The 57671-nt window shown below is 65.9% G+C and carries 51 protein-coding genes and 1 pseudogene (2 of these 52 running past the window's edge); 26 read left to right on the top strand and 26 right to left on the bottom strand.

Annotation, left to right across the window (positions count from 1 at the left end; translation table 11 throughout):
- The 3 genes in view from F466_RS0102400 to F466_RS0102390 are tightly spaced (at most 2 nt apart) and all read right to left on the bottom strand, a layout consistent with a single transcriptional unit that may run on beyond the window.
- A protein-coding gene (locus tag F466_RS0102400; RefSeq protein WP_012981463.1) for a hypothetical protein crosses the window boundary here: on the bottom strand, window positions 1-587 show its 5' portion. It extends 250 nt beyond the left edge of the window; 587 of the gene's 837 nt are visible here — the first part of the coding sequence; it begins with the start codon at window positions 585-587; its stop codon lies off the left edge, out of view.
- Window positions 587-985 (bottom strand): DUF2782 domain-containing protein, encoded by a 399-nt coding sequence (locus F466_RS0102395; protein ID WP_012981462.1) that lies wholly within the window; start codon window positions 983-985, stop codon window positions 587-589. The genes F466_RS0102400 and F466_RS0102395 overlap by 1 nt, the downstream gene beginning before the upstream one ends.
- Before the next feature lie 2 nt (window positions 986-987).
- Complete coding sequence (locus F466_RS0102390; RefSeq protein ID WP_012981461.1) at window positions 988-1713, bottom strand: TIGR00730 family Rossman fold protein; 726 nt, start codon at window positions 1711-1713, stop codon at window positions 988-990.
- A gap of 118 nt (window positions 1714-1831) precedes the next feature.
- Between F466_RS0102390 and polA the strand changes: the two genes are divergently transcribed.
- The 3 genes from polA to F466_RS0102375 are packed head-to-tail and all read left to right on the top strand — an operon-like array spanning window position 1832 to window position 5692.
- Complete coding sequence (gene polA / locus F466_RS0102385) at window positions 1832-4534, top strand: DNA polymerase I (RefSeq protein WP_026296399.1); 2703 nt, start codon at window positions 1832-1834, stop codon at window positions 4532-4534.
- A gap of 5 nt (window positions 4535-4539) precedes the next feature.
- Window positions 4540-5034 (top strand): hypothetical protein, encoded by a 495-nt coding sequence (locus F466_RS0102380; RefSeq protein ID WP_018175092.1) that lies wholly within the window; start codon window positions 4540-4542, stop codon window positions 5032-5034.
- 10 nt (window positions 5035-5044) lie between these two features.
- Window positions 5045-5692: an SCO family protein gene (locus F466_RS0102375; protein ID WP_018993378.1), complete on the top strand. Its 648-nt coding sequence runs from the start codon at window positions 5045-5047 to the stop codon at window positions 5690-5692.
- A gap of 254 nt (window positions 5693-5946) precedes the next feature.
- Here F466_RS0102375 and yihA read toward each other — a convergent pair whose 3' ends face one another.
- Window positions 5947-6558: a ribosome biogenesis GTP-binding protein YihA/YsxC gene (yihA, locus tag F466_RS0102370; protein ID WP_012981457.1), complete on the bottom strand. Its 612-nt coding sequence runs from the start codon at window positions 6556-6558 to the stop codon at window positions 5947-5949.
- 448 nt (window positions 6559-7006) lie between these two features.
- Between yihA and F466_RS0102365 the strand changes: the two genes are divergently transcribed.
- The 8 genes and pseudogenes from F466_RS0102365 (at window position 7007) to F466_RS0102330 (ending at window position 16691) form a co-directional block, all read left to right on the top strand.
- Window positions 7007-7630 carry a cytochrome c gene (locus F466_RS0102365; protein ID WP_012981456.1) on the top strand — a complete coding sequence of 208 codons (624 nt, stop codon included), beginning with the start codon at window positions 7007-7009 and terminating at the stop codon, window positions 7628-7630.
- Window positions 7631-7894: 264 nt separating this feature from the next.
- Window positions 7895-9953 (top strand): annotated as a pseudogene (locus F466_RS0102360) (cytochrome c biogenesis protein ResB).
- A gap of 25 nt (window positions 9954-9978) precedes the next feature.
- Window positions 9979-11151: a c-type cytochrome biogenesis protein CcsB gene (gene ccsB / locus F466_RS0102355; protein WP_012981454.1), complete on the top strand. Its 1173-nt coding sequence runs from the start codon at window positions 9979-9981 to the stop codon at window positions 11149-11151.
- Complete coding sequence (locus F466_RS0102350; RefSeq protein WP_018993377.1) at window positions 11152-11784, top strand: thiol:disulfide interchange protein DsbA/DsbL; 633 nt, start codon at window positions 11152-11154, stop codon at window positions 11782-11784.
- 41 nt (window positions 11785-11825) lie between these two features.
- On the top strand, window positions 11826-13469 hold the full coding sequence (locus F466_RS0102345) for an acetolactate synthase large subunit (protein ID WP_012981452.1): 1644 nt from the start codon (window positions 11826-11828) through the stop codon (window positions 13467-13469).
- Between the two features lie 47 nt (window positions 13470-13516).
- Window positions 13517-14389: an endonuclease/exonuclease/phosphatase family protein gene (locus tag F466_RS0102340; protein WP_012981451.1), complete on the top strand. Its 873-nt coding sequence runs from the start codon at window positions 13517-13519 to the stop codon at window positions 14387-14389.
- Window positions 14390-14470: 81 nt separating this feature from the next.
- Complete coding sequence (locus F466_RS0102335) at window positions 14471-15772, top strand: GGDEF domain-containing protein (RefSeq protein ID WP_018139780.1); 1302 nt, start codon at window positions 14471-14473, stop codon at window positions 15770-15772.
- Between the two features lie 34 nt (window positions 15773-15806).
- Complete coding sequence (locus tag F466_RS0102330; protein ID WP_018993376.1) at window positions 15807-16691, top strand: carbohydrate kinase; 885 nt, start codon at window positions 15807-15809, stop codon at window positions 16689-16691.
- Between the two features lie 58 nt (window positions 16692-16749).
- Here the strand turns inward: F466_RS0102330 and asnB are convergent, their stop codons facing one another.
- From asnB to F466_RS0102290, 8 genes are all read right to left on the bottom strand, one after another.
- Complete coding sequence (gene asnB / locus F466_RS0102325; RefSeq protein ID WP_018139778.1) at window positions 16750-18768, bottom strand: asparagine synthase (glutamine-hydrolyzing); 2019 nt, start codon at window positions 18766-18768, stop codon at window positions 16750-16752.
- Between the two features lie 89 nt (window positions 18769-18857).
- Window positions 18858-19940, bottom strand: coding sequence for an aspartate carbamoyltransferase (locus F466_RS0102320; RefSeq protein WP_018993375.1), 1083 nt, complete (start codon window positions 19938-19940; stop codon window positions 18858-18860).
- Window positions 19928-20050 carry a hypothetical protein gene (locus tag F466_RS13815; RefSeq protein ID WP_012981446.1) on the bottom strand — a complete coding sequence of 41 codons (123 nt, stop codon included), beginning with the start codon at window positions 20048-20050 and terminating at the stop codon, window positions 19928-19930. Before F466_RS13815 ends, F466_RS0102320 begins: the two co-directional genes overlap by 13 nt.
- Entirely contained in the window at window positions 20047-21513 is a 1467-nt protein-coding gene (locus tag F466_RS0102310) for a sodium:solute symporter family protein (RefSeq protein WP_018139777.1), read from the bottom strand. Before F466_RS0102310 ends, F466_RS13815 begins: the two co-directional genes overlap by 4 nt.
- Window positions 21510-22253, bottom strand: coding sequence for a cysteine hydrolase family protein (locus F466_RS0102305; RefSeq protein WP_012981444.1), 744 nt, complete (start codon window positions 22251-22253; stop codon window positions 21510-21512). Before F466_RS0102305 ends, F466_RS0102310 begins: the two co-directional genes overlap by 4 nt.
- Before the next feature lie 36 nt (window positions 22254-22289).
- On the bottom strand, window positions 22290-23531 hold the full coding sequence (locus F466_RS0102300; protein WP_012981443.1) for a Zn-dependent hydrolase: 1242 nt from the start codon (window positions 23529-23531) through the stop codon (window positions 22290-22292).
- 69 nt (window positions 23532-23600) lie between these two features.
- Window positions 23601-24002, bottom strand: coding sequence for a hypothetical protein (locus tag F466_RS0102295; protein WP_018175089.1), 402 nt, complete (start codon window positions 24000-24002; stop codon window positions 23601-23603).
- A 26-nt stretch (window positions 24003-24028) separates the two neighbouring features.
- The gene (locus F466_RS0102290) at window positions 24029-24547 is read right to left on the bottom strand and encodes a MarR family winged helix-turn-helix transcriptional regulator (RefSeq protein ID WP_012981441.1); all 519 of its coding nucleotides are present in this window, start codon (window positions 24545-24547) and stop codon (window positions 24029-24031) included.
- Window positions 24548-24834: 287 nt separating this feature from the next.
- Between F466_RS0102290 and F466_RS0102285 the strand changes: the two genes are divergently transcribed.
- Window positions 24835-25887, top strand: coding sequence for a porin (locus F466_RS0102285; RefSeq protein WP_018139775.1), 1053 nt, complete (start codon window positions 24835-24837; stop codon window positions 25885-25887).
- Between the two features lie 240 nt (window positions 25888-26127).
- On the top strand, window positions 26128-27747 hold the full coding sequence (locus F466_RS0102280) for a BCCT family transporter (RefSeq protein WP_012981439.1): 1620 nt from the start codon (window positions 26128-26130) through the stop codon (window positions 27745-27747).
- Window positions 27748-27897: 150 nt separating this feature from the next.
- Here F466_RS0102280 and F466_RS0102275 read toward each other — a convergent pair whose 3' ends face one another.
- The gene (locus tag F466_RS0102275) at window positions 27898-28917 is read right to left on the bottom strand and encodes a porin (RefSeq protein ID WP_018993374.1); all 1020 of its coding nucleotides are present in this window, start codon (window positions 28915-28917) and stop codon (window positions 27898-27900) included.
- 246 nt (window positions 28918-29163) lie between these two features.
- On the opposite strand from F466_RS0102275, the gene F466_RS0102270 reads away from it, so the two are divergent.
- Both F466_RS0102270 and F466_RS0102265 read left to right on the top strand, forming a co-directional pair.
- Window positions 29164-30576, top strand: coding sequence for a hypothetical protein (locus F466_RS0102270; RefSeq protein ID WP_018993373.1), 1413 nt, complete (start codon window positions 29164-29166; stop codon window positions 30574-30576).
- 6 nt (window positions 30577-30582) lie between these two features.
- On the top strand, window positions 30583-32697 hold the full coding sequence (locus tag F466_RS0102265; protein ID WP_369772673.1) for a TonB-dependent receptor family protein: 2115 nt from the start codon (window positions 30583-30585) through the stop codon (window positions 32695-32697).
- Between the two features lie 210 nt (window positions 32698-32907).
- Here F466_RS0102265 and F466_RS0102260 read toward each other — a convergent pair whose 3' ends face one another.
- A complete protein-coding gene (locus F466_RS0102260) occupies window positions 32908-33636 on the bottom strand; it encodes a rhomboid family intramembrane serine protease (protein ID WP_018649136.1) in 729 nt (242 codons plus the stop codon).
- 188 nt (window positions 33637-33824) lie between these two features.
- Complete coding sequence (locus tag F466_RS0102255; RefSeq protein WP_018993372.1) at window positions 33825-35330, bottom strand: SulP family inorganic anion transporter; 1506 nt, start codon at window positions 35328-35330, stop codon at window positions 33825-33827.
- Between the two features lie 247 nt (window positions 35331-35577).
- On the opposite strand from F466_RS0102255, the gene F466_RS0102250 reads away from it, so the two are divergent.
- The gene (locus tag F466_RS0102250; RefSeq protein WP_018993371.1) at window positions 35578-36066 is read left to right on the top strand and encodes a universal stress protein; all 489 of its coding nucleotides are present in this window, start codon (window positions 35578-35580) and stop codon (window positions 36064-36066) included.
- A gap of 15 nt (window positions 36067-36081) precedes the next feature.
- Here the strand turns inward: F466_RS0102250 and F466_RS0102245 are convergent, their stop codons facing one another.
- Window positions 36082-37584, bottom strand: coding sequence for a YdiU family protein (locus F466_RS0102245; RefSeq protein WP_018993370.1), 1503 nt, complete (start codon window positions 37582-37584; stop codon window positions 36082-36084).
- A 139-nt stretch (window positions 37585-37723) separates the two neighbouring features.
- Here F466_RS0102245 and F466_RS0102240 point away from each other — a divergent pair, with 139 nt between their 5' ends.
- Window positions 37724-38227, top strand: coding sequence for a hypothetical protein (locus F466_RS0102240; RefSeq protein ID WP_018993369.1), 504 nt, complete (start codon window positions 37724-37726; stop codon window positions 38225-38227).
- Between the two features lie 49 nt (window positions 38228-38276).
- Here the strand turns inward: F466_RS0102240 and argH are convergent, their stop codons facing one another.
- Window positions 38277-39713, bottom strand: coding sequence for an argininosuccinate lyase (gene argH / locus F466_RS0102235; RefSeq protein WP_018139760.1), 1437 nt, complete (start codon window positions 39711-39713; stop codon window positions 38277-38279).
- A gap of 107 nt (window positions 39714-39820) precedes the next feature.
- On the opposite strand from argH, the gene F466_RS0102230 reads away from it, so the two are divergent.
- From F466_RS0102230 to F466_RS0102215, 4 genes are all read left to right on the top strand, one after another.
- On the top strand, window positions 39821-40861 hold the full coding sequence (locus F466_RS0102230; RefSeq protein WP_018175075.1) for a sensor histidine kinase: 1041 nt from the start codon (window positions 39821-39823) through the stop codon (window positions 40859-40861).
- A complete protein-coding gene (locus F466_RS0102225; RefSeq protein WP_018175074.1) occupies window positions 40851-41576 on the top strand; it encodes a LytTR family DNA-binding domain-containing protein in 726 nt (241 codons plus the stop codon). The genes F466_RS0102230 and F466_RS0102225 overlap by 11 nt, the downstream gene beginning before the upstream one ends.
- A 94-nt stretch (window positions 41577-41670) precedes the next feature.
- Complete coding sequence (hemC, locus tag F466_RS0102220) at window positions 41671-42618, top strand: hydroxymethylbilane synthase (protein ID WP_083918078.1); 948 nt, start codon at window positions 41671-41673, stop codon at window positions 42616-42618.
- Between the two features lie 2 nt (window positions 42619-42620).
- Window positions 42621-43436 carry a uroporphyrinogen-III synthase gene (locus tag F466_RS0102215; RefSeq protein WP_012981427.1) on the top strand — a complete coding sequence of 272 codons (816 nt, stop codon included), beginning with the start codon at window positions 42621-42623 and terminating at the stop codon, window positions 43434-43436.
- A gap of 19 nt (window positions 43437-43455) precedes the next feature.
- On the opposite strand, the gene F466_RS0102210 is transcribed toward F466_RS0102215, so the two are convergent.
- The gene (locus F466_RS0102210) at window positions 43456-44484 is read right to left on the bottom strand and encodes a CDP-6-deoxy-delta-3,4-glucoseen reductase (RefSeq protein ID WP_018139756.1); all 1029 of its coding nucleotides are present in this window, start codon (window positions 44482-44484) and stop codon (window positions 43456-43458) included.
- A 158-nt stretch (window positions 44485-44642) separates the two neighbouring features.
- On the opposite strand from F466_RS0102210, the gene F466_RS0102205 reads away from it, so the two are divergent.
- Entirely contained in the window at window positions 44643-45215 is a 573-nt protein-coding gene (locus F466_RS0102205; protein WP_018139755.1) for a hypothetical protein, read from the top strand.
- Between the two features lie 25 nt (window positions 45216-45240).
- Here F466_RS0102205 and ubiD read toward each other — a convergent pair whose 3' ends face one another.
- The 8 genes from ubiD to dnaA form a co-directional block, all read right to left on the bottom strand.
- A complete protein-coding gene (gene ubiD / locus F466_RS0102200; protein WP_018139754.1) occupies window positions 45241-46704 on the bottom strand; it encodes a 4-hydroxy-3-polyprenylbenzoate decarboxylase in 1464 nt (487 codons plus the stop codon).
- Window positions 46705-46737: 33 nt separating this feature from the next.
- The gene (xth, locus tag F466_RS0102195; protein ID WP_018139753.1) at window positions 46738-47505 is read right to left on the bottom strand and encodes an exodeoxyribonuclease III; all 768 of its coding nucleotides are present in this window, start codon (window positions 47503-47505) and stop codon (window positions 46738-46740) included.
- Window positions 47502-49550: a M3 family metallopeptidase gene (locus F466_RS0102190; RefSeq protein ID WP_018993364.1), complete on the bottom strand. Its 2049-nt coding sequence runs from the start codon at window positions 49548-49550 to the stop codon at window positions 47502-47504. The genes xth and F466_RS0102190 overlap by 4 nt, the downstream gene beginning before the upstream one ends.
- Before the next feature lie 114 nt (window positions 49551-49664).
- Complete coding sequence (locus F466_RS0102185; RefSeq protein ID WP_018993363.1) at window positions 49665-50195, bottom strand: hypothetical protein; 531 nt, start codon at window positions 50193-50195, stop codon at window positions 49665-49667.
- Between the two features lie 6 nt (window positions 50196-50201).
- On the bottom strand, window positions 50202-52634 hold the full coding sequence (gyrB, locus tag F466_RS0102180) for a DNA topoisomerase (ATP-hydrolyzing) subunit B (protein ID WP_018993362.1): 2433 nt from the start codon (window positions 52632-52634) through the stop codon (window positions 50202-50204).
- 66 nt (window positions 52635-52700) lie between these two features.
- Window positions 52701-53774 carry a DNA replication/repair protein RecF gene (locus F466_RS0102175; RefSeq protein WP_083918077.1) on the bottom strand — a complete coding sequence of 358 codons (1074 nt, stop codon included), beginning with the start codon at window positions 53772-53774 and terminating at the stop codon, window positions 52701-52703.
- 23 nt (window positions 53775-53797) lie between these two features.
- Window positions 53798-54901, bottom strand: a complete 1104-nt coding sequence (gene dnaN / locus F466_RS0102170; RefSeq protein ID WP_018993360.1) for a DNA polymerase III subunit beta — start codon at window positions 54899-54901, stop codon at window positions 53798-53800.
- A gap of 252 nt (window positions 54902-55153) precedes the next feature.
- A complete protein-coding gene (gene dnaA, locus F466_RS0102165) occupies window positions 55154-56521 on the bottom strand; it encodes a chromosomal replication initiator protein DnaA (RefSeq protein ID WP_018993359.1) in 1368 nt (455 codons plus the stop codon).
- A 151-nt stretch (window positions 56522-56672) separates the two neighbouring features.
- Between dnaA and rpmH the strand changes: the two genes are divergently transcribed.
- The 4 genes in view from rpmH to yidC are tightly spaced (at most 22 nt apart) and all read left to right on the top strand, a layout consistent with a single transcriptional unit that may run on beyond the window.
- Window positions 56673-56813 carry a 50S ribosomal protein L34 gene (gene rpmH / locus F466_RS0102160; protein ID WP_012983964.1) on the top strand — a complete coding sequence of 47 codons (141 nt, stop codon included), beginning with the start codon at window positions 56673-56675 and terminating at the stop codon, window positions 56811-56813.
- Between the two features lie 22 nt (window positions 56814-56835).
- Window positions 56836-57186 (top strand): ribonuclease P protein component, encoded by a 351-nt coding sequence (rnpA, locus tag F466_RS0102155; RefSeq protein ID WP_012983963.1) that lies wholly within the window; start codon window positions 56836-56838, stop codon window positions 57184-57186.
- On the top strand, window positions 57183-57440 hold the full coding sequence (gene yidD, locus F466_RS0102150; RefSeq protein ID WP_012983962.1) for a membrane protein insertion efficiency factor YidD: 258 nt from the start codon (window positions 57183-57185) through the stop codon (window positions 57438-57440). Before rnpA ends, yidD begins: the two co-directional genes overlap by 4 nt.
- Before the next feature lie 8 nt (window positions 57441-57448).
- Window positions 57449-57671, top strand: the start of a protein-coding gene (yidC, locus tag F466_RS0102145; RefSeq protein ID WP_038049808.1) for a membrane protein insertase YidC. It continues 1484 nt past the right edge of the window; only the first 223 of its 1707 coding nucleotides appear in the window; the start codon lies at window positions 57449-57451; its stop codon lies beyond the right edge, outside the window.

Below are 57671 nucleotides of genomic sequence, written 5' to 3'. Positions count from 1 at the left end.
GCCAATGCGATGCGCGCGAGCTGCCAGAAAGCGGGCACCGGCGCCGGCGGCATCACCAGATCCGCGAGCCCGGCCCCTTCCGAATAGACCCGCACCGAGTGCCAGTAGCTCCCGGCCAGCGGCAGATCCTCGAAACGATAGAGGCTCTGGTGGTGGAGTTCGGCATCCAGCGTCTCCCGCTCGCCGGCCAACAGCGTCTGGCCCAGGGCATCGGCGCGTTCGCGCAATAGCTGCTGCAGCACCCCGCGGCGATAGCCCGTGGCCTCCGGCATCGCACTCGCCGGGTGCAGGGCCTGCCAGCTCGCGGCCCGCTCCCCCAGGGCGTTGAGGCTTCCGGGGCCCTCGGCCGACAGGGGTTCGCGCAATGCCTGACCTTGATCCAGGAAAAGAATCCGCGTCCCGTCGGCATCAGCGGTGGCCAGCGGGCTGATGCCTGCACCCTTCAGGGCCGCCTCGATACCGGAGGCGGCATCCGCCGACAGACGCAGGCACTGCACGGGCTGCCCCGCCAGCAAGGCCTCGCCCTCGCGAAACTCGATGCTCACCCCGCAGGCCTCGGCACAGGCCTGGCAGTCGTGTTCGTTCATTACCATTGGAAAATCACCCAGGACGGCGGTACGAAATCGGGTTCCAGCTCACGCTGACGGCGATCGAGCAGGCCGTCGCCGGTGCTGTCGATCAGGTAGTAGGAGGGACCGGCCGCGGGGATCACCTCCACCATCACCAGTTGCCCGCCCATGCGGTACTCGCGCCGGGTCTCCCCGTCGCGTTCGATGATCACAATGTCAGCCTCTTCCAGGCCCCGCTGCTCGCGCGCGCGTTCGTCGAGCACGGGCGGCGCGGGGTCGGCCTCGGCCTCGTCCGGCATCTCGGGCGGCGGCGGGGCATCGTCCCACTCGCGCTCCTGCTGGGCAATGGCCAGAGCCGGCGCGAGAAGCAGACCGACCAGGAGGGCGGCGGGATAATGGGTGCACTTAGCGGCCATGCTCACAGCTCCATCATGCGTTTCTTTTCTTCCGCGGAAGGCTCGAAGCTGCGCGCCTCGTAATGCTCGAAGATCACGTCCACCACGTCTTCCGGGGCATCCACCAACGAGTATAGCTTCAGGTCCTCGGCATCGATTGTGCCTTCGGACACAAGAGTGTCGTCGAACCAGTGCAGCAGCCCCTTCCAGAATTCGGAGCCGACCAGCACGATCGGGATGCGCCGGGTCTTGCCGGTCTGCACCAGCGTCAGAATCTCCGCCAGTTCGTCCAGCGTGCCAAAACCGCCCGGCAGGACCACATAGGCGGAGGCGTATTTCACGAACATCACCTTGCGCGAGAAGAAGTGGCGAAACCCAAGGCTGATGTCCTGATACGGGTTGGCGCTTTGCTCGTGGGGGAGCTGGATATTCAGGCCGATGCTGGGGGAGCGCCCGGCGAAGGCGCCCTTGTTGGCAGCCTCCATGATGCCCGGGCCGCCGCCACTCACCACCGCGAAGCCGGCATCCGACAGCTGGCGGGCGACTTCTTCGCCCAGTTGGTAATGCGGATGTCCGGGTGGAAAGCGCGCGGAGCCAAAGATGCTCACAGATGGCTTGATGTGCGCCAGGCGCTCGAAGCCCTCCACGAACTCCGCCATGATCTGGAAGATCTTCCAGCTTTCGCGGGTCAGAGCGGAGTCGTCAATCGGGCGCAGGCCGGGGTGTTCGGCGCGTTCGCGGTCGTTCATGCGGAGGGTTCCTCGTGTCGAAAGCCAAGCGTAACGGGCGCCCCGGGTCGGTACAAATGGTCGCGGCACAAAACGGGGCTGTAGAATGGCGCGCACCTTCCGCACGGATACCGCATTGATGTCACAAGCCCCCCTCGTTCTGGTCGACGGTTCGTCGTATCTGTTTCGGGCCTTCCATGCCCTGCCGCCGCTGACCGCGCCGGATGGCGCCCCGACCGGGGCGATGATTGGTGTGGCGAACATGCTGCGCAAGCTGCGCGCGGACTACGGCCCGGAACACATGGCGGTGGTGTTCGACGCGAAGGGCAAGACCTTCCGCGACGACATCTACCCGGAATACAAGGCCACCCGCCCGCCGATGCCGGACGAGCTGGCCGCCCAGATCGAGCCGCTGCACGAACTCGTGCGGGCGATGGGCCTGCCACTTTTGTGCGTCGAGGGCGTGGAGGCCGACGACGTGATCGCGACCCTGGCCGATCAGGCCGCCGCGGCCGGGCATGACGTGGTGATCTCCACCGGCGACAAGGACCTCGCCCAGCTGGTGAATGACCGCATCACGCTGGTCAACACCATGAGCGGGGTCACGCTGGACCGCGAGGGCGTACAGGAAAAATTCGGCGTGGCCCCGGAGCAGATCGTCGACTACCTCGCGCTGATGGGCGACAGCGTCGACAACATCCCGGGCGTGGACAAGGTCGGCCCCAAGACCGCGGCCAAGTGGATCGCGAAGTACGGCGATCTCGACACCATCCTCGAGCAGGCCGACGACATCGGCGGCAAGATCGGCGAGAACCTGCGCGCCGCGGCCGAGCGCCTGCCCACCTCGCGCGAACTGATCACGGTCAAGCGCGATGTCGAGCTGGATGCCGGCCCCAACGACCTGAACATCCGCGAGCCGGATCACGAGCGCCTGCTGGAGATGGTGCGCCGCTACGGCTTCACCCGCTGGCGCGCGGAGCTGGAGGGTAGCGAGGACGAGGCCGCTGACGGCAATCCGGGCCCGTCGCAGGCAAAGGGCGACTACCGGACGCTGCGCGAGGAGGCCGAACTGGCCGAGCTGCTGGAGCGTCTGGACAAGGCCGACCGAGTCGCCTTCGACACCGAGACCACGAGCCTCGACGCGATGCGCGCCGAGATCATAGGCATGTCCTTCGCCTTCGAGCCGGGCACCGCGTGGTATCTGCCGCTGGCCCACACCGGGCCGGACGCCGACCCGCAGCTGCCGCGCGCGGAGACGCTGGAACGTCTGAAGCCCTGGCTGGAATCCGAGGACCACGGCAAGCTGGGCCATCACCTGAAGTACGACCGCAACGTGCTGGGCAATCACGACATCGCCCTGCGCGGGATCGTCGACGACACCCTGCTCGAGTCGTTCTGCCTGGACGCCGGGGCCAACCGCCACGACCTCGACTCCCTGGCCGAGCGCCACCTGGACTACAAGACCACGCACTACGAAGACGTGGCCGGCAAGGGGGCGAAGCAGATCCCGTTCGCCGAGGTGGATATCGGCATCGCCACCGATTACGCCGGCGAGGACGCTGATATCTGCCTGCAGCTGGATGCGGTGTTCCAGCCACGTCTGCAGGCGGCCGAAGGCCCCGCGTTTGTCTACCGCGAGATCGAGATGCCGCTGGTCCCGGTGCTGGCGGATATCGAACGCGTGGGCGTAAAGGTGGACCCGGATCGGCTCGGCGAGCAGAGCCAGGAGCTGCTGGCCGAGATGGAGCGCATCGAGCGCGAGGCCTTCGAGGAGGCCGGCGGCGAGTTCAACCTCGGCTCGCCCAAACAGATCCAGGAGATCCTGTTCGAACGCCTGGGCCTGCCGGTACTGCGGCGCACCCCCAAGGGCCAGCCCTCCACCGCCGAGGACGTGCTGGAGCAGATGGCGGACGACTACGCCCTGCCGCGCCTGATCCTCGAGCACCGCGGCCTGTCCAAGCTGCGCAGCACCTACACCGAGACCCTGCCCCGGCGCATCCACCCGGAGACCGGTCGGGTGCACACTTCCTATCACCAGGCGGGGGCGGCCACCGGGCGGCTGTCATCCTCGGAGCCGAACCTGCAGAACATCCCGGTGCGCACCGAGGCCGGCCGGCGCATCCGCCGCGCGTTCATCGCGGATGAGGGCCACCAGCTACTGGCGGCAGACTACTCGCAGATCGAGCTGCGCATCATGGCTCACCTGTCGCAGGATGCCGGCCTGCTGAAGGCCTTCGCGGAGGGTCAGGACATCCACCGCGCAACCGCCGCCGAGGTCTTCGGGCTGGACCCGGAGCAGGTCTCCGGCGATCAGCGCCGCGCGGCCAAGGCGATCAACTTCGGCCTGATCTACGGCATGTCCGCCTGGGGCCTGGCGCGCAACCTCGGCATCGAGCAGGGCGAGGCGCGCGAATACATCGACCGCTACTTCAGCCGCTATCCCGGCGTGCACGACTACATGGAACGGGCGCGCGCCTCCGGGCGCGAGAACGGCTACGTCGAGACCCTGTTCGGCCGCCGCCTGTACCTGCCGGAGATCAACAGCCGCAACGGGGCGCGGCGCCAGCAGTCCGAGCGTGTCGCGATCAACGCCCCGATGCAGGGCACGGCCGCCGACATCATCAAGCGCGCGATGGTACGGGTCGCGCACGACCTCGAGGACACCGGGATTGACGCGCGCATGATCATGCAGGTGCACGACGAACTGGTGTTCGAGGTGGCCGACGCGGCGGTGGAGGACCTGACCACGCTGGTGCGCAAGGCCATGAGCGGGGCCGCCGACCTGGACGTGGAACTGGTCGTAGACGTCGGCGTCGGCGCCAACTGGGACGACGCCCACTAGCCCCCATGCTGGCCCATCGCTTCAACCGAATCGCCGCCTGGCTGGTCGCGCTGCTGCTACTCGCGAGCGCCTGGATGCTGGCCGAACGCTACCTGGACAGTGGCGCCGCCGAGGTGCCGATCGTCCAGCCACAGGCCTGCGACCTGAATGCCGGCCCCTGCAGCACCGCCCTGGCACAGGGCGGCGAGGTGCGCCTGGAGATCACGCCGCGCCCGGTACCGATGCTGCGGGAGCTGACGCTGGACCTGCAGCTGGATGCCGCGGCGCAGACCGCGCTGAACAACCCTGAGGCCCTGGACCTGGACCTGGCCGGAGTCGAAATGTATATGGGCTACCAGCGCCCGCGCCTGGAACACACGGGTGATGGCCGCTACCGCGGCACGACCACGCTGCCGATCTGTACCACCGAATCCATGACCTGGGCAGCCACCGCGATGCCGGCAGGCAAATCCGAGGCCGCCTTCGTACAATTCCGCTTTGTCACTGCCCGCGATCACTGATGAACCCCTTATGAACCGTATCCCCGTCAGCAGTCTCTTCTGGGCCTTCGCGGTGGTCGCCGCAGGTGCTCTGCTGGTGTATGTCACTCTGGAGCCGGGCGAGCCGCCGCCGCGCGATCTTGCAGGTCATGCGCAACTGCCCATCGCCGACGAGGTACAGGGCGGACCGATCGAGCTGCCGGTCGCCACGCACGCGGAGCGCTTCGACCTGGGCGATTACACGGACCAGTACGTCTGGCTGTATTTCGGCTATACGAGCTGCCCGGATGCCTGCCCGACGAGCCTGGGGTGGATTGGCGGGGCGCTGAACCGCTTGCCGGAAGAGTTGCAGGGCCAGGTGAACGGTGTGTTTATAAGCGTCGATCCGGAACGAGATACCGAGGACCGCCTGGCCGATTACGTGGCCCATTTTCATGCCGACATTCACGCGGCCACCGGATCCGAAGAAGACTTGAAGCCCGCCGCTCAGCGCTTTGGTGTCTTCTACGAACGCCGCGCAACGGATTCGGCGATGGGCGACATCATCGACCACAGCTCATCGACCTATCTGATCGGGCCCGAAGGCGACTTGCTGGAGATTCACCCTCACGGGACCAGCGCGGCCGATCTGGTCGAGACCCTGAGGGCACACGCCCAGTCCCAGGGAACCGATGACTGACGGGGCAACAGCCACAGGAGCGCTGCATTCAGGAGTGTGAAGCCAATCACGTTCATTTTCGGGAACGGATGGAACTCAAGGCAACTGACGCTTTCTTACGTTACAAGCGCTCTAGCCCAGCGCGAGCCCGCTTCTCTCCCTGAGCGGGCAGGCCTCGCTCCCCCCTGTCGAGGCCGAATCTTGCCCCGGCCCTCCCCAAGGCCGGGGCATTTTTTTGTCTGGGGTTCATGGTTCGCGCCCGGGGCGGGCCACGGTCAGTCTTCGACCGGCTGGAGCCACTCGGTCAACAGGCCGCGCAGGTCATCGACCCCCTGATTTTTCAATGAAGAAAAGGTCTGCAGGGTCGCCTCGATCCCCAAGCCTTCCAGCTCACGCTGGGTCGCGTGCAATTGCTTGTCGGCCGCCTGCCGCGAGAGCTTGTCGGCCTTGGTCAGCAGGCAGTGCAACTGGCAACGCTCCAGCGGCACCCACTCCAGCAGCTGACGGTCGAGCTCGGTCAGGGGACGACGGATGTCCATGATCAGCACCAGCCCTGCCAGGCACTCGCGCGACTGCAGGTAATCCCCCAGCAGCCGATCCCAATGCTGGCGCTGGCCGGCGGACACCTTCGCGTAACCATAGCCGGGCAGATCCACCAGCCGCCATGCCTCGTCCGGCGGCAGGGCGAACAGGTTGATTTCCTGGGTGCGCCCGGGCGTGCGGCCCACCCGGGCCAGGGCCTTGCGCCCGCACAGGGCATTCAGGGCGCTGGATTTGCCGGCATTCGAGCGCCCGGCGAAGGCAATCTCGATGCCGTCATCCTCCGGGAGCTGCTCGACCTGGGCCACGCCCTTGATAAAGGCGGTCTCGCGAAAACGGGGTTCCATGGGGCGGGGGACGTCCTTGGCCGAGTGCGGAGCTCGGAATATTTTTGAGCGCAATTTAGCATTGTGCTATAAACTGCGCCGCTCAAGGAAACACTGGTCAATGTACACCCTCGCGTTGGTACCCCAGGTTTTCCGAGACAAGGCGCGCCGTGCAGCGGGTAGTGGTTCTACCCGCAAGCGGCGCAACGCAGGATCGGGAAACTGGGGTACCAACCCCATAACCCATTACAATGCAGGGGCTCGGCCGCTTTTGCGCGCGAACGGCGTTGCGGCTCCCTTGTGCAGAGTGACTGCACGGCAGTCGCCGCGCCTTGTTCGCATGCAAAAGCGACTCGAGCGCGAGGGTGTACATTGACCAGTGTTTCCTTCATGTTGATCGCCCTGCCAAGGGGCACAAGGAACGCGGGTCCGACCCGGCACGCATTTACATGCAGGAGAATCTTCGATCATGAACCACAAGCTTTCCGCTCTCTTTGCTGCCCTGTCCGTCTCCCTGCTGCTCCCGCTGTCGGCGGCTCAGGCGGGCGATCCTCAGCGCGGCCAGGAAATCTCCCAGTCCTGCGCGGCCTGCCACCAGGCGGACGGCAACTCGACCAACCCGGAGTGGCCGAAGCTCGCGGGCCAGCACCCGAAGTACACCGTCAAGCAGCTGCGTGACTTCAAGGAAGGCGAGACCCGCTATGATTCGCTGATGGCGGGCGAAGTCGCGGATCTGGACGAGCAGGATATGCGCGACCTGGCGGCCTACTTCGCCGAGCAGTCCATCACCACCGAAACCGCCGACGAAGACGTCGTCGAACGCGGCGAGCGCATCTACCGTGGCGGCATCCCCTCCCAGAACGTCGCCGCCTGCATCGCATGCCACGGCCCGAATGGCCAGGGCAACCCGGAGGCGATGTTCCCGAAGGTTGCGGGGCAGCACGCCACCTACAGCGCGGACCAGCTTTACAAATTCCGTGACGGAGAGCGTTCCAACGACGCGGGTCGGATGATGCGCAATGTGGTTCAGCGCATGTCCGACGAAGACATCGAGGCCGTGTCACAGTACATGGCCGGGCTGTCGTCCGACTGATCGTGCCGGAGCGCCGTGCAGTCCGGGCGGCGAACCTCCCAGGGAAGGGGCGGCCATAGGCCGCCCCTTTTTTGCTGTCCGGGGCAGACAAATTTTCCGCCACCGGGAATGGAGCGGGGGCTCGGCACGTCAGACAGGTCGGATCAGAGAAACTGGCCCGCTCCAGTAACAGGGTTTGCACGAAACTTCCGTGCAGTTTGTCTAGGAAATTGAACCCCGACAGGGGTGCTTCGCATAGTCGCGAAGGTCAACGCAGGTTTCAGCATGTCGAATAACGAACAGGTGGCCGGGTCTGCTCCCGCGACCGGTGCCCGCAGCAAGTCCGCCCGCGCCCCGCGGCGCAGCCGCATCCTGGTCGAGTTCATGGGTTCCATGAGCCTGGCGATCACCCTGCTGGTGGCACTGGCCATCGCCTCCGTAATCGGTACAGTGCTCGTCCAGAACCAGCCCTATACCGACTACCTGATCGACTACGGTCCCTTCTGGCATGAGATCTTTGCCGGCATGGGGCTTTATCAGGTCTATTCCGCCACGTGGTTCCTGCTGATCGTCACCTTCCTGGTGGTCTCCACCTCGTTCTGCGTCTACCGTCAGAGCCCGGGCATCCTGAAGGACCTGCGGCGCTACAACCTGCAGGTGAAGGAAAAGTCCCTGCGCTCGTTCCACTCGAGCGCGACCGGGGAGCTGGACCAGTCGCAGCAAGAATTCATTGATCATGCCCGGCGTGTGCTGAAGGCCCAGGGCTTCAAGGCACGCGAGAAGGAATCCGAGGGCCAGACGGTGATCGCGGCCATGAAGGGCCGCTGGAACCGCCTCGGCTATCTGCTGACCCACGTCGGGATCGTGGTGATCTGCGTGGGCGCGCTGGCAGACGGCTCGACGCTGCTCAAGGCCAAAGAGTGGCTGGGCATCATCGAGATCGAGACCCGGGGCGTCCCGGTGTCCGAAGTACCGCGCTCGGCCTGGGTGCCGGTCTCCAATCCCTCGTTCCGCGGCATGGTCGAAATCCCGGAGGGCTCCTCCGCGGACGTGGTGTTCCTGCCGATGCGCGAGGGCTATTTCGTCCAGCAACTGCCGTTTCGTATCGAGCTGGAAGAGTTCCGAATCGAGCGCTTCTCGACCGGCGCGGAAAGCTCCTACGAGTCGGATCTCGTGATCCATGACCCCAACCGCGACGAGCCGCTGCGGCATACCATCTCGGTCAACCACCCGCTGATCTACAACGGGTACGCGATCTACCAGGCCAGCTTCGCCGATGGCGGCACCCGCCTCGATATCGAGGCGATCCCGCTCGGCGGCGAAGCCCTGCGCTCGCTGGAAGTCCCCGGGCGCGTATTCCAGGAGCAGGAAATCCCGACCCCGCAGGGTGACACGCGCATCATCGAGTTCATCGACTTCAAGGACCAGAATGTCGTACCGCTGCTGAATGAAGAAGGCCAGCGCGAGAACCGTCAGCTGGGCCCGAGCTTCGATTTCCGCCTGATGGATCGCACCGGGCACGGGCTTTACTACCGCAACTACATGCGGCCTGCACTGCAGGAAGGGGCGATGTACTTCCTCAGTGGCGTACGCGAGAGCCCGAGTGACGAGTTCGTGTACCTGTTCCTGCCGGCGGATGCCGATGACTCGCTGGACCGTTTCCGCACCTACCTGGCAATGCTGCACAACGCCGAGGTGCGCAACACCATCGCGCGCGAAGTCGCGGCCGACGATCCCTCCGGCACCGCGATCGCCCAGACGACCTCGGAGCTGATGCGCCTGTTCGCCGAGGGCGGATACGGCGCGGTGCACGCGGAGATTGACCGCCGCGTGCCGGAAGAACAGCGCGAGCAGGTCGGCCAGCTCCTGATGCGGGTGCTGCACGCCGGACTACAGGGCCTGTACATGGAGGTCCTGGAAGACGAGGGTGTGGTCTCGATCCAGGAAGAGGAGCAGCGCTGGCTGGAAGACGCTGTCTCCGCAATCAACGCGATCAGCCTCTACGAGTCACCGTTCTATTTCCACCTGAGCGACTTCGAGCACCGCGAGGCCTCCGGTCTCCAGATTGCGCGCGCCCCGGGGCAAAGCACGGTGTACACCGGCAGCGTGATGCTGATCATCGGGATTTTCCTGATGTTTTACGTGTCGTATCAGCGTCTGTGGATCATCGCCCGACGCCGTGAAGACGGCAGCGGGACGCAGGTGACCATGGCCGGAACCAGTAACCGGCACAAGGTAGAATTCGAGAACCGTTTCGCGCATCTTAAGCGTTGGATCATCGATCAGAAGCCGGCCAACGGCTCGGGCGATGGCCAGAAGTGAATCAACTAATAAGAACGACTAACCGGTAGCAGTCGGAGGAGCGATCCATGTCAGTACCCCATGAGGCCCTGGATTTTGAACGGCCCAGTATCTTCCGGCGCATCCGGCCGCTCGACTGGGCATACTTTGCGCTGGTGCTCGCCGTTGCGGTGATCGCTCACTGGCAGTATGGCCACCTGATGGATCGCTACGACACCGGCGGCCTGATCCTCGCCGCCGGCATGAGTGCCTGGTTGGGCTGGTTCTGGCGCCCCTGGCAGCTCTTTTCGATCATCGTCGCCGCGCTCTCGCTGTTCGGGGTCTGGTTGTACGGTGACGATCTGGCCCGGGGCAGCACCAACTTCTGGCTGAACTACATTGGCTCCGGCCAGGCCGGTGTGATGTGGATGAGCGTGATGCTCTACATGGCCACCGCGACCTACATCCTCGGCCTGTTCAGCAAATCCGACTTCCCGTCGCGCCTCGGGGCCGCTTTCGCCTGGATCGGCTCGGGCGCCGGCATGATGGCGCTGATGGTGCGCTGGCGCGAGATCTACCTGACCGACCCCAGCTGGGGCTACATCCCGGTGTCCAACCTCTACGAGGTATTCATCCTGCTGGCGGTAATGACCACGCTCATGTACCTGTACTACGAGCAGCGCACCGGTCAGCGCACCATGGGCGCCTTCGTGATGCTGGTGATCGCCGCCTCGGTGACTTTCCTGCTGTGGTACATGTGGGACCGCCAGGCGCACGAGATCGAACCGCTGGTGCCGGCCCTCAACTCCTGGTGGATGAAGATCCACGTACCGACCAACTTCGTCGGCTACGGCGGCTTTGCCATCGCGGCCATGCTGGGTGTGGCCTACCTGATCAAGCACCGTTTCGAGCGCACCCGGCCGGATGCCGCGATCACCCATCGGCTGCCCAGCAAGGATGCGCTGGACAGTGTGATGTACAAGGCCATCGCGATCGGTTTCGCCTTCTTCACCATCGCCACCGTACTGGGCGCGATGTGGGCGGCCGAGGCCTGGGGCGGCTACTGGACCTGGGATCCGAAGGAGACCTGGAGCCTGATTCTGTGGCTGACCTACGCGTCCTGGCTGCATATGCGCTTCACCAAGGGTTGGCGCGGCCCGGTCATGGCCTGGTGGGCCATCATCGGTCTGTTCGTGACCACCTTCACCTTCCTGGGCGTGAATATGTTCCTGTCCGGGCTGCATTCCTACGGAGAGCTGTAAATGAGGCGTCGTGATTTCCTGGGTGCCATGGGCGGTGCCGGATTGCTGCTGGCAACCGGCACCAGCCTGGCCCGCGAATACCGGGATGGTCAGAACTTCCGCACCATCCAGCCGCCGGTCGACACCGGCCTGGAGGATGGCAAGATCCAGGTGGTCGAGGTCTTCTGGTATGGCTGCCCGCACTGCTACTCGTTCGAGCCCTATGTGCAGGAGTGGCAGAAGGGGCTGGATGACGATGTCGAGTTCGTCTATCTGCCCGCGCCGATGAACGATGTCTGGGCCCTGCATGCGCGCGTCTTCTACACCGCACAGAAGCTGGAAGTGCTGAACGAGGTCCATCAACCGTTCTACGACGCCATCCATGACCAGGGTCGCGAGCTGCGCTCGGAAAGCGCCATCCTGCGCTTAATCAACCAGCGCGGCCTCGACGCCGACGAGTTCCGCGAGGTGATGCGCTCCGAGGAGATCCGCCGCAAGGTCACCGAGGCCGGCCAGGACGTTCAGGAGTACGGCGTCGAGGGTGTGCCTACCCTGGTCATCGACGGCGAGGCCGTGGTCTCGGCCAGCATGACGCGCAGCCACGAGGAGATGCTCGAAGTCGCCGATTTCCTGATCGAACGGGCCCGGGGCTGACCCCGCCCGTGTCCAGGGTCCAGCGTCGGGTGGCGTAACGCGTGAGCACAACCGTCACTACGGCCCAGCGACTGGTCGAATGCCTGGAACAGGAACAGGTCGAGCGCGTGTTCGGCCTGCCGGGCGAAGAGAACATGGCCGTTCTCGACGCCCTGGCCGATTCCCCCATCGAGTTCATCACTACGCGCCACGAGCAGGGCGCGGCCTTCATGGCCGACGTCCATGGTCGCCTGTCCGGCCGTGCCGGGGTCTGCCTGGCGACCCTTGGCCCGGGGGCGACCAACCTGATCACCGGTGTCGCCGATGCCAACATGGATCACGCCCCGCTGGTCGCGATCGCGGGCCAGGCCAGCACTCACCGGCTGCACAAGGAGTCGCACCAGGTCCTTGACCTGAAGGGCCTGTTCCAGCCGATCACCAAGTACAGCTCCAGCGTGGTCGAGCCCGAGATACTGCCGGAGGTTGTCCGCAAAGCCTTCAAGTGGGCCGAGGGCGGCAAGCCCGGCGCCAGCTTCATTGAACTTCCGGAAAACGTGGCCGCCCTGCCATGCCCCAACCCGCCACTCCCGGTCCATGCCGGACCCGAGGCGGTGCCGGCCGAGGCCTCCCTGGAGGCCGCGGCGAAGTTGCTCAACGAGGCCCAGCATCCGCTGATCCTGGCGGGCAACGGCGTCATCCGCTCGGGAGCCAGCGGAGCCCTTTCGCAGCTGGCCTCCGCGCTGAATATCCCGGTCGCGAACACCTTCATGGCCAAGGGCGTGTTGCCGTTCCGCCACCCGCTGGCCCTGGGCTCGGTGGGCCTGCAAAGCCAGGATTTCGTCAATTTCGGCTTTCACAAGGCCGACGTCATCGTCTGTATCGGCTACGACCTGGTGGAATATCCACCCAGGCTCTGGCACCCGACCGGCGACCGCACGCTGATCCACATCGACTCCGCCCCGGCCGAGGTCGATGGCCACTACAATGTCTCATCCGAGGTGATCGGCGACCTAAATACCTGCCTCGCCCGCCTCACGGATCTCGTGGACCCGCGCGAGGAGACCATCCTGCGCCCGCTGCGCCAGAACCTGATCGACGACATGAACGAGCATCGCGAGGACACCCAGTTCCCGCTGAAGCCGCAGAAGTTGATCTGGGACCTTCGCACCGCGGCCGAGCTCGACGCCGTGGTGATTACCGATGTCGGGGCGCACAAGCTCTGGATGGCGCGCATGTTCCGCTGCGAGCTCCCCAACACCTGCCTGATCTCGAACGGGTTCGCCAGCATGGGCATCGCGCTGCCGGGAGCGATCGCGGCGGCGGCGCTCTACCCCGAACGCCAGGTGATCGCGGTCACCGGAGACGCCGGCTTCCTGATGAATGTGCAGGAACTGGAAACGGCGGTGCGCCTGAACCAGAGCTTTGTCGTGCTGATCTGGAACGATAATGCGTACGGCCTGATCGAGTGGAAGCAGGTGCGCGAGTACGGGCGCAAGGCCTTCGTCGATTTCGGCAACCCGGATTTTGTCCAGCTGGCGCACTCGTTCGGCGCCAGCGGTGTGCGCATCGGCCCGGGCGACAGCCTGGAGGCCGCCCTGCGCGAAGCCCTCGCCACCCCCGGTGTCACCATCATCGACTGCCCGGTCGACTACAGCGAAAACCTGAAGCTGACGGAACGTTTGGGCGAGTTGGTCTGTCCATTCTAGGTAGTATCCGGGCGGACCTTCCGCCGTTCTCTGGGGAACAAAGCAGTATGACGGCCACGGCCAGCGGCAAGCATGCCGAACCCGTTCGCGCACAACCGGCCTCGCCGGAGGTACGCGGACTGACCTATCAGCACGACCAGGGCGCGCAGCGCCTGCGCCTGTTGAGTTTCAATGCCCAGGTGGGCATCCCCTCGTCGCGCCTGCACCACTATCTGACCAACTCCTGGAAGCACGTCCTTCCCTATAAGGGGCGGATCGGCAACCTGGATCGCGTGGCGCGTTTCATCTCCGACTTCGACATCGTCGGCGTCCAGGAGCTGGACGGTGGCAGCCTGCGCTCGAACTTCGTGGACCTGGCCTCCTATCTGTCGGAAAAGGCCCGCTTCCCGCATACCTACAATCGCATCAACCGCAATCTCGGCCAGTTCGCCAAACACTCGCTGGCCTTGTTTTCGCGGCTTGAGCCGGAACGGGTCGAGATGCACCGCCTGCCCGGGCCGCTGCCGGGGCGCGGGGCCATCGAGGCCCGTTACGCAATGGAAAATGGCGAGGAGCTGGTGCTGTTTCTGCTGCACCTGGCACTCGGCCGGCGCGCACGCCAGGCCCAGCTGGACTACGTCGCCGAACGGATCCAGTCGGAACGCCACGCCGTGGTGATGGGGGATCTCAACTGCCAGCAGGACAGCCTGGAGATCCGGCGTTTGGTCGCCCGTACCGGGCTGCTGGAGCCGATCAGCTGCCCGGCCACCTACCCCTCCTGGGATCCGCGCCTCGTGTTCGACCACATCCTGCTGACCCCGGACCTGCATGTCAGCGACATGCGCGTGTACAACGTGGCCCTGTCCGACCACCTCCCGGTCGGTATCGAGATCGAGCTGCCAGCCGCCCAGTCGCTGCACGGAACCCGCCACACCGCCTGAGTCCCATCGCTGGCGTCCGCGTCGCGGACGCGGTTAAATGATCCCGGCACGTCCAGACCCCACAGCCCTTTCGGGAGCCCCATGTCCGCCAGCGAGATGCGCAGGACCATCATCGACCTCGAGCGCCGCCTGGAGCGCGAGCAGGTCCAGCAGGATGCACTGAGGCGGGTGGCCCTGAGGGCACTGGCGGTGGTCAGCGCCCGCGTGCCGGCACTGGATGGCGCGGTTCAGGACCTGTCCCGCGCGGTGGAGTCCAGCCCGCCCGACTCTGCCTGGATGGATCGGCTGGGTGCACAGCTGGCCGACGCGGTCCGCAGCTCCGATCACCACGAGGACCTGGCCAGCGCTGTGCTCGAGGTCGTGCGCCGCGGACTGAACGGGTTCGATTTCCTGGACCCCGGCCTGGATGACCTGCATCGCGCGACCGAACGGCGCGACCGCTCGGAGATCGAACGAACGCTTTCTCAGCTCTTCCGGGTGCTGCACGACAAGTGCGAGCGCGCCATGCACGAGCGCGACGAGCTGTCGGACGTCGTGGGCGAGATCTGGCATCGCCTGGAAGACGTCGACTCGGCCCTGTCGGAAGACGAGAAACGCAGCGAACGTACACGCGCCTCGGTTGCCACCCTGCACGATGGCATCTCGGACAATGTCCGGGCCATGAAGGGCCGCATGGACGACCTGGAGGACATCGCCACCCTGCGCCAGGAAATCAGCCGGGGTCTGGATCGCGTGGTCGAACATGTGGCGGCCTTTCGCAATCAGCAGGAGAACGATCTGCTCGAGGCCCTGGAGCGCAACCGCCTGCTGCGAGCGAAGGGCCGTACGCTGGAGTCGCAGGTCAGTGCCCTGCGCAAGCGGCTGGATCAGGCGCGGGCGGAGGCCTACCGCGACAGCCTGACCGGGCTGCCCAATCGCACGGCTTTCGAGCGCTACCTTGATGGCCTGCGGGAGGACCTGGGGGCGGAGCAACCGGCCTGCCTGCTGGTCTGGGACATCGACCGCTTCAAGGCGATCAACGACGAATACGGCCACAGTGCCGGCGACAAGGTGCTGAAGGCCGTCGCAGAGATCCTGGCCGAGGGCGTGCGCAGCGAGGACTTCGTTGCGCGCTACGGGGGCGAGGAATTCGTGATGATCCTCACCTCCGACCCGGACACCTGCCAGCGCCGTGCCGATTCGATCCGCGAGGCCGTGGATCGCCTGATCGTACGGGCCGGCAAGACGCGGCTGCGCGTGACCATTTCGGCGGGCATGTGCCCGATCGCGGCCGGACAGTCCACCGCGGCCATCTTCGACGCCGCGGATCACGCCCTGCTACAGGCGAAGAAGCTCGGGCGCGATCGCGTGGAGCGGGCCGACCGCGAGCCACACCCTTCCTGATCCCCCGGGAGAATTTCCCTGATAGGAGGCCGTTGTGATTGCCGAGCCATCCCCCCAGCTGATCTTTGGCGAGGTCCTGTTCGATGTCTTTCCCGATGGACAGCGCGTCCTGGGCGGAGCGCCGTTCAATGTCGCCTGGAACCTGCATCAGCTCGGGGAGCCGGTCTGTTTCGTCGGCGGCATAGGCAACGACCCAGCGGGCGCCGCGGTGCAGGCCCGCATGGATGCAATCGGCATGGACGCCCGCGGGCTGTATCGGCACCCCGAAGCCCCGACCGGCGAAGTCCGGGTCGAACTCGCCCGCGGCGAGCCCAGCTACACCATCGTGCCGGACCAGGCCTACGACGACGTACCCGCAGCCTGGGCCGATGCGCTGCCCGCCTCCACGCCACTGCTCTACCACGGCACCCTGGCCCTGCGCCGGGGGAATCACGACCTGCTGGCACGCCTGCGCGAACGCGCCGGGCACCGCTTCGTGGACGTGAACCTGCGCGACCCCTGGTATACCCGGGACACGACGCTGGACCTGATACGGGACGCCGACGTGGTGAAGCTGAACCAGGACGAGCTGGCCACCCTGGTCCCCGGGGCTGCGGACGACGAGGCGGAGACCGCCCTGCTCGAGCAGGCGGGCATCCGTCAGGCCCTGGTCGTCACCGCCGGGGCCGGCGGGGCGATCATTCGTACCGTCAACGGCGAGCGCTTTGCGGCCCCGGCCCCGCCGGTACCCGAGCTGCGCGATGCGGTCGGGGCCGGCGATGCCTTTGCCAGTGTCGTCCTGCTCGGCATGCGACAGGACTGGGGCTGGCCGACCACCCTCGAACGCGCGCTGGCGTTCGCGGCGGCGGTCTGCACCCTGCAGGGCGCCACCAGCGAAGACCCCGGCTTTTACCAGAACGCCCGCAACAGCTGGGATTGAGCACCGGACGACCCGGTCCCCTCTTGCGAGGCAGTTCCTGGCCGTCCGTAACCCGGGTTTACGGCCGCCAGCCGAACTCGTCGGCCTTCTGGCGAGCCAGCGCCGGGATGTCAGTGGCGACGAACTTCTCGTGCAGGACCTGCACCCCGATCATGTGGTTGATCACCGCGTCCAGCTGGACCTGGGTGGCCGCCGGGGTGGTCTCGTCCTCGTGGATCTCGAACACGCGGCGCACGCCTTCCGGGTCCAGCAGACCCGCCTCGGCCACCTTCTCCGGCGACAGATAGCGGTCGGCCAGGGCCTTCATCGCCGCCCACTTGACTGGGTCGGTATGCGCCGGCGGGGCCATGAACGCGAACTTCTCGCGCTCGTAGAGCACCTTCGGGAGCAGGCCCTTCATCGATTCGCGCAGCACGTACTTCTCGGTGCGGCCCTTGATGCGCAGGGTCGGCGGCAGGTGGGCGCAGAACTCGGCCAGGTGGTGGTCGAGAAACGGCGGGCGCGCCTCCATGGAGTTGGCCATGTCCATGCGGTCGCCACCCCAGGTCAGGATCTGGCCCTCCAGCATGGTCTTGATCCAGACGTACTGGGCCTTGTCCAGCGGATGCCGGCCATCCAGCATGTCGTCGTCCAGGGCGTTGGCGATCGCCTTGCCGGGCTGGTAGTCCTGCATGCGTTCGCGGCGCTCCGGCGCCAGCAGGCCGGGCACGTGCTCGGCTGCCGCCAGCCAGGGCTGCAGACAGGACGGCGTAAAGCCCATCATCTTCGTGAACTCGGGGTCGTCGACCTCGTCCTCGGCCAGCATCGCGCCGGAGAAGAGCTCGTTGGACTCGTTCAGCATCTGCTGCCAGGCGGCGCGGTCAGCCTCCGGCAGGGTGTCCAGGCCGTGCAGGAACATGTCGCGGCGGAAGGCCGGGTAGCCACCGAACAGCTCGTCCGAGCCCTCGCCGGTCACCACCACCTTGTAGCCCGCCTCGTTCACGTGCCGGCTCATCAACAGCTTGGCCACCCCCAGCGTGTTGTAGATGGTGCGCTCGGCGTGCCACAGGGCCTCTTCGAAGTTGTCGTAGAGGTGATCCGCATTCAGCTTCAGGATGTCCTGGTCGGCGCCGACGCTCTCGGCCATCTCGCGGGCAATCGCCGTTTCGTCGTAGTCGTCGTTGTCGAAGCCGATGGTGAAGGCCTTGACCGGCGACTGCTGGCTGGCCGAGGCCAGGCCCAGGGTGATGCAGGAGTCGATCCCGCCGGAGAGGTAGCAGGCGACCGGCACGTCGGCCTCCAGGCGCAGCTGGACGGCCTCCATCAACTGTTCCCGCACGCCCTCGATCCAGTAGTTCTCGTCGGCATCCTCCTCCGGCGGGCGCTCGGAGGCCAGCGGGAAGTCCATGTCCCAGTACTTCTCCTGGCGCACCTTCAGCTTGCCGTGGGCCCGTTCGACGATGACCATGTGGCCGGGCTTCACTTGGTGGATGCCCTCGAACGCAGTGGTGCCCGGGACCATGGTCTGCATCAGCTGGTGGTACAGGCCGTCATCGGCAAACTGGCGCGGGACGTCGGGATTGGCGAACAGCACCTTCAGCTCGGAGCCGAACACGAAGCTGCCATTGGCCTCGGTGAAATACAGCGGCTTGATGCCGAAGCGGTCGCGGATCAGCACCAGGCGATCATGCTCGCGGTCATACAGCGAGATCGCGAACTCGCCGCGGAAGTGCTTGATCGCATCCTCCAGCCCCTCGCGCCGGTACAGGTGCATGACCATCTCGGAGTCGCTCTTGGTGCGGAACTGCACGCCGCGCGAGGTCAGGTCGGTACGGATGCGCTTGTAGTCGTACAGCTCGCCGTTGACCGCGGTCATGATCGATCCGTCGGTCATACAGAACGGCTGGCGGCCGCGGTTTTCGTCCAGGTCGATGATCGACAGGCGGGCATGGGAGAAGCCCACGCCGCGGTCGTCCAGCGTCTTGTAGCCGAAGCCGTCGGGGCCGCGGTGATACTGGATCGCGGCCATGTTGACCAGGGTCTGCGGGTCCACCTTGCGGTTGGGGTCGGCGTGAAAGATTCCGGCGATGCCACACATGGCATGTCTCCTTGGTTCGATTCCGTGGGTGCGAGCGGGGCGCGGTTTACGGCGCGCCACGCCGCTCGCGGTTCAAGTTCGACTTTGGCTCAGTCTTCCGGGGTATCCATGACCGCGCTGATCCGGCGGACCACCGTGGTCAGCAGCGCCATGCGCACGAACACGGCCCCGCGGGCCTGGGCGAAGTACCAGTTGTGCGGGGTGTCGTCGAGGTCCGTGGACAGCTCGTCACCGCGTGCCAGCGGGTGCAGGATGACCGCGCCCTTCTTGAGCGGGGAGTTGCGATCCAGCTTCAGGCCCTCGCCCATGGACTCGAACGTATCCCCCACCCAGGCAATGGCGTTGATGTAGACGACGTCCAGCTCCGGCAGCAGCGGGTCCAGTTCGTGCACCACGCGCAGCTTCAGGCCGGCCTCTTCCAGCTCCTCGCGCTGACCCGGGTCAAAGTTCTCGTCCTCGCGCGAGATGATCACGACCTCTTCGATTGCCTCCGGGAACAGGCTTAGCAGGCGCAGCAGCGAACGCACCGTGCGCATGCGCGAGGGCACCCCGATGATACCGACCTTGATGCGGTCCTCCCGCGCCACCGGGCCGGTGAACAGCTCCGGTCGCCACTTGGCCAGGGTGTAGACGTCCGCCAGCGCCTGGGTCGGATGCTCGTCGATCCCGTTGCCCGCGTTGACCAGCGGGATGCGCAGGTTCTCCAGCATGTTGTGCGCCGCCTCGCCATCCGAGGAGCGCAGCACCAGCACGTCGCCGTAGTTGTTGAACATCTCGGCGATGTCCGCCAGCGACTCGCCCTTGGCGATGCCGGTGCTCTTGGGGTCGGTGATCGACATCACCGCCCCGCCAAGCCGGTGCCAGGCGCTCTCGAAGGACAGCCGCGTGCGCGTGGACGGCTCGTAGAACGCACTGATCAGAATCTTGCCGGCCAGCGGCAGGTGCATCAGCGCCGGAGTGGTCTCGTACTGCGCCGCCAGACGGAACAGCTGCAGCAGTTCATCGCGCGAGAACTGCTGACTGGAAACCACATGCGCGGCCGCCAGCTTCAGGAGCGGGTCCGGGTCTTCCTCCACGGCCTCAAGGAGCGCCTTCGGGCGGTCGGTGCCGGCGGCGCCGTCTTTCGGGTGGAGCACGTGCAGGGGATCTTCGGTGTAGTTCACCAGAGGCATCCTTTTTTCCAGTCGCGAATGAACAGGGCCAGCAGCAGGATCGGGGTCAGGGTGGCGACCAGCGTGGCAACCACAACGATCACGGACAAGGCAGTCGACGAGATCATCATGCGGTCCGGACCTCCTCGGCTGCGGCGTCGCGGGACAGGCGACCCCAGTCGAACGGCCGCGGCGCCAGCCAGGTACTCAGCACCATCACGGCCAGGGAGACGGCCGCGCCCACCAGTGCCGCGACATAGAAGCCGATCAGGAAATAGCTGGCCAGCCCAATGCCCGACCCCAGTATCATCGACCAGGCCGCGCCCTGAGGGTTCGCCCGCCGCCAGTACAGCCCGGCGACGATCGGCCAGATCGCCGAGGCCACGAAGGCCCCCGTAAAGTACAGCAGTTCGGCCAGCGAGCCGATGATCGGCAGCGAGCCGCGATAGCTCGCGGCCAGCCAGGTCAGCAGACCCAGCAGCACAACGATCACCTTGGTCGCGCGGAACTGGCTCTGCTCGCTGGCCTGCGGGCGGATATGGCCGCGGTAGATATCGCGGGTGACCAGGTCCGAGGTGGCCGCCAGCAGCGAGTCGAGGCTCGAGGCCAAGGCGGCGAAGACGACGATGAAGACCACGATCGCGCCGGTCAGGCCGAGGACCTCGGCCGCGACCAGCGGCCCGACCATGTCCGCGGCGGGCACGTTGATGCCCAGCGCCGGCGTGGCCAGGGCGATGAAGCCGGCGACGATCGGGATCGGCAGCCACAGCAGCCCGCCCAGCAGGTAGGCACGAAAGCCGACGTTGCGGCCAAAGGCAAAGGCGCGCGACCACCAGACGTTGGAGTGGAAGATCTCGCCCACCCCGAACAGCAGGTTGTTGAACAGGAACATGATCGCGGCCGGGAACAACAGGCTCAGCAGTTCCGGGCGCTCTTCCATCAGGTTGAAGTGGATCGCCTCGAAACCGACCTTGTCGATGGTCAGCCAGGCGATGAACGCCGCGCCGGCGATGATGATGATGGTCTGGATGAAGTCCGTACCGATAACCGCGCGCAGACCGCCCAGCAGGGTGTAGATCACGCAGACCGTGAGGATCACGGTCATGCCCACGCGATAGTCGATCCCGGCCAGGGCATTGATCAGCACCCCGCCGGCCATCGCCATCGAGACCAGCCAGCCGAAGGCGTAGATCAGCGAGACCACCAGGAATACGCGCCAGGTGAAGGTGCCGAAGCGCAGGCGGATGAAGTCGCCGGACGTAAACCCGCGCGGCATCAGCTCGCGGATACGACGAGCCAGCGGCGCGAACAGGATCAGCCCCAGCGCCCCCAGCGAATACCCGAGCATGCCCCAGACGCCCAGCTGCAGCGCCAGCTGCGGGGCGGTCATCGTGGTGTTGGCCGTCACCCAGGTGGCCATCGCGGTCGCGGTGGCCAGCGCCAGCCCGACGTTGCGCCCGGCCAGCATGTGGTCTTCGGCGGTCTTGTTGTGACGACCCAGCCACCAGCCGAGCGCCACCCAGAGGATGCTGAATGCGATCAGCAGCCCCCAGGCGATCGAACTCGGGAGGATCGGGTCGTCGAGGCCGGTCACGAGGCCTCCTTCACCTTCTTGATCTCGCGGATCGCCTCGTCGGTGGTCATCACGCGGGCGTAGCGATCCTTGATGGTGGTGATCGTCGCCTTCTGCATCTCCGGGGTCACCGTCGCGGTAGCGTCGTCCATCAGCGTGACATAGAAACCTAGGTCACAGGCATCGCGCACGGCCGTGGATACGCACTCGTTCGAATACACACCCACGATGAACAGTGCCGAGATGTTCAGGTTGCGCAGGATGTAGTGCAGGTTGGTCGAATTGAAGACGCCGCTGGCGGTCTTGTCCAGCACGATCTCGTCGCCCACCGGTGCGACCTGCTCGACGAACTCCGCATCCTTGGAGCCGGGCGCGGCATGCAGGTTCAGGCGCTTGTGGCCCGGGCTGCGGTCGCGCCCGTCGTGGGTCAGCGAACGGATACGCGTGTGGATGACCTCCAGCCCCTGCTCGCGGAATGCATCCTGCAGCCGGCGCACGTTCGGCAGCACCGTCTGCTCCAGGCGGTTGAAGTAGTACTCCTGCGCCTCGGGCGGCACGCCGGACTGCACCGAGTCGGCGAACACCCCATGACCGCGCGCGGCATCCAGGTACTGCAGGTCAATGCACAGCAGGGCGACGTGGTGCTCGCGCAGTTCCTGACGCAGCACCGGGGTCGTGATCAGGCTCTCCTGGTACTGCTCGCGCAGCGGGTCCAGGGAGTCGTAGTCAGTGAGCTGGGAGACGTTGTCGTTATTGGCCATGCCGGGCGGTCCTTGGGTCGCGGTGATCGGGGATGCTCACGAACGGGCGGCCAGGGCCAGGGCGCTTTGCAGCGTCAGGTTGGCGCCGGTCTCGATGTCCTCCCAGTTTGTCCATTCCGCCGCGGAATGGCTACGCCCCTGCAGGCTCGGTACGAAGATCATGCCGGTACGCGTGATTGCACTCATGCTCTGGGTGTCGTGCGCAGCGCCGCTGGGCATGGTCAGGTACTCCAGCCCCATGCGTTCGGCGGTCGCCTCGATGGTCTGCACGATGCCCGTGTCGCAGCGCACCGGATCGATCTCCGAGAGCACGTCGAACTCGAACATCAGGTCACGCCGGCGCGCGAGGCTGGACAGCGTGCGGCGGGCCGCGTGGGCCAGCGCGGTCAATACCTTCTCGTCGGTATCGCGCACCTCGAAGGAGAAAGTCGCCATGCCCGGCACGGTGTTCGCCGCGCCCGGCGAGAGCTCCACGCGGCCGATAGTCGCGCGCGAGTTCGGGCTGCCGTGCTCCTCCAGCAGGCGATTGATCTCGCCGCCGAATTCGGCCAGCCCCTGGAACGCGTCGATGCGCATGTCCATCGGCGTGGTGCCCGCATGGTTCGGCTGGCCCTTCAGGCGCACCTCCCACTTGAACAGGCCGGTGATGGCCTCGACCACGCCCACGCTCAGGCCGCGGCGATCCAGCACCGGGCCCTGCTCGATATGGGTCTCGATGAAGGCATGCAGGGTGTGCGGGTCGCGTCGCGCGCTCAGGGCGTCGTCGGCATTCAGGCCCCAGTTGGCCATCGCCTCGACCAGGGTGATGCCCTCGAGGTCACGGGCATGGCTGATGCTCTCCGGGGTCAGCTTTCCGGCCATCGCCTGGGAGCCGAACATGCCGCCGAAACGGCCCTCCTCGTCAGTGAAGTCGATGACCTCCAGCGGGTACTGCAAGTCGACCTCGTGTTCCTTGGCCGTGCGCAGCACCTCCAGCCCGATCAGCACCCCCAGGGCACCATCCAGCGGGCCACCACCGGGGACGGTATCGAGATGCGAGCCCATGGCGACCACCGGGCGCTTGCCGTCGTAGTCCAGGCGACCGTGCAGGTTGGCGGCGCCATCCTGCCAGACGTCGAGGCCCGCGGCCTCCAGGCGGCCGCGAAACCACTCGCGCCCCGCGCGGTCGCCCTCGCTGAACGCCCGGCGGTGCAAGCCACGGTCGGCATCGCGTCCAATCTGCCCCAGCTCGGTAATGTCCTGCTGCAGGCGCTGCATGTTGATCTTGAGTTCGTGCATCGTGTTCTCCGATAGGGCCGCCGGCCCCGGTCGCGGTACACGCGGATCGACGGGGCGGGGCAGGTGAATTCAGTCGCGCGGGCGACCGCGCAGGATGGCCACGATCAGGACCAGAAAGACGACGCCTCCCAGCGCGAAGAAGCCGAACGCGCGGGCCAGGCTGTGGTGCGCCACATCGATCCGGGCCTCGTCGGCCCAGTCGTCCGCGCCATCGGCCCGCAGGCGAAAGCGATATTCGCCGTCCGGGAGGCCGCTGATTACGCTGCTGGTGTCGCCACCGCGATAGATCACGCGGGCGTCGTCGAAGTCCGGACCGCTCGCCTGTTCGAGTTCGACGGGCCCCTCGGCGTTCCATTCGAGGGTTAGACCGCCATCACGCGAGTCCGTGGGCGGGTCGTCGAATCGGGGCTCGGCCAGTACAACCAGCGGCAGCAGCAGAAGCAGCAGGCTGGCGGGCAGGAGGGAGCGCATGGCGCGTTACCTGGCGGCCACGCCGCTCAGGTTTTCACCTCGAACGGCTGCAGACCGGCACGAGGCTCGGTGGTGTTCATCGCCTCGACCAGGAGGGTAAGCCCTTCGTCCAGATCCGCCAGCCGCTCGGGCGGGAGAGCGTGCAACGCGCGGTTCAACTCGCCCTGGGGGGCTGCCGGGGCGTCGGACAGGAGCGCCTCCCCCTTGGGCGTGACATACAGCCGCACGATGCGCTGGTCCTTCTCCGGGCGGCGGCGCTCGACGAGCCCGCTGTATTCCAGCTTGTCCAGCAGGTTCGAGGTGGTCGAGGCATGCACCGACAGCCGGCGCGAAAGGTCGCTGACATTCAGCCCGGGCGTGCGCTGCAGCTCCCACAGGGCCCACAACTGCGAGGCACTGATCCCGCAGGCACGCTCCACTGCCCGCGAATGCCCCTGCAGGGCGCGGATGATCACGCGCAGCTGACGGATCACGGAACGCGACAGATCCGGTTCCCCTTCCGTCGCGGGGCGATGAGGTTCGTTCTGGGCAGAAACAGCTGACATCACAGTCGGACTCAGTATGGCAAATGCCATATAGTTTTGTACAAAAATAATGGAGTTGCAACTTGTCCTTTGCTGGCGAAAGCGGCGAGCGCGTTCTATTAATGGGGTTTCCGGCTAGCCGAGGTCACCAGGATCCGGTCTCTGGGCAACAAAACGGGCCTCTCGTTAGCCATACGCGACAGAAACGGTTGTGGCGGTTCCTCGGGAGCTCGCCATCGGTCCCCCGGGGGTACAGGGGCCTGTTTCTCTTTCGGATTCCAGGATCGAACTGCCAAAAGGAACGAATAATGAAAAACAACATTTCGTGGAATCTCACTCCACTGGCCGGGGCCGTTGCCACGGCGCTTCTTCTGGCGCCAGCGGTCAGCCCCGCAGAACAGGAGGGTGCAGGGGGCGTCGAGTTCGATTTCTACGGGTCACTGAGACTGCAGTACGAAACGGCGGACCCGGATGGCGAGGACAGCTATGACGGCTTCCGGGATGCCTATTCACGCATCGGCTTCAACGCCAACTATGAGATCAATGAAAGCCTGAACGCGTTTGCGCAGCTGGAAATCCCGCTCGACCTAGCCAACGGCCGAGTACAGGACCCCTTCAGTGGCGAAGACGAGGACGTCCGCATCGGCAAGGTCGGGCTCGACGGCGCATTCGGTACCGTGGCGTATGGCCGCGATTGGCTGCCGTATTACAACGCGATCGCCTTCCCGGTGGACATGTTCTACTCCTACCAGAGCGGCTTCGCGACCTATACGACCTTCCGTGAGAGCAACAGCCTCATGTACTACTCTCCGGACTTCAACGGCTTCTCGTTCGCGGCCTCCTACAGCGCGAACGGCGGCTACGACGATGCATCGGGCTCTCCAGATGATCGCTACCAGGTGACCGGTTCGTACGCCTTCGGCGACACGACTCTTTCCGTCGGGGTCGATGATGCCAATGGCGAGCAGAACACTCGGATCTGGGGGGTGTCCGCGATGCACAGCATGGGCCCATGGTCGATGGGTGCCAAGGTCGAATACATTGAAAGCGACCAGGACGCCGGGGCCTTCGGGGACGACGGCGACGTCGCCGCGAACATCTACGCCGCCTACGCCGTGGGGCAACATATATTCCACGGAACCTACGCCAACGTCGACAACTACGGCGGAGACGTCTTCCACCTGGGCTACGCGTTCAACTGGATGGACGGGCTGTCCCTGTTTGCCGAGTACTACTACGAAGAAGAAGCAACCGGTGCGGTACCGGCATCAAGGGCCCGAGACACCGGCCGGGCCGGGGCTGACTTTCCCGAGGATGGAAGCAACAACGTGTTCATGGTCGGCATGCACTACAGCTTCTAGCAGCCAATCCGCCGCGCACGTTTGTTGCTCACCCGCTAGCGGGTGAGCAATGGAAGTCAGCCATGAAGGTCCCGAATTTTTCGTTTCGGATTCCGACGGCCGGATGCCAGAACGAAACGACTCGTACCTCGGGAGACGCGGTCTCAATCGAAGACTACCGCCCTGGCGGTCAGACAGTTCCAGGCAATGGACCGGAGAACGTCTGGACCAGCGTCCCCCAATCACACCAAGGAGGTGAGCGTGAGCGACAACGCACAAGACCCGAAACGGGAGATCGAGGAGCTCGAGGCCCGTTACGAGACCGATCACGAGATCGGGGAACAGAACATCAACCCGCTGGGGCTGGATCTGCACAACCCGGTATTCGCCGTCAGCGCCCTGCTGATCCTCGCGTTCGTGATCCTGTCCCTGATGTTCCCGGAACAGGCCGACGAGGGCCTGGGCGCCACGCGTGCCTGGATCGGCGAGACCTTTGACTGGCTGTTCTTGTCGGCCGGCAACCTGTTCGTGCTGTTCTGTCTGGCCCTGATCCTGCTGCCGGTCGGGAGCATCCGGATTGGCGGCCAGGATGCGAAGCCGGACTTCAGCGTGTTGTCCTGGTTCTCGATGCTGTTCGCCGCCGGCATGGGCATCGGCCTGATGTTCTGGGCCGTGGCCGAACCGGTAGGCTACTTCACCGAGTGGTTCGGGACGCCTTTGGGCATCGAGGGCGGCACCGAGGAAGCGAAGCACGCGGCCCTGGGTGCGACGATGTATCACTGGGGCCTGCACCCATGGGCGATCTATGCCGTGGTAGGCCTGGCGCTGGCGTTCTTTGCCTTTAACAAGGGCCTGCCGCTGACCATCCGCTCCGCGTTCTACCCGATCTTCGGCGAGCGGATCTGGGGCCCGCTCGGGCATGTGATCGACACCCTGGCGGTACTGGCCACCCTGTTCGGCCTGGCCACCTCCCTGGGTCTTGGGGCGCAGCAGGCGGCATCGGGGCTGGAGTCGGTGTTCGGCATCGAAGCCGGCCTGAACACCCAGGTCGCGATCATCATCGGCGTCACGGTAATTGCCCTGTTGTCGATCATGCGCGGCATCCATGGCGGGGTGCGCGTGCTCAGCAACATCAACCTGACGCTGGCGGTGGTACTGCTACTGTTCGTGGCCCTGTTCGGCGGCTTTATCGCCTTCCTCTCCAATACCGGCATCACGCTGAGCGCCTACGCCCAGTACATGTGGCCGCTCAGCAACCCTGTGGGTCGTGACGACCAGACCTTCTATCACGAGTGGACGATCTTCTTCTGGGCCTGGTGGATCTCCTGGTCGCCGTTTGTCGGCATGTTCATCGCACGGGTCTCGCGCGGGCGCACGGTACGCCAGTTCGTGACCGCGGTGCTGCTGGTGCCAACGGCCGTGACCGTGATCTGGATGAGTGCCTTTGGCGGGACCGGCCTGGATCAGGCCCGCGACGGGGTCGGTGCACTGGCCGACGGCATCAGTGACTCCTCGCTGGCGCTGTTCCAGATGCTCGAGCACCTGCCGCTGACCACGATCACCTCACTGCTGGCAATCACCCTGGTCCTGGTTTTCTTCATCACCTCGTCAGACTCCGGCTCGCTGGTGATCGACTCGATCACCTCCGGCGGCAAGACCGACGCCCCGCAGTCCCAGCGCCTGTTCTGGGCCACGGTCGAGGGCGTGATCGCCGGTGTGCTGCTGGCGGTGGGTGGCGCGGCCGCGCTGCAGGCCCTGCAGGCCGGTGCCGTCAGCGCCGGCCTGCCCTTCGTGATCGTGCTGCTGTTCATGTGCGTCAGCCTGATGATGGGGCTGTTCCACGAACTCAAGCTGATCCGACTGAAGGAGGCGACGGGGTAACTCAGCAAGGCTCCGCCCTTTAGGCCGGCACAGGGCCAGATGCTCCCGGCCTGGCTGCTAGAGAAACAAAAACCCCCGCCGGGGCGTAGTCCGGCGGGGGTTTTTTGTTCAGCCGTGTCCCGGACCCCGGGACACGGCTGGGGCCACGACCTAGAAGTCGTAGCGCATGCCGATCGAGAAGGCGGTGGCGTTTTCGCCCAGCGCTCCGCCCGGGCCGGAGGTCCGTGCTGCACCCCAGGGCGTCAGGGCGGAGTGGTCGTCGTTGTCGACCAGCGCAATGTTGCCGTAGAAGCGCAGGTCGCTGTCGATACGATATTCCAGGCCAACGGCGTACATCGTGGCGTCGGCATCGTCCAGGTCGGAGTCCAGCTGGAAGACGTGGCCGTTCAAGTACATGCTCGGGGTCATCCGAAACTGACCGCCCAGTCCGTACACATCCGCCTCGTCACCGTTGACCGTCTCGGAATTCTGGTAGAGGCCGCCGATGCGGAAGGCCTCCGTGATGCGGTAGCCGACAGCAAGGCGCCAGGCGTCCGGGTTCACGTCACCGTCTTCCTGCTTTTCGTAGGCCAGCGCGCCGGTCCAGTCGCCCATGCTCAGGTTCAGCGAGGTCGAATAGGCCTTGTTGTCAGCGCCGTCCACCGTCGTGGCGCCATCGGTCTCGTTCGAGTACTGGATATTCCAGGTCAGGCCGCCGAAGCTCGGGGTCTGATAGTGGATGCTGTTGTTGAAACGCTCGTCGAAGCGCCCGGTCTGGGCGGCGGAACGTGTCAGGTTGCGCAGATCACCGACCTGGTCGCCAAAGAAGTTGGCCGGCCCGCGGGCCCGCTTGAACGGGGTATCGAACTTGCCGATGCGCAGCATCCCCCAACGGTCGCCCTTGATCCCGGCGAAGGTGTCACGGGTGGCGAAGTGGGTACCATCCGTGTCGAAGTCGATCTGCTGCTCGATCTGGAAAATGCCGGTGAGCTGGTCGCGGAACTCGCGTTCGCCACGAAAGCCCAGGCGGCTCGAATTGCTGGATATGTTGAACTCGTTGTAGTCGGCACCGTCGTCGAGGACGTCGGCGGACAGATGGGCACGCCCGTACAGCGTCCAGTCGGCGGTGGCCACAGCCGGGACGACGAGGCCCGCCGCGATCAGGCTGGTCAGCAGTTGCTTGCGATTCATAGGTTTTCTCCCCTAGGCGAATGCGTTCGATGCGTCGAAAAGCGGTCGCGACGCACAGGCATCCCGACCGGCCGCAAGCATGGGGAGGCCGGATGAAAGGCCGGTTAAGAAGCGGTGAAGATCCGGTTAAGGCGCAACACCGTTGCCCGGGGGGAGACAACGGAAGTGGAACCGAGCCCATCGTGGCCGGTCAGGTGGAAATGAGGCCTACGGGCTCAAGTGCTCACGATCAGGCAGGGGAGTTTCATGATGAAGCAGTCCGCAATCGCGGCGGCGGCCGCATTTTCGCTATTGGGGCCCGCGCTCGCACAGGCCGCTCCGCTTGGGGTCGCCCACGGGCTCGATCACCAGGACCGCGTGCTCGTGCATGCCGACGGGATGACCGCCGATGATGCGTTCATGACGCTGGGGGCACTGACGGTCAAGGGCCGCCTGATGCGCGACAGTGAGTTGGGGCATGACGACTACCGTCCGGAACTCGCCGATGGCCCGATGCGGGAGATCGGCGAGACCTGGCTCGGCCTGCTGGATACGGTGCACGGCAAGCTGGTAGATGAAGGGCGCATGCGCGCCCAGGCCGGCCGCGACGACGAGGCCGATCCGGCGGCCTATGCCGATGCCGCGTATCTCTACCATATGCATCACAGCGGGGGTCGCTTCGAGCACCTGGGCCTGTACGACGAGATCACCCACAACCCCGCCCCGCTGATGTCGGCGCTGGCGGACCACCTGGTCAACGAGCGCTACGCCGACGGCGAGGTGGCAGCGGCGAATGAGTCGGACACCGATGCCCTCGCCTTCGGCCTCGACGCCCTGCACGGCCCCGCATACGCCTGGGTGCGCCAGGACAAGCCGGGTGGCGAGGACGACATGGGGCAACTGGAGCTCCAGACCCTCGCGGGCTGGCTCGGCCACTCGCGCGAGGACATGGTCGAGATCGCCCGGGCCATGGCGGATACCGCCGACGCGGCCTGGGATGATGATGCCGGGATGTTTGTCCGCGACCAGGGCGCCGAATGGTCGGTGGATCAGGTCGGGGCGCTGCTGCGTGGCCTCAAGGGTGTCTACGAGACGCTCTACCTGTTCGGGGATGCAGACGACCAGGCACGCGCCGAGACCCTGGCGGACCGCACTGCGTCCATCACCCGCGCCATCGTGTCCGAAGACGGGCCGATCCGCGACTGGGGCCTGCCCGAACGCATCGCGTTCGAGGACGGCGAGGCCCGTGCGGCCTCCGACCACGTCGACGTCGCCGCGCAATGGCGGTTCGTCCACCAGGTCACCGGCGGCTTTTCCCTGCTGCGCGAACGCGAGGGGACCGCAAAGCTGCTGAGCGAGCGGGCGCCGGAGCTGGAAGGCGAACTGGGTGCGGCGATCGATCGCCTGCTCGAGGGCGCGCTCGAATACCAGCTCGGGTCTGCCATCGTCCCCACACGCCTGGCCTACGAGGATGGGTCGGTGACCGACCCGACCGTGACCACCCGATCCGTCGCGGCCTTCATGATGGCCGTGGCCAATGGCTACCGTACGGGCGAGGCCTTCGACCGCCCAGGGTCCTGGGGCGACGACGAGGCGCTGGCGGAACGCAGCCGGGCGCTGTACGACGCCTTCCTCGATCATGGCGAGCTCCTGACCGAGCAGCTGACCCTCCGGGACTAACGCGCGATGCCCAGGCGACCGGCAGACGGGCAGACCCGGAGCCTCAGGGGACCGGTCGCTCTGCTGCCGCTGTCCCTGCCGGTGCTGGGCCTGGCCGCTCCGACGGCCATCGCCGAGGACGACGTACCCGTGCTCGACCCGGTCGAGATCACGGTGACCGCACCCAGGCTGGCCACGCCGCTGGCGGACCTGCCGGCGGCGGTATCGCGCGTGGACGAGCGCCAGGCCACCGAGGGGCGCCAGGGCCTGCAGCTGGACGAGTCGCTGAATCGCGTTCCGGGGCTGTTCGCCCAGAACCGCTACAACTTCGCGCAGGACGCGCGCATCTCCATCCGCGGCTTCGGCTCGCGCGCACCGTTCGGGGTGCGCGGGCTGCGCATCCTGCAGGATGGCATCCCCGAGACCACCCCGGACGGCCAATCGCAGGTGGACGCCATCGACCTGCTGAACCTGCGCGACATCGAGGTCCTGCGCGGGCCCAGCGCCGCGCTGTACGGCAATGCCTCCGGAGGCGTGATCTCGGCGCGCACCCGCGACGGCCGCGACGCGCGTGGCTTTGGCGGCGGAGTCATGCTGGGCAGCTACGGCTATCGCCGCGCCGAGGCGATCGCCGAGCAGGATCACGGGACCCATCGCTACTCCCTGACCGCCCACGACTTCGCCATCGACGGCTACCGCGACCAGTCCACCGCCGAGAAGCGCTACCTGCGCCTGCATACCGCCTCGGAGCTGGAGGCGGGGACGCTGAATTTTCACCTGCGTTACCTCGATGCCCCGCGCACCGATGACCCCGGCGGGCTCACGCGCGAGGAGATGCGCCAGAACCGGCGCGCGGCCGCCCCGCTGGCCACGGCCCTCGACAGCACCCAGGAAGCCGAGCAGCTCACAACGGGGCTGCAGTGGGAGCAGTCGCTCGGCCCCGGCGAGCTGCGCCTGGGTGGTTTCTGGACCCAGCGCGACTACGCGCAGCAACTGCCATTCCCCGGCGACTCACGGGTAGCCTACGAGCGCGACTTCTACGGCCTCAACGCCCAGTACGAACAGGACATCGGCCCGACCCGGGTGCTGACCGGGATCGACCTGGAGGAACAGCGCGACGACCGCACCCGCCGCTGTACCGATATCCAGGGACAGGCGAACTGTCCGGGCGGCACCCCCTCGATCGACGACCTTGCGCTGGACCAACGCGAGCGCGCCCGCTCACGCGGGGTGTTCGTGCAGACCGACACCGCGCTGGGGTCGGACTGGAACGTGGTGCTCGGCGCACGCCACGACCGCATCCGCATGTCCATCGATGACCACTTCGCCGATCGGGTGGGTGAACCGGACCGTTCGGATGCGCGGACCTTCCGCGAGACCAGCGCGATGGCGGGGCTGATCTGGCACTTCCAGCCGGACTACCGGGCCTACGTGAACGTGGCCACCAACTTCGAGACGCCGACCTTCACCGAGTTCGCGAACCCCGAGGGCGGGGGCGGATTCAACGCCGATCTCGACCCTCAGCGGGCACGCAGCATCGAGGTCGGGATCCGCCGCGAGACCGGTCGCCTGGCCTGGGATGCCTCGGTCTACGCGACCCGCGTACGCGACGAGATCGCCCCGTTCGAAGAGCCCAACGTGGACGGTCGCACGTTCTACACCAACGCCGGCCGGACCGCGCGTAACGGCTTCGAGCTGGCGGTCGACTGGTCCGCGACGGAGCAGTGGACGCTGTCCAGCGCGCTCAGCCTGAACGATTTCCGCTATCGGGATTTCGTGGACCAGCAGGGCGAACGGCGCGACGGCAATCGCCTGCCCGGGCTGCCGCGCGAGCAGCTGTTCGTGGAGGCCGACTGGCGTCAGGGACCTTACTTTTTCACCATCGATGCGCTGTACACAGGCGGGCGCTACGTGAACGACGCCAACGACGAACGAGTGGGCGGACAGACCACGCTGAACCTGCGCGCGGGCCGCCACTGGCAGGATGGCAACGCCCATGTCGAGGCCTTCGTGGCCGCGAACAACCTGCTGGACGCAGACAACGTCGACAACATCCGCATCAACGACGGCAACCGCCGCTATTACGAGCCGGCCCCCGGCCTGACCCTGATGGCCGGCATGCGCATGACCTTCGGGCGCTAGAGCACCACCACGCCGGACCCTGAGCCGTCATTGCGAGGAGGCGAAGCCGACGAAGCAATCTCCCTCAGGAAGCACCGCATTGCCAGCGTTCGGAGATTGCCACGTCGGCTTCGCCTCCTCGCAATGACGGTGCCGTGAAGATGGACCGTAGCCGCTACGTCGCACGCTGCACTGAGCGCCGCGCGAACCGCATCAAGGAAGGGTGTCCGACTAATCGCGCCGCCCAGGCCCCTCCGGCGGTTCCTTCGGCTCGATCTCGTCGAGCCGCCCCTGTTCGATCTTGCGCAGGGTCTCGGGGTCGGTGGGGTCGTCGTCCTCCCAGTCGTGCCGCCGATACACCGGGAACGGATCTCGACGATAGAGGAACCAGCCACAGACCGCACCCACGACCGCGCCGAACAGGTGCGCTTCGAACGAGACCTTGGGGCCGCTGGGGAAGACACCCCAGAGCATGCTGCCGTAGAGGAACAGGATGATGATGGCCACCGCGATGGACAGCGCATCGCGCCGGCGGATCCCGATCACCACGGCAAAGAACATCAGCCCGTGGGTCAGGCCCGAGGCGCCAATGTGCAGCCCCTCGCGAGCGAACAGCCAGACACCCAGGCCCCCCATCAGCCAGATCAGCGGGACTGCAACGCGCGTGGCACGCGGAAAGCCGTAGAGCGTGAGCATGCCGAGCACCCACAAGGTCGGCACATTGGCGAGCAGGTGACCCCAGGAGCCGTGGATCAACGGCGAGGTGATGATGCCCAGCGCCCCGACCGCGTCGCGCGGCAGAATACCCAGCCGCGACCAGTCCCCGCCCAGCAGGTCGTGCAGGGCGTGGATCACGATCAGGACGGCGGCCCCCAGCATGGGCCAGAGCAGCGCACGCCGAATCCGCTCCTGCTCGGCCCGGGGGTCGGCCGGAGGCGCCGGCCGGCGAAGATTCATCATCCGCCTAGCCTGCCATGCCTGGACAGGAGGTCCAATCTCTCCCATCCCCCGGCGCCGCCACGGGCACCGTCATTGCGAGGTCCCGCAGGGGCCGCGGCAACCTCCCGAAGCTTGCGCAGTGTCGGGGTCCGAGGGTTTCGGAGGGAGGTTGCTTCGTCGCTGCACTCCTCGCAATGACGGTGGCGGCATTAGTGCCCGCCCGGCCCCAGGTCGGCGCCCTTGTCGTGTTGCGCGAGCTTGTCGTGGAGTTCGCCGCTCTCGCCACGCGGCGTCCTGACTTCGACCTCCATGCCGTTGCGGCGGAACTTGCCGACGACCTTGTCGATGGCAGCCACCGCCGAGCTGTCCCATAGCGAGGCGCGCGTCAGGTCGATCTCGATGTGGTGGATGCCCTCGCGGTAGTCGAAGCTGTCGATGAACTTGTCCACGGCGACGAAGAACAGCTGGCCGCGCACGGTGTAGATGCGAGTCCGGCCGTCCTCCGACAGCGCACTGGTGACTTCGACGGCCTTGACCATCTTGCGCGCGAAGAAGATCGCCGAGAGCAGCACGCCGGCGAACACGCCCAGCGACAGGTCGTGGGTGATCACGGTGGTGCCGACGGTCACGATCAGCACGGTGGCGTCGGTGCGCGGCAGCTTGTGCAGGGTGGTCAGCGAGCCCCAGTCGAAGGTGGCGATGGAGACCATGATCATCACCGCGACCAGCGCGGCCATGGGGATGATCGAGACCAGGTCACCGAGGAACACGATGAAGATCAGCAGGAAGATGCCCGCCGACAGCGTGGACAGGCGCCCCAGCCCCCCGGACTTGATGTTGATCACCGACTGGCCAATCATCGCGCAGCCCGCCATGCCGCCGAAACAGCCGGTGACGATGTTGGCGATGCCCTGGCCCTGGGCCTCGCGGTTCTTGCCGGAGGGCGTGTCGGTCAGGTCGTCGAGGATGGAGGCGGTCAGCAGCGACTCCAGCAGGCCGACGATCGCCAGCGCGAAGGCGGTCGGGAAGATGATCTGCAGGGTCTCCCAGTTCAGCGGGATGTCCGGGAACAGGAACACCGGCAGGCCGTCCGGCAGCTCGCCCATGTCGCCGACCTCCAGCGTCGGCAGGCCCATGAAGTAGACCAGGACGCTGAGCACCACGATCGCGACCAGCGGCGGCGGCAGCAGCTTCGGGTAGCCCGGGATCATCGGCAGGCCGTAGAGGATGAGCAGCCCGGCGGTGACCAGCGCCCACATGGTGGTGTCGCCGTCCACCAGATAGGGCACCTGCGACAGGAAGATCAGGATCGCCAGCGCATTCACGAAGCCGACCAGCACCGTGCGCGGGATGAACATCATGTAGCGCGCGAGCTTGGCCCAGGCGAACAGGATCTGGATGATCCCGGTCAGGATGGTCGCGGCCAGCAGGTACTGCAGCCCGTGTTCCGCCACCAATGTCACCATCAGCAGCGCCATGGCCCCGGTCGCGGCCGAGATCATGCCGGGGCGTCCGCCGGCGAAGGCGATCACCACCGCCATGGTGAACGAGGCGTACAGGCCCACGCTCGGGTCGACCCCGGCGATGATCGAGAACGCGATCGCCTCGGGGATCAGGGCCAGCGCGACCACGATCCCGGCGATCAGGTCCGCGCGCACATTGAACAACCAGATCTTGCGCTGGCGTTGCAGGAAGTCGGTCAGGGTCTGCTGCACGTGGGAATCCCCAATACGGATGCGCGCCGCTGTATCGACCGGGGCCGGGACTGGCGGGCGGACAGGTGCGAGGGGAGGCTCACCGGTGTTCCACCTCTCGCAGGCGCGGTTGCAAGCGGTCTGGTGCCAGTACAGACTGAAACCGCCGAAAGGGGGCGAAGTCTAGCACCTCGCACCAAGACGCTGAACCGCGCGCCCCCTGTGGGGTCTCGCCGAGCCCCTTCCCACGACCAGCCCGAGGATCCCCATGCTGCAGCGCGTCATCATCGCCGTCGACTTCTCGCCTGCCTCCGCCGCGGCCCTGGCCGTCGCGCGGCAGCACTGCTCGGGGGCGAAGAAGCGCTTGCTCTACGTGATGAAGCCCTCTGATGTGGCCGGGCCCAGCGCCGCTGGCGCCTTCAGTGGCGCCGGCACCTCGCCGCTGAACGCGAAGGACATGCGTCACTCCGCGGAAGACAAGGTCCGCGCACAGCTCGAGGCGTGGGCCGAGGAGGACGACGAGGTCGCCGTGGCCATTGGCAGTGCGCCGGAGGAGATCTCCCGCCATGCCGAGGAATGGGGTGCGGACATGATCGTGATGGGCACGCGCGGTCGCAGCCAGATCGCCAGCATGCTCTCCGGGTCCGCGACCGAATGGCTGGTGCGCAATGCACGCCTGCCGGTACTGGTGGTGCACGACGTCCCGCTGTCCGACGCCATGAAGCAAAAGCTGCCCCCGGAGGGCGCGGTCAACTGACCACGCAGCGGGGCCTCAGGAGGAGCAACTCAACTGGATGCCGGCGGCCCAGGCGGGCGGCAGGTCCGCGTAGGCCTCGAACTCGGACTGCTCGTCGTACGGCTGCGCGAGGATCGCCTGCAGCCGCAGCAGCTCGGACGTATCGCCCGCCTCGGCCTGCTCGATCGCGGCCTGCGCCAGGTGGTTGCGCAGGATGTACTTCGGATTGACCGCGTTCATCGCCGCCCGACGCGCCTCGAACGGGCGGGCCTCCGTCTCCAGGCGCGCCTGATAGCGCGACCACCATGCGCGCCAGGTCTCCGCGTCCTCCAGCTCGGCCTCGAGCTGTTCGCGGATCTCGGGCTGCTCCAGGTCCGGTAGCTGGCGGAAGAAGCGCGTGTAATCGACGCCCTCCGCGGCCATGCGCGCCAGCAGGTCGTGAATCAACTCAAGGTCCCCTTCGCGTTCCTCCGCCAGCCCCAGCTTCGCGCGCATGCGCGTTAGCCAGGCCTGCTCGAACCGGGGCATGAAGTCCACCAGAAGTGCCTTGGCCCGCTCGATCGCGGCTTCGCGGGTGGCGTCCTGGAAATGGATTACCAGGGTCTCGGCCAGACGGATCAGGTTCCACTGCGCGATCGCCGGCTGCTGGTCGAAGGCGTAGCGGCCGCCCTGGTCGGTGTGGTTGCAGATGTAGCCCGGGTCGTAGGCATCCAGGAACGCGAACGGGCCATAGTCGATGGTCAGCCCCAGCAGGCTCATGTTGTCGGTATTCATCACCCCGTGGCAAAACCCGACGGCCTGCCAGTCGGCGATCATCTCGGCGGTGTTCGCGATCACCTGTTCGAGCATCGCGGCCACCGGGTCGTCGGCGTCCGCCAGCTCGGGATAGTCGTGCGCCAGCGCATAGTCGATCAGTTCGCGCAGGCGTTCGCTGTAGCCGCTGTAGTGGAAATACTCGAAGTGCCCGAAGCGCAGGAAGCTGGGTGCCGCGCGCAGCACGATCGCCCCCGGTTCCACGCGCTCGCGCAGGACCTGCAGGCTGGAGCCGAACAGGGCCACCGCGCGGGTGGTCGGCACGCCCAGTGCGGCCATCGCCTCGGAGATCAGGTACTCGCGGATCGAGGAACGCAGTACCGCGCGGCCGTCGGCGCCGCGCGAATAGCGCGTGCGGCCAGCCCCTTTCACCTGCAGTTCCCAGTGCTCACCGGAGGTGGTTCGAACCTCGCCCAGCAGCTTTGCGCGTCCGTCCCCCAACTGCGGGACAAAGACGCCGAACTGGTGCCCGGCATAGACACTGGCCAGCGGGTCGGGGCCCTCCATCGGGTGTCCTTCGGTGCAGGCCCCCAGCCAGGGCTGGCGGGCCAGGTCGGTCGCGGCCAGCCCCAGGCGCCGGCACATCTCGGCGCTGGTCGCCAGGCACGTGGCATCCGGGAACGGGGCCGGCGCCGGACGGTCATAAAAGGCCTCCGGCAGACTCGCAAAGCGGTTCACCCATTGCAGTTCGGGTGTGCTGGGCGCTGGGGCTTCGGCGCGGGACATCGATACCTCGGCAGATCGCGGCTTCAGGCGTTATGATGCGCGACGATTCGATTTTGCACCTTTGGGCCCACAGTGCCCGGGTGTTCCGTCACGCGGGCACGGCGACCATGTCGTACGCCCCATTTCCGGGAGGAGACTCGTGACCGAAGAGCAGGACAACAAGAATCAGGGTGGCCTGAAGAACAGCGAACGCCTGGCCTGGCTGGGCTTCATGCTGTTTTTCGTCATCATCCTCGCCATCTACATCGCCCGTGCCACCGGGCTGGAGCAGGATGTGACCGAGGCCCAGCGCGAGCTGTACCAGACGCAGGTGCAGCTACAGGAATACACCCGGCACGAGATTCCGCGCCCGGTCGAACTGGGCCTGACGAACGCGCACATCCAGGACCTGCAACGCCGCGGCATGGCACGCGCCGAGGAGCGCCTGCGTGCAGATCTGATGGAACATCCGGAGCTGATCCCGCACGAGGCGGAGGGTGACGAGGGCTTTACGTTCCGGCCCGACGGCATCCACGTGCTGAACCACCGCTGGGTACTGGCGAACTTCGAGGGCGACGATGCCCATGGCCAGGTCCTGCTCGGCTACGAGGTGGTGCACGGTAACGTGATGTGGGAAGTGATCGACTCGACGCTGGCCTACTGACGATCCTGGTAAATCAGGTGGTGCGCCTTCGCACCACCTCGATCGTGTCTCAGCCCATCGTGCCCGCAAGGTGCTCGCGGGCGACCGCGACCTGGCGCCGGACCTGCTCCGGGGCCGTGCCGCCGGTCAGGTTGCGAGCAGCGGCCGACCCCTCCGGCGTCAGCACCGTGTAAACATCGTCGCCCACCGCGTCGCTGATGGCCTGCAGGTCGGCCAGCGGCAGTTCCGCCAGATCGACCCCACGATCCTGCGCCACCCGTACCGCACGACCCACGACCTCGTGGGCATCACGGAAGGCCACACCCCGCCCGACCAGGTAGTCGGCAAGATCCGTTGCCGTGGCAAAGCCCTTGCGCGTGGCGGCCAGGGTGTTCTCCGCACGCACCTCCAGGTTGGGCACCATGTCGGCAAACGCGCGCAGCGAGCCGAGCAAGGTATCCACGGTGTCGAACAGCGGTTCCTTGTCCTCCTGATTGTCCTTGTTGTAGGCGAGCGGCTGGCCCTTCATCAGGGTCAGCAAGGACATCAGGTGGCCATAGACCCGGCCGGTCTTGCCACGCACCAGCTCGGGCACGTCCGGGTTTTTCTTCTGCGGCATGATCGACGAGCCGGTGCAGTAGCGGTCCGGCAGGTCGATGAACGCGAACTGCGCACTGGTCCAGAGGATCAGTTCCTCGGCCTGGCGCGACAGGTGCATCATCAGCGTGGCCGCGGCGGCGGTGAACTCAATCGCGAAGTCGCGATCCGAGACCGCGTCCAGCGAGTTGCGCGTCACCCCGTCAAAGCCCAGCAGCTCGGCGGTGTACTCGCGATCCAGCGGATACGGTGTCCCGGCCAGCGCGGCCGCGCCCAGCGGGAGGACATTGACCCGCGCGCGGCAGTCGACCAGGCGCTGGGCATCGCGCTCCAGCATCTCGTACCAGGCCAGCATGTGGTGCCCGAAGGTGACCGGCTGCGCGGTCTGCAGATGGGTAAAGCCGGGCATCACCGTCTCGGCCTCGCGCTCGGCCAGATCCACCAGCCCGCGCTGGTAGGCCCGGACAAGGCTCAGGATGTCGTCGATGGCGGCGCGCAGCCACAGGCGGATGTCGGTCGCCACCTGGTCGTTGCGCGAACGGCCGGTGTGCAGCTTCTTGCCGACGTCACCGATCCGCTCGATCAGCCGCGCCTCGATGTTCATGTGCACATCTTCGCGGCCGATCTGCCAGTCGAACTTGCCGGCGGCGATCTCGTCGCGGATGGCGTCCAGCCCCTGCAGGATCTGTTCGGCCTCGGCGTCGGTCAGGACGCCGACCTTGGCCAGCATGCGCGCATGCGCCTGCGATCCCTGGATATCCTCCCGGTACAGGCGCTGGTCGAACTCGACCGAGGCGGTAAAGCGTTCGACAAAGGCATCGGTGGGTTCGGAGAAACGGCCGCCCCAGAGCTTGGCCTCGCCCTCGGGGGCCGGGGCCTGTGGCTTGTCGCGTGCGGAATCCTGCGTCATGGTGCACCCTGAACCGGGTTGGAAAGACTCGGAAGTATAAGGGAGACGCGGCACAGTGTCCCCCGACCAAATACAAGGATGGACGGCACCCGGAGGGGAGACGGGTCGTGAAGGCACCTGCGCCGGACGACGAGACCACCGAACTGGCGAAACAATCGCCGCTGCCGGATTTCTGCAGCGCCGAGACGCTGTTGCGCGTGCTGATGGTCGCGGTACTGCTGGCCCTGGCGGTGACCCTGCTGCGCGGGGGCGGGCAGGACTGGGTGCCGGGGCTCGCCCTGCATGCGCTGTTCATCTTCTGGGTCGCGCTGACCAGCCTGCTGATCCTGTGCGCCGGCAAGCGGCTGCTGGTGCGCCTGCCCCTGTGGGGCCAGATCGTCCTGCCCCCGCTGGTGCCAATCGCCAACACGGCGGCGGTCTTTCTGGGGGCCGAGGGCCTGCAGCTGGCCGATCCGGCCTGGCGCTGGCCGGCGATCGCGGTGGCCACGATCCTGAGCCTGGTGGCGATGCATTACCTCTACCTGCAGGCGGCCTGGCAGCGCGAGACCCAGGCCGTCTCCCGCGCCCGCGAGCAGGCGATGCGCGCGCGGCTGCGGCCGCACTTTCTCTACAACAGCATGAACACCATTGCCGGGCTGTGCCGCAGCGAACCCGCGCGCGCGGAACAGATCACGCTGGATCTGGCCGATCTCTTTCGCGCCACCTTCGCGACCGCGGATCGCCAGTCCCTGCGCGCGGAGCTGGAGCTGGTGCGAGCCTTCCTGAATATCGAGCAGACGCGGTTTGGCGAACGCCTGGAGGTGGAATGGGACTGCCCGGACCAGGCCGGTCTGGACGTCAGCGTGCCCACCCTGATCCTGCAGCCGCTGGCGGAAAACGCGATCCAGCACGGGATCGGGCCGGCCCGGGGTCCCGGCTTCGTGCGCGTTCGCTGTCGGCTCGACTCCGGCACAGTGATGCTGTCGCTGACCAACAGCGTCGACCCGGAGGCACACAGCGAGGGGACCGGCACCGCCAGCGAGGCCGTGCGCCTGCGCCTGCACCATGCGTTTGGTGATCGGTGTCGCTTCGAAACCGTGGCCCGGAAGCGCGAGTTCGAAGTCCGCATTCGCCTGCCACTGGAACGGGGGAATCAACATGTCGAGTGAAGCCTTGCGCGTCCTGATCGTGGACGACGAACCGATTGCGCGTCAGCGCCTGGCCGGGATGGTCAACGACGCCGGACATCAGGTGATTGGCCAGGCGGCCGAGGCGATCAGCGCACGCGACGCCATCACCCGCGAGGCACCCGATCTGGTGCTGCTGGATGTCGAGATGCCCGGTGAGTCGGGCATGGAGCTGGCCGCCGAGATCGGCGCCCGGCGACCCGACCTGATGGTGATCCTGGTCACCGCACACGAGCAGTTCAGCCTGGACGCCTTCGAGGCCGGCGTGCGCGACTACGTGCTCAAGCCCGTGCGCGGCGAGCGCCTGACCCAGGCCCTGGAGCGCGCGGCCCGGCACAAGGCCGGCTCTTCGGCACCCGCTCCACGGACGGTTCGCCTGACCATCGGGCGGCGCGAGGAACGCGTGGCCCTGGACCGTATCGCCTACTTCACGGCCGAAGACGGCTATGTGATTGCGCGCGGTGAACAGCTCGAGGGGTTTGTGGATACGCGACTGCACGAACTGGAATCCCGGTTCGGCGATGCCCTCCTGTGCGTGCGCCGGGGCTGCCTGGTGGTGCGCACGGCGATCCGGGGGCTGGAGACACGCGGCCCGGCCGATCACCGCCTGCTGTTTCACGGCCACGTCGATCCGGTGGCCGTCAGCCGCCGTCAGCTGCCACAGGTGAGGGCCTTCCTGCGCGGCAATCTGGCATAGCAAGAAGCGACAGCCCCTGGATCCGGGAGGGTTCGGGCCACTGCGCCGAAACCGTTATACTACGGCGCTTTATTCTCCAGCCGCCGGACCCCGCATGAAACCCCTGCGTATCGCCACTCGAAAAAGCCCGCTCGCCATGTGGCAGGCGGAACATGTCGCCGCGCGCCTGCGGGGCCTGCACCCGGATCTTCCGGTGGAACTGGTCGGCATGACGACCCAGGGCGATCGCGTGCTCGACTCCCCGCTGGCCCGTATCGGCGGCAAGGGGCTGTTCGTGAAGGAGCTGGAGGTCGCAATGCTGGAGGATCGTGCGGACATCGCGGTCCATTCGGTCAAGGACGTGCCCATGGAGCTGCCGGCGGACCTGGTGCTACCGGTGATCCTCGATCGGGAAGATCCGCTGGATGCGTTCGTCTCCAACACCTATGCCCATGTCGACGAGCTGCCCCAGGGCGCGCGCGTGGGTTCGTCCAGCCTGCGCCGGCAGTGCCAGCTGCGGGCACGGCGGCCGGACCTGAAGATCACCGATCTGCGCGGCAACGTGAACACCCGGCTGGGCAAGCTGGATGCCGGCGAGTACGACGCGATCCTGCTGGCGGCGGCCGGACTGAAGCGCCTTGGGTTCGACGAGCGCATCCGCGCCCGGCTGGAACCGGCTGTCAGCCTGCCGGCGGTGGGCCAGGGGGCAATCGCCATCGAGTGCCGCGAGAACGACCCGGAGATCGCGGCGCTGATCGCACCCCTGAACGACCGCGACACCTCCGACCGCGTGCGTGCAGAACGCGCGTTCAATCGCCGCCTGGAGGGCGGCTGCCAGGTCCCTCTGGCCGCCCACGCAACCCTGGACGGCGACCGGCTCCGCCTGGACGGTCTGGTCGGCGCCGTCGATGGCAGCCAGCTCCTGCGACGGCAGGTGGAAGGGCCGCGCGGCGACGCGGAGGCCCTCGGGGTACAGCTGGCCGAACAACTGCTGGAACTGGGGGCTGGCGAGCTGCTGGCCGCCGCCCACGCCGAGAACGCAGCCTCCACGAAAGGATCCTGAAAATGGCCGAGCTGGATATCATGAAGCCCACCGCGGACGGCCCCCTGAACGGCTGCGGGATCCTGGTCACGCGGCCGGCGGCGCAGGCAGAGGAGTTCTGCACCTTGCTGGCTGGCGATGGCGCCGAGGTGATCCGCTTTCCGGTGCTGGAGATCCTGGCGCCCAGCGACCCGACCGACCTGCGCGCGGTACTGAATCAGCTGGATAATTTCGATATTGCGGTCTTTATCAGCCCGAACGCGGTGCAGCGGGTGCTGAACCTGGCGCTGGCCGACCGCACCTGGCCCGAAGGGACGCGAATCGCAGCCATCGGCAACCGCACCGCGAAGGAGCTGAAGGGCTTCGGGCTGAACGTGGATATCGCCCCGCCGCGGCGCTTCGACAGCGAGGCGTTGCTGGAACAGCCGGCGATGCAGGACGTGGCCGGCCAGCGCGTGGTGATCTTTCGCGGCGACGGCGGGCGCGAATACCTCGGCGATACGCTGAAGTCGCGTGGCGCGGAGGTCACCTTTGCCGAGGCCTACCGGCGCGGGCGCCCGGAGGGCGATACCGGCGCGCTGATGTATGCGTTCTCTCGCGACCAGATCGACATCATCACGATCACCAGTGGCGAGGGGCTGCGCAATCTCTACGAGATGGTCGGCAAGCTCGGGCGCATGTGGCTGCGCAAGACACCGCTGGTGGTGGGTTCCGAACGGATCGGCGAGATCGCCCACGAGCTGGGGTTCAAGGCCGCCGTAGAGGTCGCAGAGGACCCGACTGACGCCGCGATGCAGCAGGCGGTGCACCGCCTGGCCGCGCAACTCGCGACCAGCTGATCAGCGGGGTCGCGCGCCCCTATTCGTGGGGCGCGGCCGGCTCGAAGCTGTCGTAGTAGAGCTGTTCGGTCGGCAGGCCCGCGGCGAGGAAGGCATTGGTCGCCGCCTCGATCATCGCCGGCGGACCGGCCATGTAGACATCGAAGCCGGACAGGTCGGGGTATTCGGCCAGTACCGCATCGTGTGGCCAGCCCGCGACAGCCGGGAACCCGCCCGCCGTGTCCGCCGGCACATCGGAGAGCACCGGCGTAAAGCGAAAATGCTCACCGTGTTCGGCGCTCATGCGGCCGAGCCAATCGGGGGCGTAAATCCCTTCTGCACTGCGCGCGCCCCAGAACAGGTGGTGCGGGCGGTCGAAGCCCTCGACCGCCAGATGGTCCAGCATCCCCTTGAGCGGGCCGAAGCCCGTGCCACCACCAACGAACAGGCGCGGCCGCTCCGATTCCTCGTCGACAAAGAACGTGCCGAGCGGCCCCTCGATCCGTAACAGCGCCTTGGGCTGCATCTCCTCGAACACCATCTTCGAGAAGCGCCCACCCTCCAGGTTGCGCACATGCAGGACCAGCTGTTCGTCGTCATGCGGGGCATTGGCCAGCGAGTAGCTACGGCGCCCGCCGCCCTTGAGCAGGACATCCAGGTACTGTCCGGCGAGGAACTGCATGCGCTCGGTTGCGGGGAGCTGAAGACGCAGCTCCATGACATCGTCGGCCAGGCGGTTCAGCTGCGCGACACGACAGGGCAGCGTCTTCACGACGATATCCTTGGCCGCGCCGATCTCGCGCACCTCGATCTCCAGGTCATCCACCGGGACCGCCTGGCAGAACAGGGCCCAGCCATCGGCCAGTTCGGCCTCGGTAATGCCCGGCGGCTTTTTCGGCCCGTGGTCCACTTCGCCCGCGAGGACGCGCCCCTTGCAGGATCCGCAGGCGCCGTTACGGCAGCCATAGGGAAACGCAAACCCCTGGCGCAACGCGGCCTCGAGTACGGTCTCGTCGTCTTCGACCTCGAGTTGCTGCCCGCTGGGCTGGATGATCACGTCAAAGGCCATGCGCTGCTCCCGCTGCTGGTCCAACAAGGGGGCCTATTGTCTCCACGGTCCGGGCGAACGCAAGCAACCCCGGAAGCCGCATGTAGCGGTCCCGGGGTGCATTCCATGGACGGGATGGGGCAGACTCGGGGGCGCCAATCACAGGCAGGGAGAAAGGAATGCAAGGAGAAAAATGGACAGCCGCACTGGCCGCCGTCGGGGTGATGGTTCTGGGCGGATGTGCAGCCAACGAAACCCGTGACACGACGACCGATGCAGGGGCCGAAGCCGCTGCCGAGGTCACCGATCCGGAGGTGATCGTCGCGGTCCCGGAGCGGTTCGCCTACAGCGACGATGCAACGGTGTCCGAAGCCATTCGCCGCGAATGCGAGCTGGAGGAGCGCTTCCCCGGCTTCGTGCAGGAGTTCGGGGCTCGCCATGATGTCCGCGTGGAATCCGGCGCGGACGTGAGCCCCGGGGATGCTGGAAAGGTACTGGTGGTGGAGATCACCCAGGCCCGCAATGACGGCAGCGCCTGGTCCGGACACCGGTCCCTGGCGGAGGCCGAGGGCACGCTGTACGAGAACGGCGAGGCGGTGGCTGACTTCACCTCACGCCGGGTGTCTGGCGGCGGGGCATTCGGCGGGTTCAAGGGCAGCTGCGCGGTGATGGGTCGCACGGTACGGGCCATGGGCGCCGACATCGCGGCCTGGGTGCGGCTACCCGAGGACGGCGCACACCTGGGCAACTAGGGGCCGGGCGGGGCTGTGGCGACGGCTACAGCCCCAGCTCGTCCCAGAGGGCATCCACCCGCTCACGTACGGCCGGATCCATGGTGATCGGTCGGCCCCACTCGCGATCGGTCTCGCCCGGCCACTTGGAGGTCGCGTCCATACCCATCTTGGAGCCCAGCCCCGAGACGGGTGAGGCGAAATCCAGGTAGTCGATCGGCGTGTTCTCCACCAGCGTCGTGTCACGCGCAGGGTCCATGCGCGTGGTAATCGCCCAGATTACATCGTTCCACTCGCGCGTGTTCACGTCATCATCGACGACGATCACGAATTTTGTATACATGAACTGGCGCAGGAACGACCACACCCCCATCATCACGCGCTTCGCGTGGCCCGGGTACTGCTTGCGCATGGAAACCACCGCCATACGGTAGGAGCAACCCTCAGGCGGCAGGTAGAAGTCCACAATCTCCGGAAACTGCTTCTGCAGGATCGGGATGAAGACCTCGTTCAGGGCAACCCCCAGGACCGCCGGTTCATCGGGCGGACGCCCGGTATAGGTGGAGTGATAGATCGGCTGTTCACGGTGGGTGATACGGTCGATGGTGAACACCGGGAACTCGTCCACCTCGTTGTAGTACCCCGTGTGATCGCCGAACGGGCCCTCGGGCGCGGTTTCGCCGGGGTGGATATGGCCCTCCAGCACGAACTCGGCGGATGCCGGGACCTCGAGATCGGAGCCGATGCAGCGGGTGACCTCCGTGCGGCTGCCGCGCAGCAGCCCGGCAAAGGCGTATTCCGACAGCGTATCCGGCACGGGCGTGACCGCGCCGAGGATGGTCGCAGGATCGGCCCCCAGGGCCACCGCAATGGGGAACGGCTCACCTGGATGGGCCTGGCACCATTCCCGGTAGTCCAGCGCGCCCCCGCGATGCGACAGCCAGCGCATGATCACACGGTTGCGGCCGATCACCTGCTGACGGTAGATGCCGAGGTTCTGCCGCGACTTCTCCGGCCCGCGGGTCACGACCAGGCCCCAGGTGATCAGCGGCCCGGCATCCCCCGGCCAGCAGGTCTGCACCGGCAGGGTGGACAGGTCCACGTCGTCGCCTTCGATCACATGGCGCTGGCAGGCGGCCCCGCGCGTCTTCTTGGGCGCCATGTCGAGCACCTTGCGAAACACAGGCAGCTGTTCCCAGGCCGCCTTCAGGCCCTTGGGCGGGTCCGGCTGCTTGAGAAAGGCCAGCAGCCGGCCGACCTCGCGCAGGGCCTCGACCGAGTCCTCGCCCATGCCCATGGCCACCCGTTCCGGCGTGCCGAACAGGTTAGCCAGGACCGGGATATCGGAACCCTTGGGGTTCTCGAACAGCAACGCGGGTCCGCCGGCGCGCAGGACACGATCGGCGATCTCGGTCATCTCGAGGTTCGGGTCGATCTCGGTGGTGATGCGCTTGAGCTCGCCGCGGGCCTCTAGCCCGTCGATGAAGTCACGCAGGTCCCTGTATTTCAAAGGTGTCTCCCAGGGCGCGGCCGTCGGCCGGGCCTAGTCGCTGAATTCGGCCCAGACGGGGGCATGGTCGGAGGGCCGTTCCCAGCCGCGGGGCTCGCGGTCGATCCCGGCAGCGGTCAGGCGTTTTTGCAGTGCGGGGCTGGCGAGGACCAGGTCAATCCGAAGGCCGCGGTTGCGCCGGAAGGAAGCGGCGCGGTAATCGAACCAGGAGAATTCCTCTTCCGGCTGCTCGAACGCACGGAAGGTGTCCGCGAGACCAAGGTCCGTGAGGGCCGCCAGGGCCTCCCGTTCCGGGGTCGAGCACAGGATACGCTCGTGCCAGGCCTCGGGGTCGTGCACGTCGCGGTCTTCCGGGGCGATGTTGAAATCGCCCAGCACCACGAGGTTCGGGTAGGTCTCGATCTCGGCGGCCAGCCAGGCGCGCATGCGTGCCAGCCAGTCGAGCTTGTAGGCGTACTTTTCGGTCCCGACATTTTCGCCGTTCACCACATAGAGGTTCACGATACGGATATCGCCGATCGTGGCCGCCAGGATGCGGCGCTGGGCGTCCTCCAGCCCCGGCGGATCAGTGACGACGTCCGTTGCCTGTGTACGCGAGAGTATGGCCACGCCGTTGTAGGTCTTCTGGCCGGAGTAGACCACCTCGTAACCGGCATCCTGGATCGCACTGACCGGGAAGTTCTCGTCGGTTAGCTTGGTTTCCTGCAAGGCGAGGATGTCCGTGCGCGAGCTACCCAGCCAGTCGAGGACCTGGGGCAGGCGGACCTTCAGGGAGTTGACGTTCCAGCTGGCGATCTTCACGCGGCGTTCTCCAGTCCGCTGTGCCGCAGCAGGGCGTCGATCTCGGGGTCACGGCCGCGGAAGGCCCGGAAGGAATCGGCGGCGGGCCGCGAGGCACCGACCTCCAGGATCTCGCGCAGATAGGCTGCACCGACCTCGGGCGAGAACAGACCCTCTTCCTCGAATCGTGCAAAGGCATCGGCGGACAGGACCTCCGCCCACTTGTAGCTGTAATAGCCCGCCGCATAGCCTCCGGCAAAGATATGGGCAAAGCCATGGGGGAAGCGGTTGAACGCAGGCGGACGGACCACCGCGACCTCGTCACGCACCGTCTCCAGGAGATCGAGGATGGCCTGGGCGCTGTCGGGTGCGGGCCCCGCGTGCAGGCGCATATCGAACAGGGAGAACTCGACCTGTCGCAGGAGCTGCAGCGCGGCATGGAAGTGGCGGGTATCGACGAGGCGCTGATAGAGGTCATCCGGCATGGGCTCGCCGGTCTCGTAATGAAGGGCGAACAGATCCAGGGCCTCGCGCTCCCAGCACCAGTTCTCCATGAACTGGCTTGGCAGTTCGACGGCGTCCCATTCGACGCCATTGATCCCGGCGATCTCGGGCTCGTTCACGCGTGTGAGCATGTGGTGGAGGCCATGGCCGAACTCGTGGAACAGGGTAATCACCTCGTCGTGGGTAAACAGCGCAGGCTTGCCATCCACGGGCGGGGTGGAGTTGCAGGTCATGAAGGCGACCGGGACCTGCTGGGCCTCTGCCGAGACAAAACGCTGGCGGCAGACATCCATCCAGGCACCGCCTCGCTTGTTCTTGCGGGCGTAGAGATCAAAGTAGAAACCCGCACGTTCGACGCCGTTCGCGTCAACGACTCGATAGTAGCGAACGTCGTCATGCCAGCTTTCGACAGTCGGGTCGGCCTCGAAATGCACGCCGAACAGGCGCTCGACCAGGCGAAACAGGCCTTCCACCGCCTGGCTGGCGGGGAAATAGGGCTTCAGCATTTCCTGGCTCAGTCCAAGACGCCGCTCACGCATCTTCTCGGCGGCATAGGCCATATCCCAGGCTTCCAGGGAGTCGAGCCCGAGCTCATCGCGGGCGAAGGCACGCAGCCCGGCCAGATCCTGTTCGGCCCGGGGACGTGCCCGCTGGGCGAGGTCCTGCAGAAAGGTATCGACCTGACCGGCGTTCTCGGCCATCTTGGTCGCCAGTGAGCGCTCCGCGTAGTGCGCAAACCCCGTGATGCGCGCCTTCTCCTCCCGCAGCTGGAGGATTTCGACCATGACGTCGCTATTGTCGAAGCGACCTTCATCGGGGCCCTGGTCAGATGCGCGGGTCGCGAAGGCCTCGTAGACGCGGCGGCGAAGCTCGCGGTTGTCAGCATGGCTCATCACCGCGAAATAGCTCGGGAAATCCAGTGTGACGACGTAACCGGTCTGCTCGTGGGCGCGGGCGTTCTGGGCCAACATGGCCTGTTCTGCTGTGGGTATGCCGACAAGTTCGTCCTGGTTGTCGGTCTGCCAGGTCCAGGACTGGGTCGCATCAAGGACGTTCTCCTCGAATCGCGCCGTGAGTGCGGACAGACGGGCATCGATTTCCCGCAAGCGGGCGCGCGCATCCTCGGGGAGATCGACACCACTTAGGTGGAAATCACGCAGGGCGTCATCAATTACCTTGCGTCGCTCGGGCGCGAGCTGGGGGTATTCCGGGCCATCGGCCAGGCGGCGAAAGGCGGCATACAGCCCCTGATGCTGCGACACCCAGCTCCCAAACTCGGACAACTTGGGCAGGCAAGCATTGTATGCCTGGCGCAGCTCCGGACTGTTCATCACCGCATTCAAGTGCCCGACCGGTGCCCATACCTGAGAGAGACGGGCATCCAGGTGCTGCAAAGGCGCCACAAGTCCGTCCCAGGTCGGGGCGTCGCCAGCCTGGGCGACGAGCTGTTCGATCCCGTCGCGATTCTCCTGAATGACGGTTTCGATAGCGGGGAGAACGTGTGCCGGGACGATGGATCGAAACGTGGGCAGGCGATCCGTTTGCAGCAGAGGGTTGGTCACGTGGACTCCAGATTCGAGTAGGACGGGAATTATGCCATTCGGACCACAGGCCCGGGAGGGTGTTCCGCCGTTGCGAGACTCCATCGAACCGGTCGCTGGAGGGTGCTGGAAAGGCTAGGCAGGTTTGTCCGGATCGGAGGATGGGGGTTGCAAGGGTGTGTAACGGCCCATTCCGGCGAGCCAGGCGATCGGTGCGTAGAAGGGCGAGCGACAGGTGTGCCGATACGTCTGCAGGGCGGCGTTATAGCGAATCAGGGTGTCGCGAATGGCCTGATCCAAAGCGACGACCCGTCGCGTCGACTCGTCCAAACTTTCTCTATTAATATCAATAGGTTGTTGGTATATCGAGTCCCACAGGGCGCGGATTTCGCGCTCCGCTTCGGCGACGGTGGTCAGGTCGCCCCGGCGACGAGCCGTCTCCTGACGCTGCAAGGATCGGTGCAGATCCTGGACGGCCGGTGGTCCGCTGTCAGCTTGGATGCAGACCTTCTGCAAGTGGCCGTTGCGCTGCACAAGAAGGCGCTCCAGTTGATCCCAGGTGCCGACCACTTGGCGTTCCTGGACGGCCAGATGGGAGTACAAGCGCGCAATGCCCAGAGTCAGACCCACGAGCCCGGCGATCGTGACGATGACGAAGATCGCCATCCGGGATCAGACGTCAACGTTCTCCGCGCTCAGAGCTCGGCTTTCGATGAAGTCCCGGCGCGGTTCGACCTGATCCCCCATCAGGGTGGTGAAGATTTCGTCCGCGCGGATCGCATCCTCTACCCGGACCTGGAGCAGGCGACGGGTTTCGGGATTCATCGTCGTTTCCCAGAGCTGATCCGGATTCATCTCGCCCAGGCCCTTGTAACGCTGGGTGGCCAGGCCCCGGCGGCCCTCCTGGAGCAGCCATTCCATGGCCTCGGAAAAGCCCTGGATGCGGTGAACGCGTTCGCCTCGCTTGATGTAGGCACCAGACTCAAGCAGGGCATTGAGGCGGGCAGAGAGGTCCAGGATCGTCTGGAAATCGCGCGAGGCGAGCGTATCGTCGGTGATGTACTGCGACAACGCGGCGCCGTGCTCGAGACGATCCAGGCTCAGCTGGGCGTGACCGTCGACATTGTTAACCGGACCCAGGCTGTAGCGGGTAGCACCGGCGCGATCACTGGAGATAGACTCCAGGATGCGCGAGAACCAGGCTTGAACTTCTGGGTTGGTGACGCTGCGCGGCTCGGGAATCGCGTCGGCCTCGAGCATGGCCCAGAGGATGCGCGAGTCGTACAGACGTCCGAGCCGCTCGACCGCGCGGGCGGCCTTCTGGTAGCCCTTCACCAGTTCTTCGAAGGGCTCGCCCGTGACGGGCGGGGCGTCCGGACCCGGATGCAGCGCGGCGCCGTCCAGGGCAAGCGAGACCACGATTTCGCCCATCTCGGCTTCGTCGCGGACGTATTGCTCGCGCTTGCCGCGCTTGATCTTGTATAGCGGCGGCTGCGCGATATAGACGTGGCCACGCTCGATCAGCTCGGGCATCTGACGGAAGAAGAAAGTCAGCAGCAGGGTGCGGATGTGCGATCCGTCCACGTCCGCGTCGGTCATGATGATGATGCGGTGGTAGCGCAGTTTGTCCGGATCGTATTCGTCCTTCCCGATCCCGCAACCCAGCGCCGTAATCAGGGTCCCGACCTCGGCGGATCCGAGCATGCGATCAAAGCGTGCTCGCTCGACATTGAGGATCTTCCCCTTCAACGGCAGGATCGCCTGGAAATGCCGATCCCGTCCCTGTTTGGCAGAACCGCCCGCTGAGTCGCCCTCCACCAGGTAGAGTTCCGAATGCGCCGGATCCTTTTCCTGGCAATCGGCCAGCTTGCCGGGCAAGCCGGCGATGTCCAGCGCACCCTTGCGGCGCGTCACCTCGCGCGCCTTGCGAGCCGCCTCGCGCGCACGCGCCGCCTCGAGAACCTTGTCGGTGATCGACTTGGCCTCGGGAGGGTTCTCCAGCAGGAAGTTGGTCAGTGCATCGGACAAGACGCTCTCGACGATCGGCTTGACCTCTGAGGAGACCAGCTTGTCCTTGGTCTGGGATGAAAACTTCGGGTCCGGGACCTTGACCGAGAGTACAGCGGTCAAGCCCTCACGCATATCATCCCCGGCGGTGGCGACCTTGGCCTTCTTGATCAGCCCCTCTTTCTCCAGGTACTGATTGACCGTACGCGTGAGCGCCGCGCGGAAACCGGCCATATGGGTGCCGCCATCGCGCTGCGGAATGTTATTGGTGTAGCAGAAGATGTTCTCCTGATAGGAGTCGTTCCACTGCAGCGCGACCTCGACGACGTAGTCATCCTCGCGTGTCTGGTTCGCGTAGATCACGGTGGGATGCAACGCCGTCTTCTTCTGATTCAGGTGCTCGACAAACGCACGAATACCGCCCTCGAACAGGAAGGTCTCTTCGCGGTTGTCGCGTTGGTCGCGCAGGGTAATCCGGACACCGGAATTCAGGAATGAGAGCTCGCGAAGGCGTTTGGCGAGGATCTCGTAGTGGAATTCGATGTCGGTGAAGATTTCGTCACTGGGGCGGAACCAGATCCTGGTGCCAGTCCGATCGGTGGGGCCTGCGACCGCCAATGGGGCATCAGGTACACCGAGATGATAGATCTGCTCGTGACGCTGGCCGGCACGATGGATCTCCAATCGGAGCTCTTCCGACAGGGCATTCACGACCGATACCCCGACGCCGTGCAGGCCCCCGGACACCTTGTAGGAGTTGTTATCGAACTTACCGCCGGCGTGGAGGACCGTCAGGATCACTTCTGCGGCGGACGTGCCCTCTTCCTCATGGATATCCACCGGGATACCGCGCCCGTTATCCGAGACCGACACCGCGTTGTCTTCGTGGATCGTGACCTCGATGGTGTCGCAATGGCCGGCAAGGGCCTCGTCAATCGAGTTATCGACGACCTCGAACACCATGTGGTGGAGACCGGTCCCGTCATCGGTATCCCCGATGTACATGCCAGGGCGCTTGCGCACGGCATCCAGGCCCTTGAGCACACGGATCTGGGAAGAATCGTAGGTTTCGGGGTCGAGCGGTTCAGATTCGGACATGGATTACGGCATCCGGCGGGTAACAGACACTGCAGTATAACGCAAAGGCGGGGGCCGGGGCGCGGCTCAGTCCGGGGTCACCACACCATGTTCCACGTGAAACAATCGCGTGGATCGCCCACCCTCCAGCCCGGGGATACGCGACTCGACTGCGGTGACCAGTACCTGCCACCCGAAGTTCTGGAGGCCGCACATCAACCCTTCCACCGCATCCACATCCAGTTCCGAAACCACATCATCCAATAGCACGACCGGTGCCCTACCGGCCTCACGTTCGAGCATCCTGGCCTGCCCGCCGGTCAACGCCGTGATCAGCCTTTTTTGTTCACCCCGCGACGCCTCCGCCGCCACCCGACCATCAAAGCGGAGGTCGATGTCTGCGCGTTGCGGCCCGACCTGTCCGAAGCCCCTCTCTTCGTCCGAGGCCCGGCTGCGTGCAATTGCGTCCGAGAGCGGACGATCCCGTTCCCAGCCAACACGAAGGTGCACCTGGAAGCCTTCTAGGCGCTGCGAAAATCCGAAGGCCCGCGCCGCCTCCGCAGTGCTGCTCTCCCAGCGATCGATATAGGCCTGTCGCGCCTGCGTGATGATCTCACCGGCGGCGACTAGCGGGCGTTCAAATTCTCGCGCCGCACGACGATCGCCCTTGCGCAAAGCGGCGTTGCGTTGCTCGTGCGCCCGCCTCCATTGCTGCCAGTGCCACCGATACCCCTGCACGGAATGAAAGCAACCCCAATCGAGCAAACGGCGCCGCTCCTCCGGCGATCCCGTGAGCAGGTCAAAGGATCCCGCGTGCAGCACCCGGACCGGCAGCCACTCCGCAACGCTGGCATGCCCTTCCATCCATCGCCCGTCGACCCGCGACCGCCGAGTGCCTTCCCAGCTCACGCCCAGGCGATGCTCACCTCCACGCAGGTCACGCACCCGCCCCCCGATCCACAGGCCCTTCTCGCCTGACCGAACGACCCGACGAAGCTGCGGCGTCCGGAACGATCGTCCCGCGGCAAGCACATGACAGGCCTCCAGCACCGACGTCTTGCCTGCCCCATTTGGACCCACGAGCCGGTTGATCCCTTTGCCCGGCTCGTACGTCTGCTCCGAGAGATTTCGCACCCCCCTCCACCACAGGGCTTCCAGCACGGCGTCTGTTCGCCCGGTCGCGACTACAGGCGCATCGGCATCACGACGTAACGCGCGCCACCCGGAGGATCGGCCTGCACCAGGATCGAGGAGTTCCCGTCCCGCAGCCCGATCCGGACCTGATCGGTTTCAATGGCATTGAGGACATCGACCAGGTATCCGAGGTTGAATCCGATCTCCATCGGCGGGCCCTGATACTCGGCTTCGACTGACTCCTGGGCCTCTTCACGATCCGCGTTGTGGGTCATGACCTGACAGCCCTGATCGCCAAGCGTCATCCGCACCCCGCGGTACTTGTCCGACGCGACGATGGATACGCGTGCCAGTGCCTGCTTGAGTCGTTCGCGTTCCACCGTCAGGGTCGCCGGAAGATCCGCTGGAATCACGCGCTCGTAATCCGGGAACCGCCCTTCGATCACCTTGCTGCGCAGCACCGCATTCCCAAGATCGAACAGCACCTGATCCTCACTGAACCCGACGCGAACTGGTACATCGTCGTCCGACAGGTTGCGGCGCAGCTCAGCGATCGTCTTGCGCGGCACGATCTTCTCGATCCGTCCATCGATCGCCTGGTCAAGCTCGGCCTCGGCCAGTGCCAGTCGATGCCCGTCGGTTGCCACCGCGCGTAGACTGTGACCACTGGCTACCAACAGCAATCCCTGAAGGTAATAGCGAACGTCCTGCTGCGCCATCGAAAACATCGTCGCCTCAAGCAACCGACGCAGCCGGTTCTGCGGGATGTCCAGGGTCCACTCCGAGCTCTTGCTCTCCCAGTCGGGGAAATCCGCACCCGGCAACGTGGCCAGACTGAAACGCGAGCCAGCGAACCCCACGGACATCCGTTCTCCATCGATCGTCGCCCGGATCTCGCTGTCTTCCGGTGCCGCCTTTACCACATCCAGCAGCTTGCGTACCGATACTGTCACGTCGCACTCACCGGGGATGGTTCCCGTCGCCTCACCTTGCCAGGCCAGTTCCAGGTCGGTGGTATCCATGCGAATGCCGCCCCGTTCATCCGGTCGCAAGCGCACGTTGCCGAGGATCGGCATCGTCAAACGTTTCTCGGCCGCCCCGACAATCCGTTGCAGGGCGTCAGTCATCGCTTCGCGCTGGAAAGAGAGTTCCATGGCGGTGTCCTGTAATTGGGTTTAAGTAATTTAAAACTGATGATAATAAGGTCCGCTTCTCCCTGTGCGGAAAACCTTTAACCAATTGATTTGTCGACTTTTATTATTCAAAAAACGGCTTTCAAACCTCTGTATCGCCTGTGTCTATCCTGTGGATGAAATCAGGCACCAAAAATTTACGCTGACTGCGCACGACTTCCCCCCATCTTATCCACAGCTTGTTCGGTCAACCTGCAGGGATGTGCGTCAGCGTCAGCTGCTCAGGGTCCGCAGCAGATTTGCATAGTCTTCATCCAGGCTCGCATCCGCCTCGCGCAACTCGACGATCTTGCGACAGGCATGAATGACCGTCGTATGGTCCCGTCCGCCGAAGGCCTGGCCGATCTCCGGGAGGCTGTGCTGCGTGAGTTCCTTCGCGAGTGCCATCGCCATCTGGCGCGGTCGAGCCACCGAGCGGCTGCGGCGAGTGGAGAGCAGATCCGCCACCTTGATGCGGTAGTAATCGGCCACGGTCTTCTGGATGTTCTCCAAGGTGATCAGCTTGTTCTGGACGGCGAGCAGGTCGCGCAGCGCCTCTTTGGCGAAGTCCAGGGTGATCGGTTTGCCGGTGAAATGCGCGTTCGCGATGACCCGGCGAAGCGACCCCTCCAGCTCCCGGATGTTGGACCGGATGCGCTTGCCCATGAAAAAGGCGACCTCGGTTGGCAACTCGATCCCGGCCTGTTCCGCCTTGCGCTGCAGGATGGCCACGCGCGTCTCCAGCTCCGGGGGTTCGATGGCGATGGTCAGGCCCCAGCCAAAACGTGATTTCAGCCGTTCCTCAAGCCCCTCGACCTCCTTCGGATAACGGTCCGAGGTCAGGATGATCTGCTGCTGACCTTCAAGCAACGCGTTGAATGTATGAAAAAATTCTTCCTGGGAACGTTCCTTGTTCGCAAAGAACTGGATGTCGTCGATCAGGAGGGCATCGGCCGTGCGATAGTGCTGCTTGAAGTCGTCGATCGCGTTGTGCTGCAGCGCCTTGATCATGTCGGCGACGAAGCGCTCGGAGTGCAGGTAGATGATCCGGCCTTCCGGCAGCCGGCTCAGGATGCTGTTGCCGATCGCGTGCATCAGATGGGTCTTGCCCAGGCCTACGCCGCCATAGATGAACAGCGGGTTGTACGCGACCCCCGGGTTTTCGGCCACCTGCAGACTGGCCGCGCGCGCCAGTTGATTCGATTTGCCCTCGACGAAGGTGTCGAAGGTGAAGGCCGGGTTCAGGTTGCTGACCGGCCCCTTGGGGACCGCTGCTCGCCGCGCTGGCGCGCTCGCGGGTGCCCGTGAAGGTGCGGAGCCTTCGGGCTCCGCGGTGGTCCACTCCGTGCCCCCGATCCCCAGGCGAACGCGTTGCCTATCGGTCTCTTCGGTGCCGGGGCGCAGTTCGCTGACGGCCTCTTCGATGGAACTCAGGAGATGGTCGCGGACATGTTCGAAGACAAACTGGTTGGGTGCCAGCAGGCGCAAGGCCCCGGCTTCCTCCTCGGCGTGCAGGGGTCGCAGCCAGGTGTTCAGCTGCTGCTCACTCACACGACCCTGCAGGCGATCCAGACAGGCTGTCCACAGGGTATTGGCAGTCACACGCGGGTCTCCGGGATCACGAGGGTTCGGGGGCCCCTGAGTCTACGCCGATGGTGACCCCGTGCGCTAGCCAAGTCTCGCCCGCTGATTGACTTCGCGCACGGTTGACGGTAGTTTTCTCCGCCCTTTATCCCATTGTCCGAGATTCGTCATGAAGCGCACCTTTCAACCGAGTCGGCTTGTCCGCGCCCGTACCCACGGCTTCCGTGCCCGCATGGCCACCCGTGGCGGTCGCAAGGTCCTGAACGCCCGTCGCGCCAAAGGCCGCAAGCGACTCTGCCCGACCAACTGATCGCGCTGTCCGGCTGGCCATCATGACCGCCGGGGCGCAGGGCTTCCCGCGCCAGGCGCGTTTGCTGGTCGGTGCTGATTACCGGCACGTCTTCGCCGACGCGCGTCCGATCCGTGGCCGCTATTTGACGCTGCTGTATCGTGCCCGCGAGGGCGGCGGGGAGCCCCGGTTGGGGCTCGCGATCGCCAAGCGCCATGTGCGCAACGCCACGGATCGCAACCGGGTCAAGCGCATCGTGCGCGAGGCCTTCCGCCAACGCCGCGCGGCGCTGCCACCGGTGGACCTGATTGTCCTGGCCCGCGCCGGTGCGGGCACCTGTGACCGACGGGCCCTGCGCTCGGAGATGGAAACGCTGCTGGATCGCCTGCAATGACCCTTGTACGCAAGATTGCCCTGTTGCCGGTTCGGGCCTATCAGTACGGCATCTCCCCGTTCATGGCGCCGCATTGCCGGCATTACCCGACGTGCTCGGCCTACACCGTCGAGGCGGTGGAAAAACACGGCGTCACACGCGGCTTCTGGCTCGGACTGCGGCGCATTCTGCGTTGCCACCCGTGGTCCCCCGGGGGCTATGACCCCGTGCCGGAACCCCATCTGTCCGCCCACTCGCATCGATCCCGGAAATAGTCGCGCTCATGGATAACTTGCGTCCCCTTTTGTGGCTCAGCCTGGCCTTTGTCCTGTTCCTGATGTGGCAGGCCTGGAACCAGGACTACGGCACCCCTGCCCAGCCGGAAACGGCCGAGCAAGAGGCGGAGGATCCCGATGCCCGCCCGGAGGATGTCCCCGACGCGCCCCAGTTCGAGGACGAGGACGATCCACGTGCCGCCGCCGCGGATGTGTCCGAGATCAGCCCGA

This window comes from Thioalkalivibrio sp. ALgr1 (assembly GCF_000378285.1).
In the GTDB taxonomy this organism is placed as follows: Bacteria; Pseudomonadota; Gammaproteobacteria; order Ectothiorhodospirales; family Ectothiorhodospiraceae; genus Thioalkalivibrio.
Note: the sequence above shows the minus strand (reverse complement) of the source record. Positions and strands in the feature narration are given on the sequence as shown.

Coding starts and splice junctions, on each gene's coding strand:
- dnaN (WP_018993360.1), bottom strand. CDS start 54,901: ATGGAACTCTCTTTCCAGCGCGAAGCGATGACTGACGCCCTGCAACGG.
- F466_RS0102275 (WP_018993374.1), bottom strand. CDS start 28,917: ATGAATCGCAAGCAACTGCTGACCAGCCTGATCGCGGCGGGCCTCGTC.
- F466_RS0102320 (WP_018993375.1), bottom strand. CDS start 19,940: ATGCCTCTGGTGAACTACACCGAAGATCCCCTGCACGTGCTCCACCCG.
- F466_RS0102380 (WP_018175092.1), top strand. CDS start 4,540: ATGCTGGCCCATCGCTTCAACCGAATCGCCGCCTGGCTGGTCGCGCTG.
- F466_RS0102375 (WP_018993378.1), top strand. CDS start 5,045: ATGAACCGTATCCCCGTCAGCAGTCTCTTCTGGGCCTTCGCGGTGGTC.
- polA (WP_026296399.1), top strand. CDS start 1,832: ATGTCACAAGCCCCCCTCGTTCTGGTCGACGGTTCGTCGTATCTGTTT.
- F466_RS0102270 (WP_018993373.1), top strand. CDS start 29,164: ATGATGAAGCAGTCCGCAATCGCGGCGGCGGCCGCATTTTCGCTATTG.
- rnpA (WP_012983963.1), top strand. CDS start 56,836: ATGACCGCCGGGGCGCAGGGCTTCCCGCGCCAGGCGCGTTTGCTGGTC.
- F466_RS0102250 (WP_018993371.1), top strand. CDS start 35,578: ATGCTGCAGCGCGTCATCATCGCCGTCGACTTCTCGCCTGCCTCCGCC.
- F466_RS0102295 (WP_018175089.1), bottom strand. CDS start 24,002: ATGCGCTCCCTCCTGCCCGCCAGCCTGCTGCTTCTGCTGCTGCCGCTG.
- F466_RS0102260 (WP_018649136.1), bottom strand. CDS start 33,636: ATGATGAATCTTCGCCGGCCGGCGCCTCCGGCCGACCCCCGGGCCGAG.
- F466_RS0102265 (WP_369772673.1), top strand. CDS start 30,583: ATGCCCAGGCGACCGGCAGACGGGCAGACCCGGAGCCTCAGGGGACCG.
- F466_RS0102290 (WP_012981441.1), bottom strand. CDS start 24,547: ATGTCAGCTGTTTCTGCCCAGAACGAACCTCATCGCCCCGCGACGGAA.
- asnB (WP_018139778.1), bottom strand. CDS start 18,768: ATGTGTGGCATCGCCGGAATCTTTCACGCCGACCCCAACCGCAAGGTG.
- F466_RS0102300 (WP_012981443.1), bottom strand. CDS start 23,531: ATGCACGAACTCAAGATCAACATGCAGCGCCTGCAGCAGGACATTACC.
- F466_RS0102350 (WP_018993377.1), top strand. CDS start 11,152: ATGAGGCGTCGTGATTTCCTGGGTGCCATGGGCGGTGCCGGATTGCTG.
- gyrB (WP_018993362.1), bottom strand. CDS start 52,634: ATGTCCGAATCTGAACCGCTCGACCCCGAAACCTACGATTCTTCCCAG.
- F466_RS0102225 (WP_018175074.1), top strand. CDS start 40,851: ATGTCGAGTGAAGCCTTGCGCGTCCTGATCGTGGACGACGAACCGATT.
- rpmH (WP_012983964.1), top strand. CDS start 56,673: ATGAAGCGCACCTTTCAACCGAGTCGGCTTGTCCGCGCCCGTACCCAC.
- F466_RS0102205 (WP_018139755.1), top strand. CDS start 44,643: ATGCAAGGAGAAAAATGGACAGCCGCACTGGCCGCCGTCGGGGTGATG.
- F466_RS0102305 (WP_012981444.1), bottom strand. CDS start 22,253: ATGGCCAATAACGACAACGTCTCCCAGCTCACTGACTACGACTCCCTG.
- F466_RS0102215 (WP_012981427.1), top strand. CDS start 42,621: ATGGCCGAGCTGGATATCATGAAGCCCACCGCGGACGGCCCCCTGAAC.
- F466_RS0102335 (WP_018139780.1), top strand. CDS start 14,471: ATGTCCGCCAGCGAGATGCGCAGGACCATCATCGACCTCGAGCGCCGC.
- ccsB (WP_012981454.1), top strand. CDS start 9,979: ATGTCAGTACCCCATGAGGCCCTGGATTTTGAACGGCCCAGTATCTTC.
- hemC (WP_083918078.1), top strand. CDS start 41,671: ATGAAACCCCTGCGTATCGCCACTCGAAAAAGCCCGCTCGCCATGTGG.
- yidD (WP_012983962.1), top strand. CDS start 57,183: ATGACCCTTGTACGCAAGATTGCCCTGTTGCCGGTTCGGGCCTATCAG.
- F466_RS0102285 (WP_018139775.1), top strand. CDS start 24,835: ATGAAAAACAACATTTCGTGGAATCTCACTCCACTGGCCGGGGCCGTT.
- argH (WP_018139760.1), bottom strand. CDS start 39,713: ATGACGCAGGATTCCGCACGCGACAAGCCACAGGCCCCGGCCCCCGAG.
- F466_RS0102365 (WP_012981456.1), top strand. CDS start 7,007: ATGAACCACAAGCTTTCCGCTCTCTTTGCTGCCCTGTCCGTCTCCCTG.
- yihA (WP_012981457.1), bottom strand. CDS start 6,558: ATGGAACCCCGTTTTCGCGAGACCGCCTTTATCAAGGGCGTGGCCCAG.
- F466_RS0102245 (WP_018993370.1), bottom strand. CDS start 37,584: ATGTCCCGCGCCGAAGCCCCAGCGCCCAGCACACCCGAACTGCAATGG.
- F466_RS0102210 (WP_018139756.1), bottom strand. CDS start 44,484: ATGGCCTTTGACGTGATCATCCAGCCCAGCGGGCAGCAACTCGAGGTC.
- F466_RS0102340 (WP_012981451.1), top strand. CDS start 13,517: ATGACGGCCACGGCCAGCGGCAAGCATGCCGAACCCGTTCGCGCACAA.
- F466_RS0102390 (WP_012981461.1), bottom strand. CDS start 1,713: ATGAACGACCGCGAACGCGCCGAACACCCCGGCCTGCGCCCGATTGAC.
- F466_RS0102395 (WP_012981462.1), bottom strand. CDS start 985: ATGGCCGCTAAGTGCACCCATTATCCCGCCGCCCTCCTGGTCGGTCTG.
- F466_RS13815 (WP_012981446.1), bottom strand. CDS start 20,050: ATGATGATCTCGTCGACTGCCTTGTCCGTGATCGTTGTGGTTGCCACG.
- F466_RS0102185 (WP_018993363.1), bottom strand. CDS start 50,195: ATGGCGATCTTCGTCATCGTCACGATCGCCGGGCTCGTGGGTCTGACT.